This is a genomic window from Kitasatospora sp. NPDC088351 (assembly GCF_040685575.1).
In the GTDB taxonomy this organism is placed as follows: domain Bacteria; phylum Actinomycetota; class Actinomycetes; order Streptomycetales; family Streptomycetaceae; genus Kitasatospora.
Genome location: NZ_JBFBIL010000020.1, coordinates 57,272 through 110,215, shown reverse-complemented (window position 1 = coordinate 110,215; position 52,944 = coordinate 57,272). Strand labels below are relative to the sequence as shown.

Annotated in this window: 44 protein-coding genes, 2 tRNA genes and 1 rRNA gene; 21 read left to right on the top strand and 26 right to left on the bottom strand. The window is 72.6% G+C overall.

Features of this window, described 5'->3' with window-relative positions; all coding sequences use genetic code 11:
- A 5S ribosomal RNA gene (rrf, locus tag AB0P06_RS17175) occupies positions 1-92 on the top strand; the annotation flags it as partial.
- A gap of 49 nt (positions 93-141) precedes the next feature.
- Here the strand turns inward: rrf and AB0P06_RS17170 are convergent.
- Positions 142-594 carry a GNAT family N-acetyltransferase gene (locus tag AB0P06_RS17170; RefSeq protein WP_363608105.1) on the bottom strand — a complete coding sequence of 151 codons (453 nt, stop codon included), beginning with the start codon at positions 592-594 and terminating at the stop codon, positions 142-144.
- A gap of 146 nt (positions 595-740) precedes the next feature.
- Complete coding sequence (locus AB0P06_RS17165) at positions 741-1,532, bottom strand: VOC family protein (protein ID WP_363608104.1); 792 nt, start codon at positions 1,530-1,532, stop codon at positions 741-743.
- Positions 1,533-1,712: 180 nt separating this feature from the next.
- Between AB0P06_RS17165 and AB0P06_RS17160 the strand changes: the two genes are divergently transcribed.
- The 3 genes from AB0P06_RS17160 (at position 1,713) to AB0P06_RS17150 (ending at position 6,706) form a co-directional block, all read left to right on the top strand.
- The gene (locus AB0P06_RS17160) at positions 1,713-3,950 is read left to right on the top strand and encodes an ATP-dependent RecD-like DNA helicase (protein WP_363608103.1); all 2,238 of its coding nucleotides are present in this window, start codon (positions 1,713-1,715) and stop codon (positions 3,948-3,950) included.
- 224 nt (positions 3,951-4,174) lie between these two features.
- Entirely contained in the window at positions 4,175-5,464 is a 1,290-nt protein-coding gene (locus tag AB0P06_RS17155; RefSeq protein WP_363608102.1) for a citrate synthase, read from the top strand.
- Between the two features lie 522 nt (positions 5,465-5,986).
- A complete protein-coding gene (locus AB0P06_RS17150) occupies positions 5,987-6,706 on the top strand; it encodes an SDR family oxidoreductase (protein WP_363608101.1) in 720 nt (239 codons plus the stop codon).
- A gap of 72 nt (positions 6,707-6,778) precedes the next feature.
- On the opposite strand, the gene AB0P06_RS17145 is transcribed toward AB0P06_RS17150, so the two are convergent.
- Together AB0P06_RS17145 and AB0P06_RS17140 are read right to left on the bottom strand one after the other, a co-directional pair.
- Positions 6,779-9,097 carry a heavy metal translocating P-type ATPase gene (locus tag AB0P06_RS17145; protein ID WP_363608100.1) on the bottom strand — a complete coding sequence of 773 codons (2,319 nt, stop codon included), beginning with the start codon at positions 9,095-9,097 and terminating at the stop codon, positions 6,779-6,781.
- Positions 9,098-9,176: 79 nt separating this feature from the next.
- Positions 9,177-9,395 carry a cation transporter gene (locus AB0P06_RS17140; protein WP_363608099.1) on the bottom strand — a complete coding sequence of 73 codons (219 nt, stop codon included), beginning with the start codon at positions 9,393-9,395 and terminating at the stop codon, positions 9,177-9,179.
- A gap of 243 nt (positions 9,396-9,638) precedes the next feature.
- Between AB0P06_RS17140 and AB0P06_RS17135 the strand changes: the two genes are divergently transcribed.
- On the top strand, positions 9,639-10,811 hold the full coding sequence (locus AB0P06_RS17135; RefSeq protein WP_363608098.1) for a PP2C family protein-serine/threonine phosphatase: 1,173 nt from the start codon (positions 9,639-9,641) through the stop codon (positions 10,809-10,811).
- A 22-nt stretch (positions 10,812-10,833) separates the two neighbouring features.
- Here the strand turns inward: AB0P06_RS17135 and dhaL are convergent, their stop codons facing one another.
- Entirely contained in the window at positions 10,834-11,526 is a 693-nt protein-coding gene (gene dhaL, locus AB0P06_RS17130) for a dihydroxyacetone kinase subunit DhaL (RefSeq protein WP_363608097.1), read from the bottom strand.
- Positions 11,527-11,548: 22 nt separating this feature from the next.
- The gene (dhaK, locus tag AB0P06_RS17125; protein ID WP_363608096.1) at positions 11,549-12,544 is read right to left on the bottom strand and encodes a dihydroxyacetone kinase subunit DhaK; all 996 of its coding nucleotides are present in this window, start codon (positions 12,542-12,544) and stop codon (positions 11,549-11,551) included.
- A 139-nt stretch (positions 12,545-12,683) separates the two neighbouring features.
- Here dhaK and dhaM point away from each other — a divergent pair, with 139 nt between their 5' ends.
- Positions 12,684-13,076, top strand: a complete 393-nt coding sequence (dhaM, locus tag AB0P06_RS17120; RefSeq protein ID WP_363608095.1) for a dihydroxyacetone kinase phosphoryl donor subunit DhaM — start codon at positions 12,684-12,686, stop codon at positions 13,074-13,076.
- 50 nt (positions 13,077-13,126) lie between these two features.
- Here the strand turns inward: dhaM and AB0P06_RS17115 are convergent, their stop codons facing one another.
- Positions 13,127-14,842 carry a bifunctional 3'-5' exonuclease/DNA polymerase gene (locus tag AB0P06_RS17115; RefSeq protein ID WP_363608094.1) on the bottom strand — a complete coding sequence of 572 codons (1,716 nt, stop codon included), beginning with the start codon at positions 14,840-14,842 and terminating at the stop codon, positions 13,127-13,129.
- 125 nt (positions 14,843-14,967) lie between these two features.
- Here AB0P06_RS17115 and AB0P06_RS17110 point away from each other — a divergent pair, with 125 nt between their 5' ends.
- Complete coding sequence (locus AB0P06_RS17110) at positions 14,968-16,992, top strand: M3 family metallopeptidase (RefSeq protein WP_363608093.1); 2,025 nt, start codon at positions 14,968-14,970, stop codon at positions 16,990-16,992.
- An 82-nt stretch (positions 16,993-17,074) separates the two neighbouring features.
- Here AB0P06_RS17110 and AB0P06_RS17105 read toward each other — a convergent pair whose 3' ends face one another.
- Entirely contained in the window at positions 17,075-17,740 is a 666-nt protein-coding gene (locus AB0P06_RS17105; RefSeq protein WP_363608092.1) for a TetR family transcriptional regulator, read from the bottom strand.
- A gap of 220 nt (positions 17,741-17,960) precedes the next feature.
- Between AB0P06_RS17105 and AB0P06_RS17100 the strand changes: the two genes are divergently transcribed.
- Positions 17,961-19,184 carry an acyl-CoA dehydrogenase family protein gene (locus AB0P06_RS17100; RefSeq protein ID WP_363608091.1) on the top strand — a complete coding sequence of 408 codons (1,224 nt, stop codon included), beginning with the start codon at positions 17,961-17,963 and terminating at the stop codon, positions 19,182-19,184.
- 98 nt (positions 19,185-19,282) lie between these two features.
- Here the strand turns inward: AB0P06_RS17100 and AB0P06_RS17095 are convergent, their stop codons facing one another.
- The 4 genes from AB0P06_RS17095 to AB0P06_RS17080 all read right to left on the bottom strand — a co-directional run bounded on the left by AB0P06_RS17095 (position 19,283) and on the right by AB0P06_RS17080 (position 21,591).
- Positions 19,283-19,882, bottom strand: coding sequence for a hypothetical protein (locus AB0P06_RS17095; protein ID WP_363608090.1), 600 nt, complete (start codon positions 19,880-19,882; stop codon positions 19,283-19,285).
- A gap of 154 nt (positions 19,883-20,036) precedes the next feature.
- On the bottom strand, positions 20,037-20,846 hold the full coding sequence (locus tag AB0P06_RS17090) for an enoyl-CoA hydratase/isomerase family protein (RefSeq protein ID WP_363608089.1): 810 nt from the start codon (positions 20,844-20,846) through the stop codon (positions 20,037-20,039).
- Positions 20,847-20,882: 36 nt separating this feature from the next.
- Positions 20,883-21,020 (bottom strand): hypothetical protein, encoded by a 138-nt coding sequence (locus tag AB0P06_RS17085; RefSeq protein WP_363608088.1) that lies wholly within the window; start codon positions 21,018-21,020, stop codon positions 20,883-20,885.
- 22 nt (positions 21,021-21,042) lie between these two features.
- Positions 21,043-21,591 carry a GNAT family protein gene (locus AB0P06_RS17080; protein ID WP_363608087.1) on the bottom strand — a complete coding sequence of 183 codons (549 nt, stop codon included), beginning with the start codon at positions 21,589-21,591 and terminating at the stop codon, positions 21,043-21,045.
- Between the two features lie 96 nt (positions 21,592-21,687).
- On the opposite strand from AB0P06_RS17080, the gene AB0P06_RS17075 reads away from it, so the two are divergent.
- Positions 21,688-22,335 (top strand): TetR/AcrR family transcriptional regulator, encoded by a 648-nt coding sequence (locus AB0P06_RS17075; RefSeq protein ID WP_363608086.1) that lies wholly within the window; start codon positions 21,688-21,690, stop codon positions 22,333-22,335.
- Between the two features lie 491 nt (positions 22,336-22,826).
- Here AB0P06_RS17075 and AB0P06_RS17070 read toward each other — a convergent pair.
- A tRNA-Arg gene (locus AB0P06_RS17070) sits at positions 22,827-22,899 on the bottom strand.
- A gap of 502 nt (positions 22,900-23,401) precedes the next feature.
- Here AB0P06_RS17070 and ssb point away from each other — a divergent pair.
- The 5 genes from ssb (at position 23,402) to AB0P06_RS17045 (ending at position 29,184) form a co-directional block, all read left to right on the top strand.
- Positions 23,402-24,076, top strand: coding sequence for a single-stranded DNA-binding protein (ssb, locus tag AB0P06_RS17065; RefSeq protein WP_363608085.1), 675 nt, complete (start codon positions 23,402-23,404; stop codon positions 24,074-24,076).
- Between the two features lie 347 nt (positions 24,077-24,423).
- Entirely contained in the window at positions 24,424-25,884 is a 1,461-nt protein-coding gene (locus AB0P06_RS17060; RefSeq protein ID WP_363608084.1) for a Cys-Gln thioester bond-forming surface protein, read from the top strand.
- Between the two features lie 313 nt (positions 25,885-26,197).
- A complete protein-coding gene (gene ettA, locus AB0P06_RS17055) occupies positions 26,198-27,862 on the top strand; it encodes an energy-dependent translational throttle protein EttA (RefSeq protein ID WP_363608083.1) in 1,665 nt (554 codons plus the stop codon).
- Positions 27,863-27,971: 109 nt separating this feature from the next.
- A complete protein-coding gene (locus AB0P06_RS17050) occupies positions 27,972-28,445 on the top strand; it encodes a thioesterase family protein (RefSeq protein WP_363608082.1) in 474 nt (157 codons plus the stop codon).
- A gap of 46 nt (positions 28,446-28,491) precedes the next feature.
- Positions 28,492-29,184 carry a hypothetical protein gene (locus AB0P06_RS17045; RefSeq protein ID WP_363608081.1) on the top strand — a complete coding sequence of 231 codons (693 nt, stop codon included), beginning with the start codon at positions 28,492-28,494 and terminating at the stop codon, positions 29,182-29,184.
- 54 nt (positions 29,185-29,238) lie between these two features.
- Here AB0P06_RS17045 and AB0P06_RS17040 read toward each other — a convergent pair whose 3' ends face one another.
- The 10 genes from AB0P06_RS17040 to AB0P06_RS16995 form a co-directional block, all read right to left on the bottom strand.
- A complete protein-coding gene (locus AB0P06_RS17040; RefSeq protein WP_363608080.1) occupies positions 29,239-29,643 on the bottom strand; it encodes a globin in 405 nt (134 codons plus the stop codon).
- An 88-nt stretch (positions 29,644-29,731) separates the two neighbouring features.
- Positions 29,732-30,892 carry an ABC transporter permease gene (locus tag AB0P06_RS17035; RefSeq protein ID WP_363608079.1) on the bottom strand — a complete coding sequence of 387 codons (1,161 nt, stop codon included), beginning with the start codon at positions 30,890-30,892 and terminating at the stop codon, positions 29,732-29,734.
- Positions 30,889-31,806 (bottom strand): ABC transporter ATP-binding protein, encoded by a 918-nt coding sequence (locus tag AB0P06_RS17030; RefSeq protein ID WP_363608078.1) that lies wholly within the window; start codon positions 31,804-31,806, stop codon positions 30,889-30,891. Before AB0P06_RS17030 ends, AB0P06_RS17035 begins: the two co-directional genes overlap by 4 nt.
- A 131-nt stretch (positions 31,807-31,937) precedes the next feature.
- The gene (locus AB0P06_RS17025) at positions 31,938-33,302 is read right to left on the bottom strand and encodes an FHA domain-containing protein (RefSeq protein ID WP_363608077.1); all 1,365 of its coding nucleotides are present in this window, start codon (positions 33,300-33,302) and stop codon (positions 31,938-31,940) included.
- A gap of 72 nt (positions 33,303-33,374) precedes the next feature.
- Positions 33,375-34,730 (bottom strand): VWA domain-containing protein, encoded by a 1,356-nt coding sequence (locus AB0P06_RS17020; protein ID WP_363608076.1) that lies wholly within the window; start codon positions 34,728-34,730, stop codon positions 33,375-33,377.
- Positions 34,731-34,807: 77 nt separating this feature from the next.
- Positions 34,808-36,103, bottom strand: coding sequence for a PP2C family serine/threonine-protein phosphatase (locus AB0P06_RS17015; RefSeq protein ID WP_363608075.1), 1,296 nt, complete (start codon positions 36,101-36,103; stop codon positions 34,808-34,810).
- 3 nt (positions 36,104-36,106) lie between these two features.
- Positions 36,107-38,644: a tetratricopeptide repeat protein gene (locus tag AB0P06_RS17010; protein WP_363608074.1), complete on the bottom strand. Its 2,538-nt coding sequence runs from the start codon at positions 38,642-38,644 to the stop codon at positions 36,107-36,109.
- Between the two features lie 5 nt (positions 38,645-38,649).
- Positions 38,650-40,065, bottom strand: a complete 1,416-nt coding sequence (locus AB0P06_RS17005) for a hypothetical protein (protein ID WP_363608073.1) — start codon at positions 40,063-40,065, stop codon at positions 38,650-38,652.
- 220 nt (positions 40,066-40,285) lie between these two features.
- Positions 40,286-41,245 carry a glutamate ABC transporter substrate-binding protein gene (locus AB0P06_RS17000; protein ID WP_363608072.1) on the bottom strand — a complete coding sequence of 320 codons (960 nt, stop codon included), beginning with the start codon at positions 41,243-41,245 and terminating at the stop codon, positions 40,286-40,288.
- A gap of 16 nt (positions 41,246-41,261) precedes the next feature.
- Complete coding sequence (locus AB0P06_RS16995; protein ID WP_363608071.1) at positions 41,262-42,629, bottom strand: hypothetical protein; 1,368 nt, start codon at positions 42,627-42,629, stop codon at positions 41,262-41,264.
- 304 nt (positions 42,630-42,933) lie between these two features.
- Between AB0P06_RS16995 and AB0P06_RS16990 the strand changes: the two genes are divergently transcribed.
- A complete protein-coding gene (locus tag AB0P06_RS16990; RefSeq protein ID WP_363608070.1) occupies positions 42,934-43,509 on the top strand; it encodes a nucleosidase in 576 nt (191 codons plus the stop codon).
- A gap of 31 nt (positions 43,510-43,540) precedes the next feature.
- On the top strand, positions 43,541-44,059 hold the full coding sequence (locus AB0P06_RS16985) for a DinB family protein (RefSeq protein ID WP_363608069.1): 519 nt from the start codon (positions 43,541-43,543) through the stop codon (positions 44,057-44,059).
- 56 nt (positions 44,060-44,115) lie between these two features.
- Here AB0P06_RS16985 and AB0P06_RS16980 read toward each other — a convergent pair whose 3' ends face one another.
- Complete coding sequence (locus AB0P06_RS16980; RefSeq protein WP_363608068.1) at positions 44,116-45,033, bottom strand: hypothetical protein; 918 nt, start codon at positions 45,031-45,033, stop codon at positions 44,116-44,118.
- 907 nt (positions 45,034-45,940) lie between these two features.
- On the bottom strand, positions 45,941-46,552 hold the full coding sequence (locus AB0P06_RS16975; protein WP_363608067.1) for a cysteine hydrolase family protein: 612 nt from the start codon (positions 46,550-46,552) through the stop codon (positions 45,941-45,943).
- Between the two features lie 150 nt (positions 46,553-46,702).
- On the opposite strand from AB0P06_RS16975, the gene AB0P06_RS16970 reads away from it, so the two are divergent.
- From AB0P06_RS16970 to AB0P06_RS16960, 3 genes are all read left to right on the top strand, one after another.
- Positions 46,703-47,674, top strand: coding sequence for a helix-turn-helix domain-containing protein (locus AB0P06_RS16970; protein WP_363608066.1), 972 nt, complete (start codon positions 46,703-46,705; stop codon positions 47,672-47,674).
- 333 nt (positions 47,675-48,007) lie between these two features.
- The gene (locus AB0P06_RS16965; RefSeq protein ID WP_363608065.1) at positions 48,008-48,322 is read left to right on the top strand and encodes a hypothetical protein; all 315 of its coding nucleotides are present in this window, start codon (positions 48,008-48,010) and stop codon (positions 48,320-48,322) included.
- Between the two features lie 306 nt (positions 48,323-48,628).
- A complete protein-coding gene (locus AB0P06_RS16960) occupies positions 48,629-49,105 on the top strand; it encodes a hypothetical protein (RefSeq protein ID WP_363608064.1) in 477 nt (158 codons plus the stop codon).
- A 62-nt stretch (positions 49,106-49,167) separates the two neighbouring features.
- On the opposite strand, the gene AB0P06_RS16955 is transcribed toward AB0P06_RS16960, so the two are convergent.
- A complete protein-coding gene (locus AB0P06_RS16955) occupies positions 49,168-50,937 on the bottom strand; it encodes an amidohydrolase family protein (RefSeq protein WP_363608063.1) in 1,770 nt (589 codons plus the stop codon).
- 399 nt (positions 50,938-51,336) lie between these two features.
- Between AB0P06_RS16955 and AB0P06_RS16950 the strand changes: the two genes are divergently transcribed.
- Positions 51,337-52,671, top strand: coding sequence for a hypothetical protein (locus AB0P06_RS16950; RefSeq protein ID WP_363608062.1), 1,335 nt, complete (start codon positions 51,337-51,339; stop codon positions 52,669-52,671).
- Between the two features lie 62 nt (positions 52,672-52,733).
- Positions 52,734-52,817 (top strand) — tRNA-Leu (locus AB0P06_RS16945).
- Positions 52,818-52,944: the final 127 nt, after the last annotated feature.

The following is a 52,944-nucleotide window of genomic DNA, read 5'->3' as shown; positions in this document are numbered from 1 at the left end:
CGCCCGGTTACATTCCGAACCCGGAAGCTAAGCCTCACAGCGCCGATGGTACTGCAGGGGGGACCCTGTGGGAGAGTAGGACGCCGCCGAACAATCATTCCAGAGAACCCCCACCCGATTCCGGGTGGGGGTTCTCTGCGTTTACAGCGCGAGTTTGAAACCGAGGTGCGACGGGACGAAGCCGAGGCGCTCGTAGAAACGGTGCGCGTCGGTGCGCGTCGCGTCGGAGGTGAGCTGGACGAGATCGGCATCGAGCTCGCGGGAGCGGTCGATCGCCCAGGTGATCAGCTCGCTGCCGAGGCCGGTGCCCCGTTCGTCGGCGTGGATCCGGACGGCCTCGATGATGGTGCGGGTGGCGCCCTTCCTGGCGAGACCGGGGACGACGGTGAGCTGGAGGGTGCCGACGGTCCGGCCGGCGCGTTCGGCGACCACCAGGTGCTGCTGCGGGTCGGCGTCGATGCGGGCGAAGGCGGCGTGGTAGGGGGTGAGGTCGCCGGGGCTCTCGCGGGTGGCGCCCAGCGGGTCGTCGGCGAGCATCGCGATGATCGCCGGGACGTCGTCGGCGGTGGCGCGGCGGATCGTCAGGCTGTCCATGATCAGGTTGTCCATGACCAGAGCGTAGGGCCACCCCGGGGACCCGGCCCCGCGACCGTGGCCCTCTCTCGCCCCGGGCCGAGGGTCCAGGGCCACCCAGGGCCGCTCAGGGGCCGTCCACGCCCGCGGTGAGGGGTGAGTGGGCGTCACTCACCGGGCGCCGCGCTGGTGATGACGGCGAAGACCGCGCCGTGCGGGTCGATCAGCTGGGCGAGACGGCCGACGCCGTGGACGTCCATGGCCGGGATCCGGGTGGTGGCGCCCAGCTTGTCGGCGATGGCGAGGCTGGCGTCCACGTTGGGGACCTCGAAGTAGGGGAGCCAGTGCGAGGAGGTGCCGGCGGCCGTCTGCTCGGGGCCGAGCTGCATGATGCCGCCGAGCGCGTCGTCGGTGCCGCCGCCGGCCGGGGTGAGGACGGTGTACAGCGCGCCCTCGAGCGGGACGTCCTGCTCCTGCCAGCCGAAGACACGGCGGTAGAAGGTCTTCGCGGCCTCGGCGTCGATGCTGTAGCACTCGGCCCAGCAGAGGGTGTTCTCGTCGGTCACGGCGTCGAGGCCCCTGGTGTCGCGGGGCTGCCAGACGGCGAACTCGGCGCCGGTGGGGTCGGTGAAACCGGCCATCCGGCCGTTGGTGAAGACGTCGAACGGGGTGAATCGCACCCGGCCGCCGGCTTCCTCGACGAGTTCGGCGGTGCGGTCGGCGTCGAGGGTGCAGAAGTAGAGCGTCCAGGCGGGCGTCGAGCCCTCCTCGGTGAGCGGGCCGAGGGCGGCGACCGTGCGCCCTTCCTGCTGGAAGAAGCCGTAGCCGCCGGCCTCGGGGCCGGCCGAGTCGAAGGTCCAGCCGAACAGGGCGGTGTAGAAGTCGACGGAGGCCCGGGTGTCGGGGCTGCCGAGGTCGAGCCAGTTGGGGGAGCCGGGGACGAAGGCGGTGGTGAGCATGGTGGCACTGCTCCTTGGACGGGCACGCCGTGACGCGGGTGCGGTCGGTGCCCCCCGTGGTTTTCTCCCAGCCTGGCACCTCGGCCGGACCGCTGCACCGCAGGGCCTGGACCCGGCTGTCGTGGCCGGGCGGTACGGTGCGTAGCGGAATGGTCCACCCGCACTGGTGAAGGGGGTCCGGTGGCCAGGCAGGCGCAGGCGGGCCAGGTAGCCGCGCCGCGCCAGCTCGCCCAGGTCGAGGGCGTGCTGGAGCGGATCACGTACGCCAACGAGGAGACGGGGTACACCGTCGCCCGGGTGGACACCGGCCGGGGCGCGAACGACCTGCTGACGGTGGTGGGCGCGCTGCTGGGGGCGCAGCCGGGGGAGTCGCTGCGGCTGCACGGGCGGTGGGGGTCGCATCCGCAGTACGGCAAGCAGTTCGTGGTGGAGAACTACACGACGGTGCTGCCGGCCACGGTGCAGGGGATCCAGCGCTATCTGGGCTCGGGGCTGATCAAGGGGATCGGGCCGCGGTTCGCGGAGCGGATCGTGGAGCGGTTCGGGGTGGACACCCTGGAGGTGATCGAGAACGAGCCGGGCCGGCTGATCGAGGTGCCGGGGCTCGGGCCGAAGCGGACCAAGAAGATCGCGGCCGCCTGGGAGGAGCAGAAGTCCATCAAGGAGGTGATGGTCTTTCTGCAGGGGGTCGGGGTGTCGACCTCGCTGGCCGTACGAATCTACAAACAGTACGGGGACGGCTCGATCGGGGTGGTGAAGAACGAGCCGTACCGGCTGGCGTCGGACGTGTGGGGCATCGGCTTTCTGACGGCGGACCGGATCGCGCAGGCGGTGGGGATCCCGCACGACAGTCCGGAGCGGGTGAAGGCGGGGCTGCAGTACGCGCTGTCGCAGAGCAGTGACCAGGGGCACTGCTTCCTGCCGGAGGAGCGGCTGATCGCGGACGGGGTGAAGCTGCTCCAGGTGGACGTGGGGCTGGTGATCGACTGCCTGGCGGAGCTGGTGGCCGCGGAGGGAGTGGTGCGGGAGTCGGTGCCGGGGGAGAGCGGTGAGCCGATCACCGCGGTGTACCTGGTCCCGTTCCACCGGGCGGAGATCTCGCTCGCCAACCAGCTGTTGCGGCTGCTGCGGTCGGACGTGGACCGGATGCCGTGGTTCGCGGACGTGGACTGGCCGGCCGCGCTGGGCTGGCTGGCGAAGCGTACGGGGGTGGAGCTGGCGCCGGAGCAGGAGCAGTCGGTGCGGCTGGCACTGACCGAGAAGGTCGCGGTGCTGACCGGGGGCCCCGGCTGCGGCAAGTCGTTCACGGTGAAGTCGGTCGTGACGCTGGCGCTGGCGAAGCGGGCGAAGGTGGTGCTGGCGGCACCGACCGGCCGGGCGGCGAAGCGGCTGTCGGAGCTGACCGGGGTGGAGGCGTCCACCGTTCACCGGCTGCTGGAGCTGAGGCCCGGCGGGGACGCGGCGTACGACCGGGACCGCCCGCTGGACGCCGACCTGGTGGTGGTCGACGAGGCGTCCATGCTGGACCTGATCCTGGCGAACAAGCTGGTCAAGGCGGTGGCGCCGGGGGCGCACCTGCTGTTCGTGGGGGATGTGGACCAGCTGCCGTCGGTGGGCGCCGGCGAGGTGCTGCGGGATCTGCTGACGCCGGGTGGGCCGATCCCGTCGGTGCGGCTGACCAGGATCTTCCGGCAGGCGCAGGAGTCGGGGGTGGTGACCAACGCGCACCGGATCAACGAGGGCCTGCCGCCGCTGACGGAGGGCCTGCCGGACTTCTTCCTGTTCGTGGAGGACGACACGGAGCAGGCGGCGGGCCTGACCGTGGACGTGGTGGCGCGGCGGATTCCGCAGCGGTTCGGGTTCGACGCGCGGCGGGACGTGCAGGTGCTGGCGCCGATGCACCGGGGCCCGGCGGGCGCGGGGAACCTGAACACGCTGCTGCAGGCGGCGGTGACGCCGGCCCGGGAGGGGCTGGCGGAGCGGCGGTTCGGCGGGCGGACGTTCCGGGTCGGGGACAAGGTCACCCAGATCCGGAACAACTACGACAAGGGGCGGAACGGCGTCTTCAACGGCACAGTGGGAGTGGTGACCGCGCTCAGCGTGGACGACCAGCGGCTGACGGTGCTCACCGACGAGGACGAGGAGGTGCCGTACGACTTCGACGAGCTGGACGAGCTGGCCCACGCGTACGCGGTGACGATCCACCGGTCGCAGGGCAGCGAGTATCCCGTGGTGGTGATTCCGGTCACCACGTCCGCCTGGACGATGCTCCAGCGGAACCTCCTCTACACCGCTGTGACCAGGGCGCGGAAACTGGTTGTGCTGGTCGGGTCACGGAAGGCGATCGCTCAGGCTGTTCGAACCGTCAGTGCAGGTAGGAGGCATGCCGCGCTGGATCACCGGCTGGCAACTGGATGATTCTCCAAGGGATGGTTGCCTCTATTGTTCTCTTGACGTGAAGAGATTTACGACAGAGCCTAGGGTGGTGCCGATCTTGTCCGGTTCGTACCGGCTGCGGCAGAAGGTTTTGTAGGGGCGGGCCCTTCCGGGCCACCCCGGGTGCGCGGCTGTCCGCCAGATGGGGGATGGTAGAGACAGTCAGGGCACCTTGGAAGAGGATTCATTTCGTCGGTGAGGAAGACGTGAGCGACAACTCGGTAGTACTGCGGTACCAGGACGGCGAGTACGAGTACCCCGTCGTCGAGAGCACTGCGGGCAACGCCGGCTTCGACATCTCGAAGCTGCTCCCGCAGACCGGCCTGGTCACCCTGGACAACGGCTTCGGTAACACCGCCGCGTACAAGTCCGCGATCACCTTCGTGGACGGTGACAACGGCATCCTGCGGTACCGCGGCTACCCGATCGAGCAGCTCGCCGAGCAGGGCAGCTTCATCGAGACCGCGTACCTCCTGATCAACGGCGAGCTGCCGACCCCGGACCAGCTGGCGGAGTTCAACCGCGAGATCACCCAGCACACCCTGCTGCACGAGGACGTCAAGCGCTTCTACCAGGGCTTCCCGCGCGACGCCCACCCGATGGCGATGCTGTCCTCGGTGGTCGGTGCGCTGTCCACCTTCTACCAGGACAGCCACAACCCCTTCGACGCCGCCCAGCGCCACCTGTCGACGGTCCGCCTGCTGGCGAAGCTGCCGACGATCGCGGCCTACGCGTACAAGAAGTCGGTCGGCCAGCCGTTCGTCTACCCGCGCAACGACCTGAGCTACGTCGAGAACTTCCTCCGGATGACCTTCGCGGTCCCGGCCGAGGACTACGAGCTCAACCCGGTGATCGTCAACGCGCTGGACAAGCTGCTGATCCTGCACGCGGACCACGAGCAGAACTGCTCGACCTCCACCGTCCGCCTGGTGGGCTCCAGCCACGCCAACCAGTTCGCGTCCATCTCGGCCGGCATCTCGGCGCTCTGGGGCCCGCTGCACGGTGGCGCCAACCAGGCCGTGCTGGAGATGCTGGAGAGCATCCAGAAGGACGGCGGCGACGTCGACGCGTTCATCCGCAAGGTGAAGAACCGCGAGGACGGCGTCAAGCTGATGGGCTTCGGCCACCGCGTCTACAAGGCCTTCGACCCGCGCGCCGCGCAGGTCAAGATCCTTGCGCACGAGGTGCTCGGCCAGCTCGGCAAGTCCGACGAGCTGCTCGAGATCGCGCTGAAGCTGGAGGAGCACGCGCTCAGCGACGACTTCTTCGTCTCCCGCAAGCTGTACCCGAACGTGGACTTCTACACCGGCCTGATCTACCGCGCCATGGGCTTCCCGACCAGCATGTTCACCGTGCTGTTCGCCCTCGGCCGGCTGCCGGGCTGGATCGCCCACTGGCACGAGATGATCAACGACCCGACCAGCCGGATCGGCCGTCCGCGCCAGATCTACACCGGCACCGCGATCCGCGACTACGTGGCTCTCGACGCCCGCTGACCCAGGCACCGGAAGGGCCCGGCCGCACTCCCGAGATTCCGGGGAGTGCGACCGGGCCCTTCCGCGTCCCTCGCGGGGCCGCACACGTACGGCGCACGACTCCGGGGCCGGCCGCAGCCCGGGACGGCCGCTCAAAGCGTCCCTGACCCGCCACACCCCGGCGTCGTGCGCGAAGGCCGTCGAAGTCGACGACCGACCCGGGGCCCGCCGGAGCCCCGTCGGCGGCAGCGTGGCAACGCGGTGACATGATGCCGTTCGCCACGTCTCCGCCCACCAAAAAAACTGCCGCACTACCAACCTAAGACGTATCAGGGTGCGAGAAGTTACGCCGGGGGGGTGTGAGCTGCCTCTCGCCACGCTCCGTGTGCGCGTGGTGCCGCGCCCATACCACACCTTCCCGCGCGCGCGACGTCACCCTCCCCGCAGTCACGGCAACCGAGCGTGATAGGAATCGTGGCATTCCGGTAGGGACCGTCCCGCACCCTCGCAGCGTGGCGGCGGAACTGGGGAGGGAGCGCGCAGATGGCCAGGAACGTCGTTGTCACCGGTGGTGGCACGGGTATCGGGTACGAGGTGGCGCGGCGGTTCGCCGAGGCGGGCGAACAGGTCGTGATCGTCGGCCGCCGGCGGGCGGTGCTCGAACAGTCCGCCGCCGACCTCGGGCCGAACGTCACCCCGCTGGTCTGCGACCTCGCCGACCCGGACGCGGTGGAGGCCGCGCTGGCCGCGCTGCCGGAGCGGATCGACGTCCTGGTGAACAACGCGGGCAGCCGGGAGACGGTGATCGGGGCCGGGCCGCACGCCCTGCTGGCCCGCTGGCGCGGGGACTTCGAGCGCAACGTGCTGACCGTGGTGATGCTCACCGAGTCCATCCGCGACCGGCTCACCCCGGGCGCCGGCCGGGTGGTCACCATCAGCTCGATCGCGGCGCTGCGCGGCGCCGGCTCGTTCGGGGCGGCCAAGGCCTCGCTGCACGCCTGGAACCACTTCCTGGCCGCGCAGCTGGGCACCTCGGGCATCACCGCCAACATCGTCGCCCCGGGAACGGTGGCCGGCACCGAGTTCTTCGGTCCGCGGCTGGACGAGGCGGAGGTCTCCCGCCGGGCCGCCCGGACGCTGCTCGGCCGGGTCGGCGAGACCGGCGAGGTCGCGGCGGCGGTCTACTTCCTGGCCTCGCCCGAGGCCGGGTTCATCACCGGCGAGATCCTGCACTGCAACGGCGGCGAGCTGCTCGGCCGTTGACGGCCCGGCCGCGCGGTCGCGGACGCCGAAGGACCCGCACCGCTTGGTACGGGTCCTTCGGCGTCCGTAGGTTCAGGCGGCCCGGAAGCGGCGCAGCCGGAGGCTGTTGGTGACCACGAAGACCGAGGAGAAGGCCATCGTGGCACCGGCGATCATCGGGTTGAGCAGGCCGGCCGCAGCGAGCGGGATCGCCGCGACGTTGTAGCCGAAGGCCCAGAACAGGTTGCCCTTGATGGTGCCGAGGGTCCGCCGGGAGAGCCGGATGGCGTCCGCCGCTGAGCGCAGGTCGCCGCGGACCAGGGTCAGGTCGCTTGCCTCGATCGCGGCGTCGGTGCCGGTGCCCATCGCCAGGCCCAGGTCGGCCTGGGCGAGCGCGGCGGCGTCGTTGACGCCGTCGCCGACCATCGCGACCGAGCGGCCCTCGGCCTGGAGGCGCTTGACGGTGCTGACCTTGTCCTCCGGCAGCACCTCGGCGATCACGTCCTCCGGGGCGATGCCGACCTCGGCCGCCACCGCCTCGGCGACCAGCCGGTTGTCGCCGGTCAGCAGGACCGGCCGCAGGCCCAGGGCCCGCAGGTCGGCGATCGCCTCGGCGCTGGTCGGCTTGACCGCGTCGGCGACCTCCAGGACAGCCCGCGCCTCGCCGTCCCAGCCGACCGCCACGGCGGTCCGGCCGGCGGCCTCGGCGGCGGCCTTGGCGGCGGCGAGGGCCGGCGGCAGGTGCTGGGCCCAGTCGGCGAGCAGTGCCTCGCGCCCGGCGACCACGGCGTGGCCCTCGACGACGCCCTGCACGCCCCGGCCCGGGACGTTCTCGAAGCCCTCGACGGGCGGCAGTTCGCCGGTCCGCTCGGCGGCGGCCGCGGCGATCGCGGCGGCGATCGGGTGCTCGGAGGCGTGTTCCAGCGCGCCGGCCAGCCGCAGCGCCTCGGTCTCGGTGACACCGTCGGCGGTGTGCACGGCGGCGAGCGCCATCCGGCCGGTGGTGACGGTGCCGGTCTTGTCCAGCACGATGGTGTCCACCCGGCGGGTGGTCTCCAGTACCTCCGGGCCCTTGATCAGGATGCCGAGCTGGGCGCCGCGCCCGGTGCCGACCATCAGCGCGGTCGGGGTGGCCAGACCCAGGGCACAGGGGCAGGCGATGATCAGGACGGCGACGGCGGCGGTGAACGCCTCGGTGGGGCTGTTGGAGACCAGCAGCCAGCCGACCAGGGTGCCGAGCGCGATCAGGATGACGACCGGCACGAAGACGGCGGAGATCCGGTCGGCCAGCCGCTGGGCGGCGGCCTTGCCGTTCTGTGCGTCCTCGACCAGCCGGGCCATCCGGGAGAGCTGGGTGTCGGCGCCGACCCGGGTGGCCTCGACCACCAGACGGCCGCCGGCGTTGACGGTGGCGCCGGTGACGGAGTCGCCGACCGCGACCTCGACGGGCACGGACTCGCCGGTGAGCATCGAGGCGTCCACGGCGGAGGCGCCCTCGACGACCACGCCGTCGGTGGCGATCTTCTCGCCCGGGCGGACCACGAAGCGCATCCCGACGGCCAGTTGGGCCACCGGCATCCGCACCTCGCGGTTGTTCTGGAGCACGGCGACATCCTTGGCGCCCAGGTCGAGCAGGGCGTGCAGGGCGGCGCCGGCGCGGCGCTTGGAGCGGGCCTCCAGGTAGCGGCCGAGCAGGATCAGCACGGTGACGGCGGCGGCCGTCTCCAGGTAGAGCGTGGAGGAGGCGTCGGTGTCGCCGATCGAGAACGAGAAGTCGTGCCGCATCCCGGCCATGCCCGCCTCGCCCCAGAACAGGGCCCAGAACGACCAGCCGAAGGCGGCCAGGGTGCCGAGCGAGACCAGGGTGTCCATGGTCGCGGCGCCGTGCTTGAGGTTGGTCCAGGCGGCCTTGTGGAACGGCAGGCCGCCGTAGACGACGACCGGGCCGGTGAGTGCGAAGGCCAGCCACTGCCAGTTGGTGAACTGCAGGGACGGGACCATCGACAGCATGACCACGGGGATGCTGAGGACGGCGCTGATCAGCAGCCGGTCCAGCAGCGGGTCGGCCGGCGGCTGCTCCTCGGCGGCGGCGGCCGTGCCGGGAGCGGTGGCCGCGGTGGCCGGCGGCGGGGGCAGCTCGGCGGTGTACCCGGTGTTCTCGACGGTGGCGATGAGGTCCGCCACGCTCACTCCGGGCCCGAAGTCGACCCGGGCCTTCTCGGTGGCGAAGTTGACGGTGGCCTCGACGCCGTCCATCCGGTTGAGCTTCTTCTCGATCCGGGCCGCGCAGGAGGCGCAGGTCATCCCGCCGATCGACAGCTCGACCCGGTCCTGTACGGCGGCCCGGCCGTCCTGGCCGCCTATGCCGGCGGTCGCGCCCGGGGCGCTGGTGCCCGGAGTGGAGGTGCTCATGCTGATCAGCTCCTTGAAGAGAGCGTACGGCGGGGGCGCGGGGTGGGGCTCGTCCGGCCCCCGCCGTACTGCGGGGGGCTCAGGCGGACCGGCCGACCAGCTCGTAGCCGGCCTCGTCGACCGCGGCGCGGACCTGGTCGTCGTCGAGCTCGGTGGCGGAGGAGACCGTCACGGTGCCTGCCTTGGCGTCGGCGGCCACCTCGGTGACGCCGGTCAGGGTGGAGAGCTCCTTGCTGATCGAGCTCTCGCAGTGGCCGCAGCTCATGCCGGTCACGGTGTAGGTGATGGTGCTGGACATCGGGGCCTCCGAAAGGATTTGCGCTGCCGCGGGTCTGCGCCCGGACTCTGATTCTGATAACACCATACCCCCAAGGGGTATTCCTCGGGAGAGTGAGTGATGTGGCGTGGATCGCATTGCGGTGCGATCCGAGTGCAGAGCGTATGCGTGTGACTACGTCGTGCCGGAATCCACGCCGGGGGCGGGCGGGGCGATGGGGCGGGTGGGTGGGTGAGTGCGTTGATCGTCCGTTATGTTCGATATGTGTTTCCGATCCGCCGTGCCCAGTCGCCCGCGGTCCCGACTGCCTCGGGACTCCCGCCGGACCGGCGACGTGGCGCCCTGCTGGCCGCCGATCTCCAGGACGTGCCGTTCTGGCGGCGGGCCACCCCGGCGCTGATCGCGATCCTGCTGGTGGCGCTCGCGGACTTCCTCTCCGGCAAGGACCGCTACCTCGCACCGCTGATGTCCGTCGTCCCGACCATCGCCGCGCTCACCCTGCGGCCGGTCGAGCTGCTGATGGTCTGCTCGCTCGGGCTGCTCTCGGTCTTCGGGCTCAGCCACTACGACGAGGTCGCCGACGTCAACGACGACCGCTTCCTGTACGGCGCGATGGTCAGCTACCTGATGCTGACGCTGTTCTCCGCCTGGGTGGCCAAGATCCGGATGCGGCGCGCGGCGGCCTTCGCGGCCGTCAGCTCGGTGGCCGAGGCCGCCCAGCGGGCGCTGCTGCGGCTGCCGGGCCCGGTGGTCGGACCGCTGCATCTGGCGGTGCGGTACGTCTCCGCCGCCGACGCCTCGCGGATCGGCGGCGACCTCTACTCGGTGCTGGAGACCCCGCACGGCACCCGGGTGGCGGTCGGGGACGTCCGCGGCAAGGGGCTGGGGGCGGTGCAGACCGCCGCCGTGGTGCTCGGCTCGTTCCGGGAGGCCGCGTACGACGAGGCCGGGCTGCGCGGGGTGGCCGCGCGGATCGAGGCCAGCGTCGAGCGGCACGCGCCGGCCGGGGAGTTCACCACGGCGCTGTTCGCCGAGTTCCGGACGCCGGGGGTGATGGAACTGCTCCAGTACGGGCACGTCCCGCCGATCCGGGTGGACCGGGAGGGCCGGGCGCACGTGCTGGACGCCCCGGACCCGTGGGTGCCGCTGGGCCTCGGCCGGCTGGCCCCCGGTGAGCCGGCCACCTGGGACCAGCCGTTCGGCCACGACGACGTGCTGGTGCTCTGCACCGACGGTGTGGTCGAGGCCCGGCACCGGAAGAACGGCGAGTTCTACCCGCTGGCGGAGCGGGCCGGCCCGCTGGTCCGGGGCGCGGCCCGCTCGGCGGCGGAGCTGGAGGCGGCGGTCGGCCGGATCTACGCCGACCTGCTGGAGCACACCGGCGGGGAACTGCGCGACGACGCGCTGCTGCTGCTGATCACCCGCACCGACCGGTAGCGGGCACCGGCCGGCTCCCGGTTCAGGCCGCGGTGACCTCCGCGAGGGCGCGGAAGATCAGCGCGGTCGAGGTGGCGCCCGGGTCCTGGTGGCCGATGCTGCGCGGGCCGAGGTAGGAGGCGCGCCCCTTGCGGGCCTGGAGCGGTACGGTGTCGCGCGCCCCCTGCTCGGCCGCGGCCGCCGCCGCCGAGGCGGCCCCGGGCAGCCCGGCGCCCGCCGCCACCGCCGTCCGGTAGGCGGCCACCGCCGGGGTGTACGCGTCGACGATGGTCTTGTCGCCGGGCTCGGCCTTGCCAAGGGCGCGGATCGCGTCCAGGCCGGCGGCCAGCGCCTCGCCGAGTGCGGCGGCGTCGGGCAGAGCGGTGTCGGGCAGGGCGGTATCGGGCAGGGCGGCGCCGATGGCGCGGAAGGCCTTGCCGTACAGCGGGCCGGAGGCGCCGCCGACCTTGGAGATCAGCGTGGTGCCGGTCCTGTTCAGCAGTGCGCCCGGGCCGGCCGGGTCGAGGCCGTCCAGGGCGGTCAGCACGGCGGCGAAGCCGCGCCGCAGGTTGCTGCCGTGGTCGCCGTCCCCGATCGCCGAGTCCAGTTCGGTGAGCCGATCCTGCTCCTTCTCGACGGCCGTGGCGATCGCGCGGACCCAGGCCTCGGCGCGGGCGGTGCCGAAGCCCTCGGCCGCACCGCCCTCGGCCCCGTCGTCCCTGACTGCGTTGTCCATGACGGTGGTGTCCGCCTTCCGTTCAGGCCCGCTTGAGGGCGGGGGTGTCCACCGGGGCGTCCCACAGCTCCAGCAGCTGGGCGTCGGCCTTGGTGAGGGTGAGGGAGAAGCCCGCCATGTCGAGGCTGGTGACGTAGTTGCCGACCAGGCTGCGGGCCACCGTGATACCGCGTCCGGCCAGCCGGGCGGCGACCTCGCCGAAGACGATGTACAGCTCCAGCAGCGGGGTGCCCCCGAGGCCGTTCAGCAGGGCGATCACCTCGTCCCCGGCGGTCAGGTCGTGGTCGGTGAGGATGGTCTCGACCACCTCGGCGGCCAGCTCGCGGGCCGGGCGGAGCTTCTCGCGGCGCCGGCCGGGCTCGCCGTGGATGCCGACCCCGACCTCGATCTCGTCCTCCGGCAGGTCGAAGCCGGGCTTGCCGGCCGCCGGGACGGTCGCGGCGGTCAGCGCGACCGCGAAGGAGCGGGAGGCGGCGTTGACCCGCTCGCCCAGGGCTGCCACCTCGTCCAGCGTCGCGCCGCGCTCGGCCAGCGCACCGGCCGCCTTCTCCACCAGCACGGTCGCTCCGGTGCCCCGGCGGCCCGCCGTCCAGGTCGAGTCCTCGACCGCGACATCGTCGTCGACCAGGACGGTGCGGACCTCCAGGCCCTCCTCGGCGGCCAGTTCGGCGGCCAGCTCGAAGTTCATCACGTCGCCGGTGTAGTTCTTCACCACGAAGACCACCCCGGCGCCGGAGTCCACGGCCCTGGCGGCGGCCAGCATCTGGTCCGGCACCGGGGAGGTGAACACCTCGCCCGGGCAGGCCGCGTCCAGCATGCCCGGGCCGACGAAGCCACCGTGCAGCGGCTCGTGGCCCGACCCGCCGCCCGAGACCAGGGCGACCTTGGACGCCTCCGGGCGGACCGCGCGGGTGATCACCCGGTTCGCGATGTCCACCGTCAACTCCGGGTGGGCGGCCGCGACTCCGGCCAGCGCGTCCTCCAGGACGCTCTCCGGGGTGTTGATCAGCTTCTTCACAGCGCTTCGCTCCCTCGGCAGACGGTGCTGCCCCGACGCTACGCCAGACGGGGGTGGTCGGCACCGGTTGCGACACGCGGAGGACGGGGTCGGACGGATCACTCCGCCGGAGCAGCGGGCCGGTCGTAGGGTCGGGGCCATGAGCGACTACGTGGGCATCGTCCTGGTCTCGCACAGCGCGCAGCTGGCCGCCGGGCTGCGCGAGCTGCTGGGCGAACTGGCTTCGGACGCGGTGCGGGTGGTGGTGGCGGCCGGGACGGAGGACGGCGGGCTCGGCACCAGCTACGACCTGATCGCGCGGGCCGTCGTGGCGGCGGACGGCGGGGCGGGGGTGGTGGTGCTGCCCGACCTGGGGAGCTCGGTGCTGACCGCCGTCGCGGTCCTGGAGGACGAGCCGCGCCCCGGCACGGTGCTGGTGGACGCGCCGTTCGTGGAGGGTGCGGTCGCCGCCGCCGTGACGGCCTCCACCGGGGCGGCGCTGGCCGAGGTGGTCGCGGCGGCCGAGGACGCGCGGGCCTTCCGGAAGGTGTAGGGCCGGAAGGCGGTGGTCCGGGAGGTGTGGGCGAGGGGGCGGCTCAGGCGCTACTTGGCGTCGGCGTAGCAGTCCACCACCGCGGTGGTCAGCGGGAAACGGACCGGGGTGTCCCCGAAGACCAGCTGCCGGGCCTCGTCGGCCGCCTCGGCGACGGCCGCCGCCACCTGGTCGGCGAGATTGGCCGGGGTGTGCACCACCACCTCGTCGTGCTGGAAGAACACCAGGTGCGGGCGGTCGTCCGGGTCGGCCGCCGGCAGCGCGTTCAGCCGGCGGCGCAGCGCGGCGAGCAGCGCCAGCGCCCAGTCGGCGGCGCTGGCCTGGATGACGAAGTTGCGGGTGAAGCGGCCCCGGGCGCGGGCCGAGCGGCCGCCCGCGTCCGCCGCGTTCTCGGGGGCCTCGGTGAGGTCGAGCCAGTCGGCCGAGGGCGGCGGGCAGGCCCGGCCCAGCCGGGAGACGACCACGCCGCCGTCCTCGCCGGTACGGGCGGCCGCCTCCACGTACCCCATGGCGGCGGGGTAGCGGTGGCGCAGGGTGTTCAGCAGCGGGCCGATGTCGCCGCTGGTCTGCCCGTACATGGCGCCCAGCAGGCCGAGCTTGGCCTTGTCGCGGTCGCCCTGGAAGGCGCTGGCGGCCAGCGCCTCGTACAGGTCGCCGCCGGCGGCGGTGCGGGCCAGCCCGGCGTCCTGGGAGAGGGCGGCCAGCACCCGCGGCTCCAGCTGGGCGGCGTCCGCGACGACCAGCAGCCAGCCCGGGTCGGCGACCACGGCGCGGCGCAGGATGCGCGGGATCTGCAGGGCGCCGCCGCCCCGGCTGGCCCAGCGGCCGGAGACCACGCCGCCGACCACGTACTCGGGGCGGAACCGGCCACCGCGGGCCCAGGCGTCCTGCCAGGCCCAGCCGTGCGCGGCGTGGATCCGGGACAGCTCCTTGTAGCGGATCATCAGCGCGGCGGCCGGGTGGTCCACCTCCTTCAGCTCCCAGGAGCGGGTGGAGCCGAGCTGGATGCCCCGGTCGGCGAAGGCGCGCAGTACCTGGCTGTGCGAGTCGGGGTTGAACGGGCGCCCGCCGAGCGCCTGCTGGAGCTCGACGGCCAGCTCGGCCAGCAGCCTCGGCTGGGTGCCGGGGACGGTCGGACGCGGGCCGAGCAGTTCGGTGAGCAGCCGGTCGTGGATGTCGGCGCGCCAGGGCAGGCCGTCGTCCGCCATCTCGGCGGCCACCAGTGCGCCGGCCGACTCGGCGGCGACCAGCAGCCGGAACCGGGACCGGGCGGCCGGGTCGGCGATGGCGGCCAGCCGGCGCTGCTGCTCGGCGTGGACGGCGACCACGGCGGCCAGTGGGTCGGCGCCCGGCGGCAGTTGCAGGCGGTCGGGGGCGAACAGGGTGTCCTGCCCGTCGCCGGAGTCGGCGGAGCCCGGCTCGGGCAGATCGGCGGGGACGGGCAGGCCCTTCAGCCGGGCCCAGGCCGCGCCGAGCGAGCGCGGTGCGCCGAACCGGCCCTCGTGGGCCAGCAGCAGCGCCTCGGCCAGTCGCAGGTCGTGGCAGCGGGCGAGCCGGTCGGGCAGTCGGGGGAGCAGCGGCGCGTAGCCGCTGTCGGCGGCGGCCCAGACCCAGCGCGGGTGCTCGGCCGCCTCCCGTTCGGCGACGGCGGCGGCGAGGTCGGCGGTGGCGGCGGGCGGACCGAGCGGGGCGCCGGAGTCGTCGAGGGGCTGGAGCCGGCCACCCGGGCCGTGCGGGTCGGGGACGAGGGCGATCCGGGGTGCCACGGGGGCTCCTCCTCTCGGGCGTACGGGCGTGTGACCTCGACGGTAGCCGGTGGGTACGACAACCGGCGTCCGGCTCGGGGCGGGGGGCGTAGGCAGCCCGGGTGACACCGCGTAGGGTCGGCGAAATGACCGAGAACCCGTTCTTCAAGGCCAGCACCCTGGCCTACGAACTGCCGCCGTTCGCCGAGATCCGGGAGGAGCACTACCTGCCGGCGTTCGAGCGCGGTATGGCCGACCAGCTCGCCGAGATCGCCGCGATCACCGCCGACCCCGAGCCGCCGACCTTCGACAACACGGTGATCGCGCTGGAGCGTTCGGGGTCGCTGCTGCGCCGGGTGAACGCGGTGTTCCTCAACCAGTCCTCCTCCGACACCACACCGGTGATCGACCGGATCGACGCCGAGGTCAGCCCGAGGCTCGCCGCACACGACGACGCGATCCACCTGGACGCCGAGCTGTTCGCCCGGATCGAGGAGCTGTACGGGCGGCGCGACGGGCTCGGCCTGGACGGGGAGTCGCTGCGGCTGCTGGAGCGCCGGCACACCGCCTTCGTCCGGGCCGGCGCCCGGCTGGGGGCCGCCGACCAGGAGCGGCTGCGCGGGCTGAACGCCGAACTGGCCGCCGCCGAGACGGCGTTCCGGCAGAACGTGTCGGCCGACTCGCAGGCCAGGGCGCTGGTGCTGGACTCCGCCGAGCAGCTGGACGGGCTCTCCCCGGACGCGATCGCCGCGGCGGCGGAGAACGGGCGGGCGCTCGGGCACGACGGCAAGTACGTGCTGAGCCTGAAGAACTTCTCCAACCAGACCGAGCTGGCCTTCCTCACCGACCGCTCGGTCCGCGAACGCCTGATGGCCGCCTCGCTGGGCCGCGCGGCCCGGGCCAACGGCCCACTGGCGATCCGGATGGCCACCCTGCGAGCCGAGCGGGCCCGGCTGCTCGGGTACGGCACGCACGCCGCCCACGTGGTCGCGGACGAGACCGCCGGCACCGTCGAGGCGGTGGACGGGCTGCTGGCCAGGCTGGTGCCGCCGGCGGTGGCCAACGCGCGCCGGGAGGCGGCGGAGCTGGCCGCCCTGGCGGCGGCCGACGGGATCGACGAGATCGCGGCGCATGACTGGGCGTACTACTCGGAGCTGGTCCGGCAGTCCTCGTACCAGGTGGACGCGGCGGCGCTGCGCCCGTACTTCGAGCTGGAGCGGGTGCTGCACGAGGGCGTCTTCTTCGCGGCGAACCTGGCGTACGGGGTGACCTTCACCGAGCGGCCGGACCTGACGGCGTACCACCCGGACGTGCGGGTCTTCGAGGTGTTCGAGGCGGACGGCGGCTCGCTGGGCCTGTTCCTCGGGGACTTCCACGCGCGGGCGTCCAAGCGCGGCGGCGCCTGGATGGACGAGCTGGTCACCCAGTCGAGGCTGCTCGGCCGGCGGCCGGTGGTGATGAACAACCTGAACATCGCCCGCCCGGCGTCCGGTGAGCCGGTGCTGCTCTCCTGGGACGAGGTGCGCACGCTGTTCCACGAGTTCGGGCACGCGCTGCACGGGCTGTTCTCGGACGTCCGCTACCCGTACTTCGCGGGGACGGCCGTGCCGCGGGACTTCGTCGAGTTCCCCTCGCAGGTCAACGAGATGTGGATGGTTTGGCCGGCCGTCCTGGCCAACTACGCCAAGCACCATGTGACGGGCGAGCCGCTGCCGGCCGAGCTGGTCGAGCGGATGGCGGCGGCGGAGGGCTTCGGGCAGGGCTTCCGCACGGTCGAGTACCTGGCGGCGGCGCTGCTGGACTGGGCCTGGCACACCGTGCCGGCCGGCCAGGAGATCGCGGACGCCGAGGAGTTCGAGGCGCGGGCGCTGGCCAAGGCCGGGCTCGCGGTGGCGGCGATCCCGCCGCGCTACCGGACGGCCTACTTCACGCACATCTTCGCCGGCGGGTACAGCGCGGGCTACTACGCCTACATCTGGTCGGAGGTGCTGGACGCCGAGACGGTGGAGTGGTTCAAGGGGAACGGCCGCGGGGTGCGGGAGAGCGGTGAGGTGTTCCGGGCCGAGCTGCTGTCGCGCGGCGACAGCCGGGACGCGCTGGACTCCTTCCGCGCGGTGATCGGGCGGGACCCGCAGACCGGGCCGCTGCTGGCGCGCCGGGGCCTGGCGTAGGGGAGCGCCCGTCCGGTGGCCCGCCCCTCGCCGGCGGGCCACCGGTGCCGGGTCGCCGGTGCCGGGCCACGGGCCGGGGGCCTCAGCGCGGGTCGGACGCCGGCGCGGCGGGATCGGGGGCCGGTGCGGTGGGCGGGACGGCGGTCGGCAGGTCGGCGGCCGCGGCCAGCCGGCCCCAGAGCAGGTCGGCGAGCGCCTGGACCATCCGGGGGCGTGAGCAGGGCCGGGACTCCAGCCACCAGTCGCCGGCCGCCAGCACCATGCCGGTGATGCCCCGGCCCCAGGCCTCGGCGAGCAGGTCGCGGTCGGGGCCGAGGTCCACCTGGCTCCGCACGGCCCCGGTGATCTCCTCCGCGATCTGCCGCAGGGCCGGGGCGAGCGCGTTGCCCGCGCCGCCCGGGTCGCCGGGCTCGGGGTGGGTGAGCAGCCGGTAGACCTGAGGGCGGGCCTCGATGCCGGCCAGGTAGGTGTCCAGTACGTGTTCGACCCGGTCCCGGCGCTCCAGCGGTTCGGTGAGTGCGGCCCGGACCGCGGCCAGCAGACTGCGGGTGTGGCGCTCGGTCAGGGCCCGGATCAGCCCGTTCCGGTCGCCGAAGTGGCGGTAGAGGATCGGTTTGGTGATCCCCGCCTCGGCGGCGATGGCGTTCATGCTGGCGGCCGGCCCGTCGCGCCGGATCACCCGGTCGGCGGCGTTGAGCAGTTGCTCGCGGCGCGGCTCGCCGGGGTTGGCGGGGGCGGCGGATGGCATACGGGGGCTCCTGGCTGGTCCGGGCGGGGGCGTTGACACGTGTTGCCCATCAGTAGCAGACTCCGGCGATGTTACCGCCGGTAACACCAGCCCGACACCGTTTCGGCGCCCGCTCCCCGGGGGCCGCTCGCGGGCGCCCGTTCCCCGGGCCCGCCGCGGGTGCCGCCGCAGACCCTCCCGCACCGTCCGGACCCCCTCGACCCCTTCGACCGGAGGCACCATGGGCACCTTCTCGCTGGACCCGGGCGCGGACCAGCTCGCCGTACGCGACTGGCTGCACGGCTTCGCCGCCGACGTGATGCGGCCCGCCGCGGCCGAGTGGGACGAACGCGAGGAGACCCCCTGGCCGATCATCCAGGAGGCCGCCAGGCTGGGCATCTACTCCCCGGACTTCTACGCCCAGCAGTACTTCGACCCCTCCGGCGTGGGCATCCCGATCGCCATGGAGGAACTGTTCTGGGGCGACGCGGGCATCGGCCTCGCCATCGTCGGCACCACGCTGGCCGCCGTCGCGGTGCTCGCCAACGGCACCGACGAGCAGATCGGCACCTGGGCGCCGCAGATGTTCGGCACGCCGGGCGACGTCAAGGTCGCCGCGTTCTGCTCCTCCGAGCCGGACGCCGGCTCCGACGTCTCCGCGCTGCGCACCCGCGCCGTCTACGACGAGGCCAAGGACGAGTGGGTGCTGAACGGCACCAAGACCTGGGCCACCAACGGCGGGATCGCCGCCGTCCACGTGGTGGTGGCCACCGTCGATCCGCGGCTCGGCGCGCGCGGGCAGGCCTCCTTCGTCGTCCCGCCGGGTACGCCCGGGCTGAGTCAGGGCCAGAAGTTCAAGAAGCACGGCATCCGCGCCTCGCACACCGCGGAGGTCGTCCTGGACGGTGTCCGGGTGCCCGGCCACTGCCTGCTCGGTGGCCGGGAGAAGCTGACGGAGCGGCTGGCCCGGGCCCGCGAGGGCGCCCGGAAGGGCGGCGGCCGGGGAAACGCCGCGATGGCCACCTTCGAGGCCTCCCGCCCGGCGGTCGGCGCGCAGGCGATCGGCATCGCCCGGGCCGCGTACGAGGTGGCGCTCGACTACGCGAAGACCCGGGTGCAGTTCGGCCGTCCGATCATCGACAACCAGGGTGTGGCCTTCCAACTGGCCGACATGAGGACCCGGATCGACGCCTCCCGGCTGCTGGTCTGGCGGGCGTCCTGGATGGCGGCCACCAACCAGCCGTTCACCTCGGCCGAGGGTTCGATGTCCAAGCTGTACGCGGGTGAGACCGCCAAGTGGGTCACCGCGCAGGCGATGCAGATCCTCGGGGGCAACGGGTTCACCCGGGAGTACCCGGTGGAGCGGATGCACCGGGACAGCGCGATCTACTCGATCTTCGAGGGGACCAGCGAGATCCAGCGGCTGGTGATCGCCCGGGCGATCTCCGGCCTGCCGATTCGGTGACCGGTCGCGAAGCGGTTCGGGCGGGTGGTTCGGGTGGGTGATCGCGCGGGTGACTCCGGGTGGTCTCGGGCGGCCACGGGTGGCCGCTCCGGCAGCTGTTACCGGGCGGCCCAGAAGGTGAGTCCGGCGGTCAGGGCACCCACCGCCGCGCCGGCGACGGTCTGCGCGGCGGTGTGGTCCCGCAGCACCACGCGGGACCAGCCGATCAGTGCGACCACCGGGGCGAGCAGCAGCCACCAGGGGCCGAGCGCGACGGCCAGGCAGACCACCGCGCCGCCGGCGACGGCGGTGTGGATGGAGACCTTCCACCAGACGGTGATCACCAGGATCGGGACCAGTGAGGCGAACATCGCCAGCACCATCGCGGTCAGGTCGGCGGGCGCGTCCAGCCAGAGCATCACCGCGAGGCTGGTCAGCACCGACAGCATGATGAACGGGATCACCACCAGGCGCCGCTGCCGGTGGCCGACGTGCCGGTCCTCCAGGGTGCCCTTGCGGATGCCGCGCTGGATGAACAGGGTCGGGACGACCGCCGCGAACAGTGCGGCGAACGCCGCCCAGCCGAGGCCCTTCCAGCCGTAGCGCAGCACGCCCAGCAGCGGCAGCATCGCGATGATCACGTTCTTCGGCTCGACGCCGTCGGTGACTCGCCGGGCCCAGGTCGTCCTGGTCGTCGGCTCGGTCGTCGGCTCGGCCATCGGGGTGCGTGCTCCAGGCGGGATCGGGTGCGGGGTGGTCGGATGATCGTAATGTCCCGATGCCCGATGCCCGATGCCCGATGCCCGATGCCCGATGCCCGGGAGCCGGGGCGAGGGGCCCGGGGCGAGGCCGTTCGGAACCGGCGGAGGTCGATCAGAACCGGGGCGGGCGGCCCTCCAGGAAGGCGGCGAGGCCCTCGCGGACGTCCCCGGCCTCGCGGGACCGCCGCTCCCAGGGCTCCAGGGCGGCCGCGGCGTGCTCCGGCGGCACCGCCAGCGCGGCCTTGACGGCGCCGATCGTCTGCGCCGAGCGCCGGGTCAGCAGCCGGGCGAATTCCAGTGCGGCGGCGTCCAGTTCGGCGCCCGGCGCGACCCGGTCGGCGAGGCCGATCGCGGCGCTGTCCCGCCCGGTCACCAACTCCCCGGAGAACAGCAGGTACTTCGCCCGGGCCGGGCCGACCAGCCGGGCCAGCCGCAGGGTCGGCACCGCCGGGTAGACCACGCCGAGCTTGGCCGGGGTGATGCCCAGCCGGGCGTCCTCGGCGACGAAGCGCAGGTCGCAGGCGACGGCCAGCTGGCAGCCTCCGCCGACGCAGGCGCCGTGCACCACCGCGACGGTGGGGTGCGGAAAGGCGGCCAGCGCCTCCTCGGCGGCGACGTTGACGGCGTGGTAGTCGTCGGCCCGGTCCGGGTCGGCGTAGACCTCGACGAGTTCGGCGATGTCCGCGCCCGCGCTGAAGGTTCCGCCCGCCCCGGTGACCAGCAGGGCGCGGACGCCCGGTTGTTCGGCGAGCCGGAGCAGGACCTTGGGCAGCGCCTGCCAGATGGCCAGGGTGACGGCGTTGCGCCGGTGCGGGCGGGCGAACTCCAGGACGGCCACGCCGTCCTCGCCGGTGAAGGCGTTGAGGCCCTCGACCTGGGTCGGGAACGGGGAGCGGTCCCGCGTGAGCGGCGGCCGGGCCATGCGTACCTCCGGGAGATCGTGGTGGGGCCCACTCTCTCAGGGCGTGGCGGCGCAGTGGTCGCCGAGCCCCCGTTCGATCAGGGCGAAGGCGCGCAGGGCGTTCTCGGTGGCCTCGGGCCGGACGCCGGACGCCGGACGCCGGGCGGGTGCGGCGGGGCCCGGTGGTGCGTCCACCGGGCCCCGTCCGGGGTCGGCGTCAGCCCGCGGGCTTCCACTCGGGGGCCAGGATCGACCAGACCTCCTTGTTGTGGCGGACCCCGTTGTGCAGGAAGAACTCCCGCAGCGTGCCGTCCAGCTTCATGCCCATGCGCTGGGCGACCGCCCGGCTGCGGGCGTTGGCCGAGCTGCTGTACCACTCGACGCGGTGCAGGCCCCGGGTGCCGAAGGCGTAGTCGATCAGATGGCGGACGGCGGCGCCGACCAGACCCCGGCCCTCGCCCGCGGGTTCCGTCCAGACCCCGATCTCGCAGTTGCCCGCGTCGGCGCTGAAATGCACGAACATCACGCCGCCGACCAGCGTGCCGTCCAGCCAGATGCCGTAGATCCGGCCGGTGTCGGCGGCCTGCCTGTCGGCGTAGCCCTGGAGGGTGGCGCGGGCCGAGTCGAGGTCGGTGGAGCGGGAGGCCCAGGGGATCCAGGGGTCGGTGTGGGCGCGGGCCCGGTCGATGTGGGCCAGGAACTCGGCCGCCTGCCACGGCTCCAGCGGGCGCAGTTCGGCGTTCTCGGCGAGCGGTACGGCAAACACGGGCGGGCCTTTCGGAGCGAGGGGCGGGGTGCGGCCGGAGTGCGAACCGGTTGAGTCATATATACATAACAAACGTTTGGTACGTAAGATAGCGGCATGACGCCAGCCCGTGGAGACCATGCCGCCCGCCGCCTGGAAGTCTCCGAAGCGGTCTGGCGGGTGCTGTCGGCCCATGGCTTCGAAGGCCTGACGCTGCGTGCGGTGGCCGCCGAAATGGGCGCCTCCACCGGGCTGTTGACGCACTACTTCGCCAACAAGCGGGCCCTGGTGGCGTATGCGCTCGACGTGCTGGACCGGCGGTCCGGCGAGCGCCCGCGCCGCGCCGCCCCGGTGGACGGCCCCCCGCCGCCGGCCGGGCTGGCCCGGCTGCGGGCGGCGCTGCTGGACGTCCTGCCGCTGGACGAGGCGGCCGTGGCGGGCAACCGGATCTGGGTCGGCTCCTGGGACGTGGCGCTGGCCGACCCCGAGCTGGCGGCCGCGCACGCCGGCCGCTACGGGCGCTCACGGGAGGCGCTGGCGGGGCACATCACGGACGCCCAGCGGCTCGGCGAGCTGCCGGCCGGCGCGGACGCGGCGCGGCTCGCGGCGGGCGCGCAGGCCTTCGTGCTGGGGCTGGTGGTCCAGGCACTGTTCGCCCCGGGGGAGTTCCCGGCCGAGCGGCAGACCGCGTTGCTGGACGGCTATCTGGCCGGTCTGCCGACGGCGGCGGACCCGGCGGACCCGGCGGTTGCGACGGCGGGTTGAGCGGGGCGGTGCCCGCTTCGTGGTGTGCTGCCGGGCGGGGAGGAACCGTGGTGTCATCCACCGGCCGCTCGGGGGCGGTTCTCGGGCTGCGGAATGCCAGGTGCGCATTTCCGTCCCGAGGCCCGCTCGGGGAGGTCGGTGATGTGAGCTTCGCTGTGTTCGCGGCGAATGTCCTCCGGTACCCCGGGTGCGGGTGTTCCGCTTCTCCGTCGTGCATATGCCAGCAGAAAGTGAGCGGGCTGCGACGCCTCGTGTTCGCCGATTTCACCGAGTGTCCGCGGGTGGGTTCCGGGCGTGCAGGGATCGGACCCGGGAGGTAATGGGAGAGTCGGGCGGAACGGGCGGGGGGATTCGGTGAAACCGGCGCCGGCGTTGCTGTGCGGTCACGCTGGGTAGTGATGGCCAATTTGCCCGGGCGGTTGGTGTCCAACCGCCGCGTATTGGGCCAAAGTGCCGAACGCCTGGCGACTTCCCAGGTGAGAGGTGAGGTGTGCCCCCAGCAGGATTCGAACCTGCGACCTACCGCTTAGAAGGCGGGTGCTCTATCCGCTGAGCTATGGGGGCGGGACGGGCGGCGCCCTGGCGGGCGTGACCGTTGCCGGGGTCGGGCGACGGGCGCGTGCTGCGCCCGCTGTCCGGCCCCGTGCCTGAGGGTGCGGGTGGGGGTTGGCGGACCCTTGCCCTGTCGGGGACAGGATAAGGGTGTCCAGTTCCTCGGCCGGGTGTAACAACACCGTCGCGGGTGTGTCGGCTTCGGTGGAGCGGTCCGATAATCGCAGGTGAAGGCCGTGAGTGCAGCGGTCTGGCGGCCTTCCGTGCCGGACGTTGTGCAGTCGTTACGGGGCTGCCGCCCCACCCGTTATGGATTCGGCACGGAGAAAGTGTCGCGGCCAACGCGGGTGGGGGGTCGTATTCGGGTTCGTTCGGTCGGATGACGTGCGCGGACGGTGGAGTGAACCACCCTTCGGGGTGTGCGGTCGGGGCGGGAAGCGGCCGGTTTCTTGTCATGGCCGCGCGGAAGTGGGTGTGAAGTGGACTCTTGAAGGGCTCAAATTCACTCCTGCGAGTGACCCCGGTTTTCCACAGGCCCGAGTTGTCCACAGGATTTCCGATCTCGCTGGCGTTGATTTCCGGGGAAGAGCACTCTCAACTCGCGCCGATCGATTCCGTACGGTGCATCGCGGAGAACGGAGAGTGTTCTGTGAACGAGACCCAGGTGACGGTGATCGGCAATGTCGCGACCGAGGTGAGTTACGCCGAGACGGCCGGCGGTGTCCCGATGGCCAACTTCCGGCTGGCGTCGACGGAGCGCCGTTACGACCGGCAGAAGGACGGCTGGGTGGACGGCGAGACCCAGTGGGTGACGGTGACGGCCTGGCGTGCGCTGGCGGTGCATCTGATCGGCTCTCTCGCCAAGGGTGATCCGGTGGTGGTGAACGGTCGGCTGAGGGTGCGTGAGTGGACCGAAGGGGAGGCACGGCGCAGCAGGGTCGAGATCGACGCCCGGTCGGTCGGACACGATCTCACTCGCGGCACCACGGTCTTCCGCTGGTCGTCGGGGGTCAGGGGCGAGTCCGTGGGCGGTGCCGGGCCGGCGGCCGGTGTGCTCGTCGGGGAGGCCGTGCCGGGCTGGATCGCGGACGCGCTGGAGGCGCGAAAGGCGTCGGCGATGGCGTCGGTGACGGGCACCCAGGTGGCCGACGAGGGGAATGGGGGTGGCGAGCAGGCTGCCCTGATCTGACCGGCGGGTGATCTTAACTGTCGACAAATATGTTGATCGAGACGGTTGTTGTGCCCGCACGCGCAATCCCGGATCGGTTTACCGAAAGATCCAGACTTTCTGGCTGAGCGTCAGCTTGTGTGGAAGCTGGGAGTGTTGATAACGATACAGATACGGAATCGTCCTGATTTCGCATGGGGGTTTGCGCGCCTCCTGGACTCAATAGGATTCGTCTGGTTCACACACATGCGGCTGCGCCACAGGGGGCGCGGCAATGCAAGGCGGGCTGCCCATCGGCATGGCCCGGCCCGGAGGGATCCCAGATGTTCCACAGGCAGGGGCGGAGTCTTCCGCGCGTCACCACTGTCATGCTCACGACCAGCTTGGTGCTGGGCGGAAGCCTGCTCGCGGCCGGTGCGGCGGCTGCGGCTGACGCGCCCGGTGCGGGCGTCACGGCTGTCATTCAGCCGACGATGACGAGTGAGGAGATCGCCATCGAGGGCGGTCACTCCATACAGGGCGGTCTGTTCACGCTCAAGACGGCCAACGGTGTGATCCAGACGTACTGCATCGACATCGACCACCCGGTCAACATCACCAGCGGGGTGGAGTACCAGGAGTCGGACTGGAAGTCGAGCTCGCTCGGCCGCAAGGAGAAGGCGCAGGACGCCGCCAAGATCCGCTGGATCCTGGAGAACTCCTACCCGCAGGTGACGGACCTCAAGAAGCTCGCCACGGACGCCGGCGTCCAGGGCGAGCTCACCAAGGAGGACGCCGCCGCCGGCACCCAGGCCGCGATCTGGCGCTTCTCGGACGGCAAGAACGCCATCCCGAAGGACTCGCAGGCCAAGCAACTGCGCGACTACCTGGTCAGCGAGAAGAACAAGGGCATCGCCGCCGAGCCCAAGCCCTCGCTGAGCCTCACCCCGGACTCGGCGTCGGGCAAGCCGGGCAACAAGCTCGGCCCGTTCACCATCAACTCCAGCGCCTCCGAGGTGAAGCTGGCGCTGTCCGGCGACGCCGCGGACAAGGTGAAGCTGGTCGACAAGGACGGCAAGCCGGTCACCGGCCTGACCGGTCCGGTCGCCAAGGACACCCAGCTGTTCCTGGACGTGCCCGCGGGCACCCCGGACGGCGCGGCCACCGTCACGGCCGCGGCCGACACCGTGGTGCCCAGCGGCCGGGTCTTCCTCAGCAAGGGCTACACCCCCGAGAAGCACAGCCAGACCATGATCCTGGCCGGTTCCACCAAGCTCAGCGTCACCGACGCGGCCAAGGGCTCCTGGAAGCAGGGCAAGGGCGCGCTGCTGGACAGCACCGCCCAGGTCGAGTGCGACTCCAACGGCGTCCGGGTCACCGTGACCAACGGTGGTGACGAGGCGGCCACCGTCACGGTGAAGCCGGGCAAGTCGCTCACCGTGCAGCCGGGCAAGGCCGAGAGCGTCGTCGTCCCGGTCGCGGAGGACACCGCCTACGACATCACCGTCACCGGCCCGAACGGCTTCAGCAAGGAGTTCAAGGGCATCCTGGACTGCAAGGTCTCCAGCGTGACCCCGCCGACCTCCAGCCCGTCGGCGGCCCCGGTCCCGACCGGCACCCCGACCGGCACCCCCAGCGGTACGCCGTCGGCCGCCCCCAGCACCGCGGCCGGGCAGCCGACTCCGGCCGGCAGCAGCTCGGCCCCCGGCACCACCGGTGACCTGGCCCAGACCGGTGGTAACGACGCCACCCCGATGATCGCCGCCGCCGCCGGCGGTCTGGTCGTGGCCGGCGGTGCCGCGGTCTTCGTCCTGCGCCGTCGCGGCCGCCACGGTCGCAGCGCCGCCTGAGGCCGCTGAGGCACTGAGGCTGCCGGCCCACTGAGGCAGCCGGGGCGCCGAGAGCGCCCGAACGCCACCGGCGCCGGACGCCGAAGGCGGCTGTACTCCCGGCCCGGCTCCCCGCACCTGTTGCGGGGGGCCGGGCCGCTTCGCGTCCGGGGCACCTCGCCGTCATGCCCGTCCCTGCCCTCGCGCAGCCGTGTCCGGTGGCCCGGGCGGATACCCCGGTGGGGCAGCCGGGGCGGTTCGGGGCTCCCGGCGGGTGCGGCACAATGGAAGGCTGCAAGCCGAATTACTCCCGACGACGCCGGAGCGATCTCACGTGGCGGAATACATCTACACGATGCGCAAGGTACGCAAGGCGCACGGAGACAAGGTCATCCTTGACGACGTGACGCTCAGCTTCCTCCCCGGAGCGAAGATCGGCGTCGTGGGCCCCAACGGCGCGGGTAAGTCCACCGTGCTGAAGATGATGGCCGGTCTGGAGCAGCCCTCCAACGGCGACGCCTTCCTCTCGCCCGGTTACACCGTCGGCATGCTGCTCCAGGAGCCGCCGCTCGACGAGACCAAGACCGTCCTGGAGAACGTCGAGGACGGCGTCAAGGAGATCAAGGGGAAGCTCAACCGCTTCAACGAGATCGCCGAGCTGATGGCCACCGACTACTCGGACGCGCTGCTCGACGAGATGGGCAAGCTCCAGGAGGATCTGGACCACGCCAACGCCTGGGACCTCGACGCCCAGCTGGAGCAGGCCATGGACGCGCTGGGCTGCCCGCCCGGCGACTGGGCCGTCACCAAGCTCTCCGGTGGCGAGAAGCGCCGCGTGGCGCTCTGCAAGCTACTGCTGGAGGCCCCCGACCTGCTGCTGCTCGACGAGCCCACCAACCACCTGGACGCCGAGTCGGTGAACTGGCTGGAGCAGCACCTGGCCAAGTACGCCGGCACCGTCGTCGCCGTCACCCACGACCGGTACTTCCTGGACAACGTGGCCGGCTGGATCCTGGAGCTCGACCGCGGCCGCGCCATCGGCTACGAGGGCAACTACTCCACCTACCTGGAGAGCAAGCAGTCGCGCCTCAAGGTCGAGGGCCAGAAGGACGCCAAGCGCGCCAAGCGGCTCCGCGAGGAGCTGGAGTGGGTCCGCTCCAACGCCAAGGGCCGCCAGGCGAAGTCCAAGGCCCGTCTGGCCCGCTACGAGGAGATGGCGGCCGAGGCCGACAAGATGCGGAAGCTGGACTTCGAGGAGATCCAGATCCCGCCGGGCCCGCGTCTGGGCAGCATCGTCATCGAGGTGGAGAACCTCTCCAAGGCCTTCGGTGACAAGATCCTCATTGACGACCTGAGCTTCACCCTGCCGCGCAACGGCATCGTCGGCATCATCGGCCCGAACGGCGCCGGCAAGACCACGCTGTTCAAGATGCTCCAGGACCTGGAGACCCCGGACTCCGGCAAGGTCAAGGTCGGCGAGACGGTCAAGATCAGCTACGTCGACCAGACCCGCGCCAACATCGACCCGAAGAAGACGCTCTGGGAGGTCGTCTCCGACGGCCTGGACTGGATCAACGTCGGCCAGGTCGAGATGCCGTCCCGCGCCTACGTCTCGGCGTTCGGCTTCAAGGGCCCGGACCAGCAGAAGCCGGCCGGCGTGCTCTCCGGTGGTGAGCGCAACCGCCTGAACCTGGCGCTCACCCTCAAGCAGGGCGGCAACCTGCTGCTCCTCGACGAGCCGACCAACGACCTGGACGTCGAGACGCTCTCCTCGCTGGAGAACGCGCTGCTGGAGTTCCCCGGCTGCGCCGTGGTCATCTCCCACGACCGCTGGTTCCTGGACCGAGTGGCCACCCACATCCTCGCCTACGAGGGCGAGAGCAAGTGGTTCTGGTTCGAGGGCAACTTCGAGTCGTACGAGAAGAACAAGATCGAGCGGCTGGGCGCCGACGCCGCCCGTCCGCACCGGGCCACCTACAAGAAGCTGACCCGAGGCTGACATCCAGCTGTCACAACGGCCCGGCAGACTGCCCTCCGGGGCGGCCTGCCGGGCCGCGGCCCGCCGCCACAGCCGTCCGGCGGGTCAACGGACGTCGAGGAGAACACTCGTGGCACGCCACATCTACGCCTGCCCGCTGCGCTGGTCCGACATGGACGCCTTCGGGCACGTCAACAACGTGGTCTTCCTGCGGTACCTGGAGGAGGCCCGGATCGACTTCATGTTCACCCAGGCCGCCGCGGCCGGGGCGGGGGAGTTCGCGGGCGGTTCGGTGGTGGCCCGCCACGAGATCGACTACAAGCGCCCGCTGGTGCACCGGCCCGAGCCGGTCACCATCGAGACCTGGGTGACCAGGATCGGCGGCGCCTCGCTGACGGTCTCGTACGAGATCAAGGACACCGCCGAGGACGGCACCGAGACGGTGTACGTCCGGGCGTCCACCGTGGTCGTCCCCTACGATCTGGCCGAGGGCCGGCCGCGCCGGATCAGCCCGGTGGAGCGGGAGTTCCTCACGCGCTTCATGGACGACCGCAGCATGGACGACCGCAGCCCGGCCGGGGAGACGGCCGGCGCGGCCGCCTGAGCATCCGCTCCACCACCGACGACCTGACGATTCGAGCTGACGAGCGTTGACCACCACCGCCCCCCTCGCCCTCGCCGACGCCGGGGAGGCCGCCGACCTGGCCGCCTTCCTGGTCCGCCTGCTGCGCTTCGACAAGGCGGCGGCGGTGCGGTTGCAGGCGGTGGCCCGGCCCGGGGCCGACAGTGTGCTGGCGGTCTTCGGACGGCTGCCGCTGGGTGGTTCGGGCGCGCTGGCGATCCGCACCGCGCGGCTGACCGCGCTCGCCGCGCCCGTCGACCGCACCGTCTCGGCGGGCCAGTTGCTGGACGGTGTGAACGGCGAGGCGAACACCGTCACGCTGCCCGCGCCCGTCACCGGCCCGGCCTGGGCGGGTCTGCTGCCGCCGCGCTCCGGCTGGCGGCCGGCCGGTGAGCCCCCCGTTGACGAGGTGTACCCCGAACTGATGGCCGGGGTGAGGGAGTTCCGCGAGCGCAGCGAGGCCGTTCCGGAGCACCACCGGACCCGTGCGGTGCTGGACGCGCTCGCCGACGAGATCTGGTCCCGGCCGGTCGCGGCCCTGCCCGAACTGCCGCTGCGCGCCGTGCACGCGGCCTATGTGATCGGCTTCCTCAAGCCGGCCGTCCCGCTCACCGTGCACCGGGCCGGCGGCTGGCTCCGGCTGAGCGCCCCGGCCGGATCGGTGGCGGTCCGTACGGCGGCCGCGCCGGGCGCGGGTCTGGGGCTCAGCCCGGTCCGGTAGGACCGGACCCGGCGCGACCCGACCCGTCGCGTTCCGGGCGGCAGGCCGGGCCGGTCAGCCCTCGGTGTTGATCATCGAGGCGGCGGCATAGACGAGATAGTCCCAGAGCTGGCGCTCGGCGTCGGCCGGCAGGGCCAGTTCGTCCACGGCGGTCCGCATGTGCTTCAGCCAGGCGTCGTGCGCCGCGCGGTCCACCTTGAACGGCACGTGCCGCATCCGCAGCCGCGGGTGGCCGCGCTGTTCGCTGTAGGTGCGGGGGCCGCCCCAGTACTGCATCAGGAACAGGGCGAAGCGCTCCTCGGCGGGCCCGAGGTCCTCCTCGGGGTACATCGGCCGCAGCAACTCGTCCTCGGCGACGCCCTGGTAGAAACGGTGCACCAGTCGACGGAAGGTCGGTTCGCCGCCGACCTGCTCGAAGAACGTCTCCTCGCTGAGCGTGCCACGCCGGATCTCTTTCACCCGACCATGGTCGCAGACGCCGACGGGGTCGTACACCGGGACTTCCGGCCTACGACCCCGTGCGGGACCCCTCGACGGGGAGCGGCTGCTACGCGTCCTCCCAGCGGAACAACCGCCCGGCGATCGCGGTGAGCACGGCGGCGAAGGCCAGCAGCCCGCCCATCGTCGGCAGCGCGTCCATCACGCCGCCGCCCCGGGAGAGCACCGACTGCGCCGCGCTGACCAGGTGCTTCAGCGGTAGTACCTCGGAGAAGGTCTTCAGCCAGCCGGGCATGTTATCGGCCGGGAAGAACGAGCCGGACAGGAACGACATCGGCAGCACGATGATCTGCGAGATGCCGTTGGCCGCCTCCTCCGTCTTGGCGACCGACCCGGCCAGCAGGCCGATCGACATGAAGGCGATCGTGGCGCACACCACCAGCGGGATGATCAGCCACCAGTCTCCGGTGAGCTTCAGCCCGAAGAACGGGGTGGTGGCGACCGCGATGAAGACGGCCGTCTGGACGAGCGCGGTCAGCACCGAGACCGCGATCCGGGAGGCCACGATCGACCCGGCGCTGACCGGGGCCAGCCGCAGGCGCCGCAGGACCTTCTTCTGCCGCCAGGAGACCAGGGTCAGTGAAGCGCTGAACACCGCACCGGTGGCCACCGCCCAGCCGAGCAGGCCGGGAGTGAGGAATTGGATCGGCTTCAGCGAGTTGTCCTCGACCTGGCTCGCGTCTAGCACGAAGGCCGGCGGTTTGCCGGTGGCGGCCTGGTTGGCCTGCTGGACCACCGAGTTGACGATGCCCTGGACGGAGCCGGCGCGGACCTGGTCGGCCGCGCTGAAGCGCAGTACCACCTTGCCGTCCGGCCCCTCCTTGATCATCGCGTCCAGGTCGCCCTTGCGGACCTTGTCCAGCGCGGCGGCCTCGTCGTCGCTGCGGTTGATCGTCAGGACCTTCTCCAGCTGGGCCCGGCCGTCGCCCTGCACCGAGTCCAGGATCTGGACCGCGCCGACCTGGACGACCTTGGCGTGCGGGCTGGTGGCGCCCTTGAGCAGGGTGCCGAGCAGCAGCAGGAACATCAACGGGAAGAGGATCACGAAGAAGACGGCGGCGCGGTCCCGGACGAAGGAGACCAGCATCACCCGCGAGAGACTCCCGAAGGCGCTGACCCGCTCGCGTTCCGGCGTTCCGGCGGGGCCGCCGGCCGGGGCCTGGGCCCGCTGCGCGGGCACTGCGGTGGCCTGGGTGCGGTCGGCGCTCATGCGCGGTACTCCCGTCCGGTGAGCTGGAGGAAGACGTCCTCCAGGGTGGCGCCGCGCACTTCGAGGCCGCGCAACGCGTTGCGCTCGGCCAGTACGGAGAGCACCGGGGCCGGGAGCCGGGTGGAGACGGAGAGCGAGACACCGTCGTCCTCGATCGAGGCGATCTCGGCACCGGCCGCCGCGAGCAGTTCGCGGGCGGTGTCGGCGCTCAGCAGGCCGGACTCCACGCTGACCCGCACGGTGTCGTCGATCTCCCGGACCAGGGCGGCCGGAGCGCCGGTCCTGAGGATCCTCCCGTGGTCCATCACCGAGACGCGGTCGCAGAGCACCTCCGCCTCGTCCAGGTAGTGGGTGGTGAGCACGACCGTGCGGCCCTCGGAGTTGATGCCCCGCAGCAGGTCCCAGAGGTTGCGGCGGGCCTGTGGGTCGAGGCCGGTGGTGGGCTCGTCCAGGAAGACGAGCTCCGGGTCGTGGGCCAGCGCGCAGGCGATGGAGAGTCGCTGGGCCTGGCCGCCGGACATCTTGTCGGTCATCACCGCAGCCGACTCGGCCAGGCCGACCCGCTCCAGCATCGCGTCGGCGCGCTTGGGGCCGACGCCGTAGAAGGAGGCGAAGGTGCGGATCGTCTCGCGTGCCGTCAGTTTGTTGAAGAAGGCCGAAGCCTGGAACTGCACGCCGATGCGCGGCAGCAGCTTCGGATTACGCGGCCAGGGAGCCATCCCCAGCAGCTCGATCCGGCCCTCGTCGGGTTTGCGGATTCCCTCCAGGATCTCCAGCGTGGTCGTCTTCCCGGCGCCGTTCGGGCCCAGGATCCCGTAGAACTCGCCGACCTCGACGGTGAGTGACACTCCGTCGACGGCTTGTACGTCCCCGTACCGCTGACGGATTCCGTCGGCGGATATAGCAGCAGTCATGCATCCTGACCCTACGGGTATTCAGGGACGCCGTGCAGGTGGAGCGCGGTCTTTGGGAGATCATTTTGCCTGGGGCGGTAATGCGCCCGGACCGAGCGGTGGTTGAGGACCGCTCGGCCCGGGCCGGAGGTTCAGGCGCGGTGCAGGGTGATGGTGGTCCACGCTCCGATGTGGATCCGGTCGCCGTCGTTCAGCGGGATCGCGGTGTGCGGGGCGATCGGTTCGGCGCCGCCGTTCACCGTGGTGCCGTTGGTGGAGTCCTGGTCGACCAGCACCCAGCTGCCGTCCGCCTGTTCGGCGAGCAGCGCGTGCTGGTGCGAGGCGCCCGGGTCCTCCGGCGGTACCGACAGGTCGATCTCCGGTACGGTGCCGCGGTGCTGGCTTCGCCGGCCGATCCGCAGCTGGCCGCGACCGGTGATCGGAATGCGCCGCTCGGGGCAGTACGGCGGGAAGAACAGGCCCGCCGCCTCCGGGCCACTGCGGGCCATCATGTCGGTGAAGTAGTCGCGGTCGGCCGAGACCACCGCGAGCCAGTTGGACCGCACCGGCTCGGGCCGGCCGGGGTGCCCTGGTTGGCCGGGGTGGCCCAGCGGGGGCTGCTGCTGGGCCTGCGGGGGAGCCTGCTGGACCTGCGGCGGCACCGGCGGGGCCAGGTTGAACGAGGTGCCGAACTCCTCGCCGCGACCGGTCGGGCCCGGCTGGGCGTAGACCGGGCCGGAGTCCTCGCGGGGCGGGTTCTCCTGGTACGGCGAGCCGTGCGCGGGTGCGGGTGCGGGCGCCTGCTGCCCGTTGGCGGGCTGGGGCGGCGGGTAGCCGTAGCCGGACGGCGCGCCGCCGTGGGGGCCCTGCGGGTGCTGCGGCTGCGGTGGCTGCTGCGACTGCGGCTGGTGCTGGGCCTGTTGGTGCTGACCGTGTTGGTGCTGGCTGTGCTGAGGCTGGCCGTGCTGGGGCTGGGCGTGCGACAGCTGGCCGTGCTGGGGCTGCTGGTGCGGGGCCGGCTGCTGCTGTCCCTGGCCGCCGGGCTGCGGGCTGCCGCCGTACGCGGCCGGGATGTTCAGCGGGGCGGGCCCGGCCGCCTGCCCGGGGATGCCGCCGTCGGCCGTGGGCTGGCGGTGCGAGGGCGCGGAGAGGTCATAGTCGTACCCGCACTCCTCGCAGAACCGGCCGGTCTGCGGGCTGCGGCAGATCGGGCAGACCACCAGGCCCTCGGTGAGCTCCGGGTAGCCCTGCGTGGCAGGGGGCGGTACCGCGCCGGGCGCCACCGGTCCGCCGAACGGCGCTCCGCCGTGACCGCCGGGCGCCCCGTGGGAGCTGTGGGAGCCGTGGGAGCCGTAGCCGCCGGGGGCCGCGTGCCCTCCGGGCGTCCCAGGGATCCCGTGCGCGCCCGGGAGAGTGCCGGGCGGCGGCGGGATCGGTGGCGGTGGTGTCATCGGGAAGCCGCAGAAGTCGCACCAGTCCTCGGCCTGCGACTCATGGCCCCTCGGGCAGATCGGCATCAGGTCCCCCCTCAATTCCAGCCAGCTGGGGCAGCGTCAGGCCGGGCTCGGGCCCGGTCACGTCCTCACCGGTCACTTCTTCACACGTACGGTCTTGGTCGACCGGGTCTCAAGGGTCATCGAGTCGGCCTCGCTCACGTCCTTACGGAACCGAACCGTACCCTCCTTGGGGTCGACCACGTCCACCACCTTCTGGAGCAGTTTGAAGGTGCCCTCGTTGCCGGTCGCGTGGGCGATCCGGACGGCGGCGCCGAGCTTCGCGGTGGCGCGGTCCACGTCCCCGGCCCGGTGGGCCTCCAGCCCCTCCTGGATGGAGGAGGCCAGTTCGGCCTGCCCGGTGTAGTGGGCCACCTGCGGGCTGATCCGGGTGGACGAGGCCAGGTCGTCCGTCCAGACCGCCTTGACCAGGCCCTGGGTCAGCACCTCGGGCCCGCCGCCGGCCTGCGGCGGCAGGACCAGGCTGACCCGGGCGGCGAGCATCTCGTTGCCGACGGCGGCGGCCGGGACCTCCACGCAGACGTGGTAGTCGCGGCTCTCGTCGCCCCAGGAGCCGGTGGGATAGTCGCCCGCGCGGGGGCCGGCCTCCGCGCGGCGGCCGGTCAGGTCCTCCACCGAGGGAGCGACCTGCTTGACGAACTTGACCACCGCGTTGGCCGGCGTCCAGATCCGCAGCGCGACGTCGGCGACCTGCTTGCCCATCGCGCCGGCCATCATCGAGCGGAAGTCCTCGGCGAGGCCGGACGGTTCGGCGACGATGTCGACGGTGCCGAGCAGCGCGGAGGAGATCTTGCGCAGCTCGTCCACCTTCCAGTCGGTGCCCACGCCTCGGCAGTCGGCGGTGAAGTGGCCGGTCACCCGCTCGATGGCGCGGTCCAGGTCGGCCGCCGACTCGTGCTCGTTGTTGCCGTCGGTCAGCAGGATGGCGTGCCGGATGGCGATGTCGCGGCGGCTGAGGAAGAGCTTGTCGGCCTTGGCCAGCCAGGTGCCCATGGCGGTGCCGCCGGCCGCGTTGAGCCGGCGCAGCGCCTCTCTGGCCCGGGCGCGGGTGGCCTCGGAGGCGATCGCGAGGGTGCCGTCCCCGGGATAGATGTCGCGGGCCTCGTGGGTGCCGGCCACCACGGCGAAGGCGACGCCGTCGCGGACGGTGCCGATGGCGGCGGCGGTGGCCTCCCGGGCGCCGCGCATCTTGCTGGCCGGGTAGTCCATCGAGCCGGAGCAGTCCACCATGATCACCACGGCGGCGGACTGGTTGCCCGCGCCCTGCGACCCCGCGTCGGACACTCCCAGCGGACGGCCGCCGGACGTGCCGCCGCCGGTCGCGGTGACGGTGACGATGGCGTTCACCTCGCGGGCGCCGTCCGCGAGGAACTCGTTCTGGAAGATGTCCACGTCGAACCTGGGCAGGTTCGGCTTCGCCAGTGTTGCCATGGGCCGGTGGCTCCCGTCGGGTGGTCGAAGGTGCGAAACGGTCGGTGGGGGCGGGTGGGGCCGGGGCGGCGCGTGCGTCAGGCCGTCGGCGGGTGCGGCGGTCGCGGGGGGACGACCGGCGGTGCGGCGGGCGGCGCGGCGGGCGGCAGGGGCGCGGCGGGCGAGCCGATCACCGGCAGGTCGGGGAGGGTCGGGTCGTGTTCCTCCTCGGGGCCCTCCGGTGCGGCGCCGATCACCGGCAGGTCCAGCGCGGTCGCCGTCCGGGCGTCCTCCCCGGTGTCCTCCCCGCCGGCGGGCCCGGCGGCCGGCCCGGTGGTCGGGTCGATCGGCAGGACGGCGACGGTGATGTTGTCGTGCCCGCCGGCCGCGACCGCGAACTTCACCAGGGTCTGCGCCGCGGCGAGCGGTTCGGCGCGGGCGTCCTGGCGGACGAAGTAGGCCAGGTCGGTGGCGGCCTCGGCGTAGTTCCAGAGGCCGTCGGTGCAGATCAGCAGCACACCGGGGACGTGCGGGGTGAAGTCCAGGGTGTGCGGGACGACCTCCTCGGCGTCCGCGCCGAGCCAGCCGGTGATGGCGTGGGCGCGCGGGTCGGCGTAGGCCTCGGCCTCGGCCATCAGCCCGGCCTCGACCATCCGGGCGGCCCAGGAGTCGTCCTGGGTGAGCCGGAACGGCTCGGCGCAGGCCCGGTCGTCCGGGATCCAGTAGGCCCGGGTGTCGCCGACCCAGCCGATGGTGACCCGGCCGCCGGACGCTATCGCGCTGACGTAGGTGCAGGCGGGCGCGTTGAGGTCGGGCCGGGTGGGCGAGGCGCCGTCCACGGCGAGGTCGGCGACGGCCTTGGCGGCGTCGGCGATCGCCTGGCGCATCGCCGCGTTGGGCTCGTGGCCGGCCTCCAGTGCGGTGAGCAGCGACTCGGAGGCGGTGTCGACGGCGGTCTCGGACGCCTCGTCGGGCCGGTCGGAGGAGGAGACCCCGTCGCAGACCACGGCCACCACGACCGGCTCGCCACCGGGCAGCGAGGTGGCGGCGACGGTGAAGGAGTCCTCGTTGCGGTGGTGGCGCACGCCCCGGTCGCTGACCCCGGCGACGCCCGCGAGGGACTTCTCCATGTGGTCGCGCGGGCGGGGCTGGGCGCCGCCGCAGGCCTCGCAGTAGCCGTCGGTGGTGACCTGCGGCACGCCGCAGTGCACGCAGACCGGAGCGCTCTGCGCCGGGACGGTCGGCGGGTGGTCCTCACCGCGGGCGGCGGACCAGCTGGCGGGCATCGCGCCCGGGGCCGGGCGGCCGTCCCGGCCGGCCCCGCAGGAGCCGCAGAAGACGTCCTCCGGATCCAGCGGCTCGGAACAGCTCGGGCACACGGTCTGCTGTGGCATTGGCTACACCCACGTCCTGGGGCGGGCACGGTTGGCCCGCTCCACCATCTCGATCCTGGTCTCGGCCCGGTCGGCCAACCGGGCGAGTACCCGGTAGGACTGCTCCAGTGCGAACCGCAGTTCCCGTTCGACGGCCGGCCGTCCCAGTACGGTGACCTCGCCGGCCGACCGGGCCTGGCCGCCCTCTCCGGGAGAGCCGGCCGTCACCCAGCCGAGCGCGGCGCCGAGCACCTCCACGGCGAGCTCCTCGCGGCGGCGGTCGTCCAGGCGCAGCGCGGTCAGCTGCGCGGAGCTCGCGCCGAGGTCGGCGCCGAGCGGGTCGGTGGCGGGCCGTTCGCGCAGCCGGGCCCGGACGGCGGCGATCCGGGCGGCGGTGAACTGGCTGGAGGTGGCCGGCACCGACTCCAGGACGGCGACGGCGCCCGGCCGGTCGAGGTCCCCGAGCCGGACCCGGGCCAGCCCGAAGGCGGCGCTCAGGTAGGCCTGGTCGGTGCTCCACACCAGCCGGTAGAACTCGGCCGAGTCGCCGCCGGAGCCGAGGAGTTCGGCGCAGATGGCGAGGGCCAGCTTCGGGGCGCTCTCGCCGGGGAAGGCGTCGTAGACGGCGTCGAAGGCCTCGGCGGCGGCGCGTACGCCGCCCGGGTCGGGGGCCCGGTCCGCCGCGGTGGCGGAGCCGGCCAGGGCGGTCAGGCCGCGGTACCAGACCACCCGCCAGTCGTCGGGGTGGTCGTTCTCCAGAGCGGTCAGGGCGTCCGCGGCCTCGCGGTGCCGGCCGAGTTCCAGCTGGGCGCGCAGCTCGCGCAGCCGTCGCTCGACGGAGTCGGCGGGCGCGCCGGCCAGGGCGGTCAGCGCCTCCTCGGGGTCGGCCCCGAGCAGGGTGGCGAGGAAGCCGGCGTTGGGGTCGGCGGGGTCGACCCGGGGGGCGGGCAGCGCCAGCGCGGCGGCGGCCGGGTCGAGGGCGGCCACCCGCAGCTCGCCGGGTACGGTGCCGGGCAGTACCAGCTCGGTGTCGACCACCCGCAGCTCCGGGCCGAACAGGGTGGAGAGGGCGGGGCGCGGCCGGCCGTCCTGGAGCGCCAGCACCTCGCGCAGCACGCCGGTGAGCTGGTCGGCCATCTCCTCGGCGGAGGCGAACCGGCGGGCCGGGTCCGGGTCGGTGGCACGGACCAGGAAGCGGTAGTACGACTCGTACGCGGCGAAGACCGGTACGGCCTCGGGCCCGGGCAGGGAGTGGCGGTAGGTGGTGCTGTAGCCCTGGAAGTCGAAGGTGAGCACCGCGAGGGTGCGGGCCACGGTGTAGAGGTCGGAGGCGGGGGAGGGGCCGTCGGTGGCGATCTCGGGGGCCTGGTAGCCGATGGTGCCGTAGATCGGGCCGTCGTCGTCCAGGTGGCGGACCGCGCCCATGTCGATGATCTTGAGCGCGTCGCCGCTCTGGATCACGTTGTCGATCTTGAAGTCGCAGTACACCAGGCCCCGGCTGTGCAGGTACCCGAGTGCGGGCAGCGCCTCCAGCGCGTACGCGATCGCCTGCTCCACCGGCAGCGGCTCGCGGTGGCCGTCCGGCGTGCGGCGGTCGTTGGCGATGTCCTTGAGCGACTTGCCGCCGACGTACTCCATGACGATGTAGCCGTCGGTGGAGCCGGTGCGCAGGTCCGGGTGCTCGGCGAAGTTGATGATGCGGACGATGTTCGGGTGGTCCACCTCGGCCAGGAAGCGCCGCTCCGCGACGGCCACCGCGAGCGCGTCCTCGTCCCCGGTGTCCAGCAGGCCCTTCAGCACCACCCACTTGTCGTTGACCCGCCGGTCCACCGCCAGGTAGATCCAGCCGAGCCCGCCGTGCGCCAGACAGCCCACCACCTCGTACTGCCCGCCGACCAGGTCCCCCCGGCGCAGCTTGGGCGTGAACGAGTACGGCGTGCCGCACTTGGTGCAGAAGCCCTCCGGGCGGCCCGGGCGGCCGTTCTTCTCCCGGCCCACCGGGGTGTCGCACTTGGAGCAGAACCGCTTGCGCTCCGGCACCTCGGGGTTGGCCAGCACGGCCTGCGCCGGGTCGGCGTCCGGGACGCTCGGCACCGTCACCAGGCCGGCGCCGAGCCGGCTGCGGGTGCCCGCGCTGACGCTGCCCCGGCTGCTGCGCACCGACACCGAGCGGCCGCTGCCGGTCCGGGTGGAGCGGTGCGAGCGGGAGCGGCCGGACATCGTGTGGGACGAGCCGGAGCCGGCCCGGGACGAGCCGCTCCGCCCGGAGTCGGGGGCGACCCGGGCCGAGGGCAGGTACGGCTGGGTGAGCCCGGTGTCGCCGCCGGGGGCGGTGAGGCCGCACTCGTCGCAGTAGCCGTCGTCGTCGATCGTCCCGGCGCAGTCGCGCGGGCAGGGCGAACCCGGGCCCGCGGCGGTGGCCGGGGTGCCCGCCGGGCTGCCGGAGGCGGCGGTCTTCACCGAGGACGCGCCCGCCGGTGCGAGCCCGCACTCGTCGCAGTAGCCGTCCTCGTCGATCGTCCCGCCGCCGGTGCACTCCGGCCGCTCGCACGCTTCGCCCATGAACCTCAGCCCCCCTGAACCTGTCCGTCGACCGGCGCCCCGCCGGCCTCTCCCTGCACGGCCTCTCCTTGCGCGGCCCCGCCGGCTCCGGCCCCGCCCGCTCCGGGCCCGTCCTGCTCCGACGCGTCCGGGGTGGGCCGCAGCGACTGCTGGAAGCGGGCCACCGCGGCGGCCGCCGCCCGCAGGTCGCAGGGCGCGCTCCAGAGCAGCCAGCGCGCCTTCTCGTAGCGCTCGACCACTTCCGGGTCCTCGGCGACCCGAAGCCGGGCCGCCATCGCCTTGTACGCGTCCAGCCGTCCGCGCAGCTCGGCCCGGACGGCCAGCGGCTGGGTCACCTCGGTGAGCGACTGCCGGGCCCGGCCCAGCTCCTTGGCGGCGGCGTCCTCCAGGGCGTCCAGCAGCGGTGCCAGCCGGTACCACTGGCCGCTCTGGCGCAACTCCAGTGCCAGCACGATCCGTTCGCGCAGCGCCGAGGCCGGGCCCGGCACCGCGGGCACCTCGGTGGCCGCTATCTTCGCCAGCACCTCGCCGCGCGCCCGGCGGGCCTCCGCCAGCGTGGCGTCCGCCCGTTGCAGCAGCTCGCCGACGCCCTGCAGCCGCTCCTCGGCGTCGTCGCGCAGCCGCAGCATGTTCTCCAGCTCCAGCCGGACGCCGTCCAGCGCCCGCCCGGCCCGGTCGAACCGTTCGGTGTCCACCATTCCGGAGGGGGTGGCCAGCGCGGTGCCGTCCGGAGTGGTGCCGCGCTGGGCGGGCACCCGGGCCGGTCGCCAGAGCGCCAGCGGGTCGCTGCGGACCTCGGCCCGCAGCTCCGTCAGATCGGCGTCCAGCCCGACCAGGTCGTCGGCGAGCGGGTGGTGGCCGGTGCGGACGCCGAGCGAACCGGCCAGGTTCCGTACCCGGTGCAGCTCGGCCAGCAGCAGGTCGATCCGGGCCGGCAGCGCGGACCAGACGGCGTCGGCGGCGCTCACCACCTCCAGCACGGTGGCGTACCAGGAGTTCATCCGCACCATCAGCGCGTCCAGGCTGACCCGCTCGACCAGCCTGGCGGGTGCGCCGAGCAGCTGCGGGCCGTCCGGCAGCGCACCGCCGGGCACGGTGACCGCCTCGCCGGTCAGCAGCTCGCTCAGTTCGGCGAGTTCGGGCGTGCCGGGCCTGGCCTTGCGGGCGCGCACCGCGCGGGCGGAGGCCAGGGCCTCCGAGTAGCGGTCGAACAGCGCCCAGAGCAGCGGCAGGCCCTGCCCGGCGACCGTCCAGCGCTCCTGGGTGCGGCCGGCCAGCTCGGCGCCGTCGAGCAGGCGCAGACCGGGATGGTCCTGGAGCGAGAGCAGGGCCGACTCGACCGCGTCGCGCTCCGCGCCGAGGCGCGCCAGCGCGCGGTCCACCTCCTCCCGGCTCAGCACCGGACCAGCAGATGCTGCCAACGCCGTGTCCTTCCTGTCTGGTGTCGCTCGCTGTGCCGTCCGGTGCCGCTCGCTGCGGTGTCCGCCGTGGTGTCCGCCGCGCTGTCCGGGTCCCTCCGCTCCGGTCGTCGGCCGCACCGCGACCGTCCCGACCCTAGCCGGTGGCCCGGAGGACGGGCCGGGCGCGGGCCGTCAGGACGCCCTCATCGGCGCGCCTCGCACCGATCCGGTCGGGCGCCGCTCAGCGGGCCTGCTCCTTCGGCCAGTAGTGGTCGGCGTCGTTCAGCATGTACGGCTTGAGCCAGCGGTCGTAGCCCGCCCGCCAGGCGCCGCCGGAGTGGTAGTCGGCGAGTACCTGGTTCACCCGGGCCGTCAGGTCGGTGCTGTTCTTCAGCATCGCGATGCCCATGACGGCCGGCCGGACCTCGCCGTCCACCACCCGGACGGTCTGGTCCTGGGCCGCCTGGCTCGCCGCGAGGCCGTCGTCGGTCATGGTCGCGTCGATCTTGCCGAGCTGCATCAGCACCAGGCAGTCCAGGTGGTTCTCCACCGTGACGATCTTCCCGACCTTCGGGCGGGCCTTCAGCTCGTCCTCCGCCGAGGAGCTCGACGCGGCGCAGACGGTCTTGCCGTTCACCGCCTCGTCTATGGTCCTGGCCGGCGACGACTTCGGCACCAGCACCCGCTGGCTGGTGGTGAAGTACGGCTTGGAGAAGGCGACCTGGTCCAGCCGGTCGCAGGTGATCGTCATGGTCCGGACGATCAGGTCGACCCGGCCCTCCTGGATGAACTTGATCCGCTCGGCGGTCGGCACCGCCTTGAGGGTCACCTTCTCCGGGTCGCCCATGAGGGCCGTGCCGATCGCCTTGGCGAGGTCGATGTCGAAGCCCTCGATCTGACCGGTGTTCGGGTTGCGCGCGCCCCAGCGGTAGCTGTTCTGGTCCACGCCGATCACCAGGCTGCGCCGGGCCTTGATCGCCTTCACCGCCGGGCCGTCCTCGGTGCTCGCCGGCACGCTCTTGTAGACGTCGCAGTCGGCCTGCGGCTGCTGCGGCGCCTGTTCTGCCCGGGGTGCCCGCTGCCCCGCGGCCGCCGCCGGCAGCACGGCGCCCTGCGGGGCGCCCGCGCCCAGCACCGCCGCGCAGGACGCCAGCAGCGCCACCGCCGTCACCGACCGGGCCCGTACGTTTCCCTTGCGCATGATGTCCGTTCCCCCTCTACCGGTACTCGGCCAGTCGCCGGCCGAGGCCGCGCGCCGCCGCCACGGCCGCCACCAGGGCCAGCAGCGCCACCGCCACGGCGGCGGTGCGCAGGTCCCCGTCGATGCCCTCGGCCGCCTGCCGGAACTCCTTCAGCTCGATCCCGGCGGCGTTGGCCAGCCCCTGGTCGGCGGCGCTGAACGAGGCGTCGGCGCTCTTCGGCACGTCCGCCTCCTTGACCGTCACCGTGGCGTCCAGCGCGCCCTGGTAGTCCGCGTCGACGTTCTCCAGCCTGCTCGCCGCGGCGTGCCGGTCGTACCACTCCTCGTACCGCGTCCTGGCGTCCCCGATGGCCGGGGACGCGTCCGGCGGGGCCAGCCGCAGCGCCGTCACCAGCGTGCCGCCGCGGGGGAGATCCCCGTCGCCCTCCTTGCGGCTCTCCAGGTGCTCGGTCGTCGTCGTCCACAGGTCCGCGTACGTGGTGCTCGAACCCCGGGCGACGAAGTGCAGGTTCTCCGCCAGCCGGGCGGTCAGCACGTCCACCCGGGCCGCGTTGAGCGCCCGCAGCGGGGCCGCGCCCCTGGACTCGCTGCGCGCCAGGCCGTTGTGCGCGTCCAGCCCCGCGACCGTCAGCCAGAGCGCCCCGGCCAGCACGGCGGCGGTCGCGCCGAGCAGACCGGGGTTGAACACCCGGTTGGTGCGCCGGAACAGCCTGATCTGCACCCAGACCAGCGCGCCCAGGGTCACCACGCCCAGCCCGTACGCCGCCCACGGCACGGCCTTGGCCTCGGCGAAGTCGTCCGCCAGCTCCTGGTTCTCGGCGGCGGTCAGCTGGGCGGCGGCCGGCAGCAGCACCGTCCGCATCTGGTCGGAGGCGTACCGCAGATAGGCGCCGCCGAGCGGGAAGCCCTGCCGGTTGTCCGCCCGGGCGGCCTCCACCAGACCGGCGTAGACCGGCACCTGCTGGTTGAGCGTGGTGAGCCAGCCCTGGGCGGGGGAGGAGGCGGTGGTCCGCGCCGCGGCCTCGGTGATCAGCCGGGAGGCCGTCGCCAGGTCCTGCTCGTACCGGTCCCGGACGGCCTTCGGCTCCGCACCGGCCAGCAGGAAGCCGGTGGCCGCCGTGGTGTCCGCGTCGGCCAGCGAGCGGTGGATGTCGGCGGCCGCCTGGCTCAGCGGCTGGCTGTACGAGACCACCCGTTCCGCCGCCTGCGCACGGGAGTTGACCTGCCAGGCGGTGAGCGCGCCGAACGCCACGGTGAGCACGGCCAGCAGGGCCCCGGCCAGCCGCAGCCGGCCCGGCGCCGTTCCGGTGGCCCGGCCGAGCCGGGCGCGCAGCCCGGTGGCCGGGACCGCCGCCGCCGGGCCGCCGGGCGGTACCGGCACCACCGCGCCCGGCTCCTGTGTACGTACTGGTGTCGCCACCCGCCTCACCCTCCCCTGTGGCCCGCCCCGTCATCCAGGGCCCGGCCGTTGCCAGCAGTATGGCCGTCACTCCCCGCGGCCACACCCGACTTGCGCCGATCTTGAGCATCTCCGAGCGGCGGAACGGCCGCTGCCGCCGGACGCGGGGCGGGCGGCGATCGCTGCGACGCGGGATGCACCCTATGCGGTTCCCCGGACAGTCGGAGGGGAGGGGTCCGCTTGTGTCCGGGCACCGGTTCGGCGGGGACCGCTCCGTACCATGGGCCGTATGCGCCTGCTTGGAACCATCTCCGCCGACCGTCCGCTGCTCGTCGTCGCCGTCCGGGAGGAGGCCGCCCACCTCGGCGACCGGCTCCCCGTGCTGCTCACCGGCATCGGCAAGGTCAACGCCGCCGCCGCGCTGGCCACCGTCCTCGCCCGGGGGGAGCACCCCAGCGAGGTGGTCAACCTCGGCACCGCCGGCGCCCTGCGCCCCGGCTGGGAAGGCACCCACCAGGTCACCCAGGTGCTCCAGCACGACATCGACACCCCGGCCCTGTACGCCCTCACCGGCCGCACCTACGGCGCGCCGCTCGTCGTCGGCAAGGGCGACGGCCCGGTACTGGCCACCGGCGACCTCTTCGTCTCCGACCCGGCCGCCCGCGAGCGCCTGGCCGAGCACGCCGACCTGGTCGACATGGAGGGCTACGCCCTCGCCACCGTCGCCCACCGGGCGGGCGTGCCCGTCCGGCTGGTCAAGCACGTCAGCGACGAGGCCGGCGCGGACGCCGGGCACACCTGGCGCGAGTCGGTCGACGACTGCGCCCGCCACCTCGCCGACTGGCTGCACACCCAGGGCTGGTGACGGTGCGGCAGGAGCGATTCAGGGGGTGCGAGTGAACGGGAAGACCACACCGTCCGTGGGCCGCGACGTCCGCCCGCCCGGGCTCAACGCCGACGAGCCGACCACCCTGCTCACCTTTCTCGAGTACCTGCGCGAGGCCGTCATCGGCAAGACCGTCGGGCTCTCCGACGAGGACGCCCGGCGGCCCGGCGTCGCCTCCGGCACCAGCCTGCTCTGGCTGGTGCGGCACCTCACCGCCGTCGAACTCAACTGGTTCGTCTGGGCCTACCGGGGCGCGGACGTCGAACCCTGGGACGACGACGCGCCCTCGCCCGGCGACGAGACGGTGGCCGGATCGGTCGCCGCCTACCGGGCCGCGATCGCCCGGGCCAACGAGGTGATCGCCGCCGCGGCCACCGACCTCGACCACCCCGGCGTGCGCTCGCTGCGCCCCGACGCCGAAGCCCCGTCGATGCGCTGGCTGCTCGTCCACATGATCGAGGAGACCGGCCGGCACGCCGGCCACGCCGACATCCTCCGCGAACAGCTGGACGGTTCGGTCGGTCGCTAGGGCTTGGGCCGGGCACCGACCGCTGCCGGCGGGGGCGGCAGCGGCCCGCGAAGCGCTCAGGCCGCGATGGAGAGAACCCGCTGAATCGCCCCTGATGCCCCGCCCGGCTCTTCGTCCTCCGCCACCGGGGCGAAGGCGGCGTGCGGATGCTCCCGAAGCAACTCCATCCACGTGCGGACCGTGGTTCCGTGCGGTACGGGGACGACGCTGACCGGGCGGGCCGGTAGCCGCGGCGACATCACGGATGCCACAAGGCTGTTGTCGATCATCGTTACCAGGATCGACTGGTGGCCGATCCGTCCGATGCGTTCCATGACATGACGCGCGGGCTCGTCGGCGGCCGCCACGATCAGGTCGTGCTCACCGGATCCTGCGCCACCGTCGATGCTGGAGAGGAAGTTCATGAAACCGGTGATGTCGTTCGACCGGAGACGTTCGATCACGGCATCCCGCGCCAGATCGAACGACGGGTCGTCCGACGCCGCGCGGAAGTTCAGGGACATCGAGTTCGCCACGGCGAAGTCGATCTCGGTCATCTCTTCCCGTGTCGGGTAGGCGATGTCATCGGCCAGGCCGTGCTGGGCCAGCCACTGATTGACCTCGGTCCACAGCCAGACCTGGGAGCGGCCCGCCGTACCTTCCGGAGGGGGGAAGGGGGTGCCTCCCGACTTGCGGCTTCCGTTGATCCACTGGGCCACGTTCTGGCGGGTCCGGTCGGTCCGGTCGGCAATCTCATGGATGCCCACGAGATCTCGGTCGAGCCTCAGCACCCGAAGCTGGGGAAGTGTCGCGTGTGCCACCGACACCGCACCGAGTGCGGCCTGGACGGCAGTGTCGCCGTCAAAGGCGACCGTCAACAAATTCAAGCTGCCCGCGCGGGCCAGCATTGCATCCATCTGCTCGCGGAGGGTTTCAACCGCCGAATCGTCGTCTACATCGACACCGGCGACAACGAAGGTGAACTCGTACTCCATGGCGTCCCCCTTCTGCTCGACATCCTCACGATGGCAGAAGTGTTGTCGTTCGTCAACGGTTAAATAGCCATAAAGTGGACATTTCGCTGTGTGACTAGTTGCGGGGCAACCCTGTCAGGCTTCGGTTGGCGGCCTCGGGCGGCAGTGGGCAGCGGGCGGCCGTACGGTTGATCCGCTTGGCTTCGTTTCCGGCATTCCTCGGGGTGCTGCTGATCGGGATCGTGGTGCACCGGGCCGCGCACGGGCAGTAAAGCCTGCCCCAGTGTCCGTCCTGGTGGAGAGCCCAGCCTTGGGCCACCCACTTTTCCAACGCCTCCCGAATCTCCTTCTTCGGGTGGCCGCCCGGCGACAGGGGGGCGCCTACCACCAGGGCACCTCCATCGGGCTGTGTCCGGCATGCCGCCCGGCCGGGTGCGCCGCCGCGCATCCGGAGAGTCGAACGTCGAGGCGGGAGGAAGCGGCCTCGGTGACGGCTCTGGCCGGGGCCGAGTCAAGGTCGAGCAGAGACACCAAGTGCCCTTTCGCGCGCTCACGGCCCCGGTTGGAGTGCTGTCCGGCCTGGGCGTGTCTGCGCCGCGGCTTCAGCGGGCCGTTCGGGTGGTGCGAAAAGCCTAGCCCTCTGCCGGGCCGTGCCGCTTCCGTGCCGCGAAGCAGCTGGTTGTATGTCAGTTCCTCACCCTGTGCCGCGGTTCAGCGCGGCCGTCCCCCCAGGAGCGGTCGCGTTGTCGGGTCGGGGTTGGCGCTGACGGTGTTCCGGGCGGCGGCGGCGGCCGCCGCGCTCTGGCTTGAACTCCACGCCAAGGTCGATGCGTTGGCCCGCCGTTACGAGGTGGCCACCGGTCCCGGCCGGGATGTCGTGCTACTCGACGGGGTGGAGGGGACGGTCCATGAGCGACTGAGTGGCTGGTCAGCTGATCACGGCGGCCGACTGGGCCGCCGCCACCACGGCCTCGGTGGTGGTGACCTTGGCGAACCGCATCGCGTGCAGCACCGCCCCGGTGGCGCGGGCGAGTTCGGCGGCCGGGACGGTCACGCCGTCCGGGCCGGCCATGTCGAAGGTGTGCATGGCGTCGGCCGGGAAGACGGTGTCGTAGCCGAGGTTGCCGGCCATCCGTGCGGTGGTCTCGTTGCACACGTTCGTCATGATCCCGGTGATCACCACCTGCCGTGCGCCCCGCTGCTGGAGCCAGGCGTGCAGGTCCGGCGTGCCGTAGAAGGCGCTGTTGACCGGCTTGGTGATGTGCAGGTCCGCGCGCACGCCCGCGACCACGTCCTTGAGCTCGAACCCGGAAGTCCCCGGCACCAGCGGTCCGACCTGCGACGCGTGCTGCACCACCACGATCGGTCGTCCGGTGCTCTCCCATGCGGAGACCAGCTCGCCGATCCGCTGCTCGGCCTCCGGGTTGTCGCGGGTGCCCCAGAACGCGTAGTCCTCGAAACCCTTCTGAACGTCGATCAGGACGAGGACGGAGTCGGTGTCAATGGTCAGTGGCGCGTCGAGCGCGCTGGTGTTGGTCATGGCTCCATCCTGCAACGCGACGCGTACCGTCCGTGATGGGTCGTGGTGCCAGGTATCGATAGATTTCTGCCAGGGTGCGCGGTCCGGTCCCACCGGCCGGGCACGTGTTGGTTCCGGGCCCCAGGGGTCGGCCGCCGCTAGATTTCTGCCATGCGCAGGGTGGGTTGTCTGATCTTCGATGGTGTCCGGCCGTTCGACTACGCGGTGATCGGGGAGGTGTGGTCGAACCGGGTCACCCGGCCCGGGCTGCCCCATTTCGAGCTGCGGGTGTGCGGACCGGACGGCGCCCGGGTGCGGCTCGGGGGCGGCCTGGAGCGGGTGCCGGACTTCGGGCTGGACGCCCTGCTGGACTGCGATCTGATCGTCGTGCCCGGGCTGGAGAACCCGACGGAGCCGCGCGATCCGGCGGTCCTGGCGGCGCTGCGGGCCGCACACGAACGGGGCGTGTCGATCGCCTCGCTCTGCGCGGGCGCGTTCGTCCTCGCCGAGGCCGGGCTGCTGGAGGGCCGTACCGCCACCACCCACTGGGCCCTCGCGCCCGAACTCGCCCGCCGCTTCCCGGCCGTGGACGTCCACCCCGAGGTGCTGTTCACCGGCGGGGGCGACCTGTGGACCTCCGCCGGAGTGGCGGCCGGTATCGACCTCTGTCTGCACCTGGTCCGCGCCGCGCACGGCCAGCAGGCCGCCGCCGCGATCGCCCGTGCGATGGTCACCGCTCCGTTCCGGCCCGGCGGCCAGGCCCAGTTCATCCCCTCCCCGGTGCCGGAGGACGCCGGCCGCGGCGACGACACGCTGGCCCGGGCCCGCGCGGAGATCCTGGGCTCGCTGGACACCCCGTGGAGCGTCCGCCGGATGGCCGGGCTGGCGCTGATGTCGGAGCGCTCCTTCGCCCGCCGCTTCGGCGAGACCACCGGCACCACCCCGCTGCGGTGGCTGCTGGAGCAGCGGGTCCTGGCGGCGCAGCGGCTGCTGGAGGAGACCGACCTGCCGGTGGACGCCATCGCCGTCCGCTGCGGCTTCGGCTCGGCGGTGTCCCTGCGGCCCGCCTTCGTGGCACGGGTCGGCGTCGCCCCGCGCGAGTACCGGCGGACCTTCCGGGGACGGGAGGCCGGTTGGCGGTAGTCGACATCGAGGTGGCAGGGGAAGCCGTTGGAGCTCTGCCGCCCCAGCAGCGTGAACCACTCGCCCGGAGGCTGCCGCAGGACGGCGATCGGCTCGCCGAAATCCTCGGCCACCTCGCGGGAGGGCGGGATGCGGGAGTCGCGCGGGCCGGTGCTGCGGAACCTGGATGCACCCCAAGTGCGTTGCACAGGAAAGGTATTGGTCAAGTACACCATCGGCGTGGAGGGGTGTCGACGGGATTCGAAACCTTGGCCCAGGGGTCGCCCAGGCGTCGAGGTGGGAACTCAGCGTGATCGCGTGGCCGCCGAGGGTGTGAAGAACTAGACTGCCGATGTGAGCGTTGCGCACGACTACGAGGACATGCACCACCTGGTGGATCGGATGACCCCGACCCAGGTGCGGCGATTGATGCTGCTCGTCACGCAGGACGAGGAACTGGCGCCGGTGGCGGAGGGCCTGACCGAGGAGGACGAGACTCGGGAGGCGGAGGCCGAGCACTCCGACCGGCTGCTGTCCCTTGCGGGAATCATCGATGGTCCGGCGGACCTTGCCGAGCGGCTGGGCGTGGATCGGGTGGCGACGTTGGATCGTCGGCACTTCACGGTCGTGAAGCCCGCGCATTGCGCCGTTCTCACCTTGCTGCCCTGAGTCGCACAGCGCATCGATGGCGCGTCGGCAGATCGGCCGACGCGCCATCGCGGATCGTCGTCGGTGAGTGTTCGGAGGCCGGCAGCCGCCGGTTGCGGTGGCTGCCGGCCCTCCTGTCGTCCCGGGGTGGGTCGGCAGTTGCAGTGCCACTGGTAGTCGACCGGGGGAGTCCGGCCGGCGCCGTGCGGGAGCCGGGCGCTCGGAGGGGGGCGGGTTCCCGGGGGCGAAGAACCGTTCGGGACTCTCCTGCGTGATGGAGGGGGACCGGACGATCTCCCGTAACTGTCACCCGAGGCGAGGCATGCGATGTCAGGAGACCAGCCGTACGAGGGGCATGACGGTATCGCCCTCCTTCTGTTGACCCTGGCCGGTGTCATCGCAACCCCGGGGCTGTTCGTCTACGGGGTCCGGGTGCTGATCCGCGCGAGGCGGGCCGGAACGCGGGCGGCGGCCCTCGCTCCCGCCGCGGTCCTGACGTGGGCCGGGGTGGCCGGGATGTACACCTGGGGTCTGCTGCACCTGTTCATGTCCGATGACTACGGCGATTCCCGGGCCTGCACGGCGGCGGCGGGTACCGGCCGGGTGGTCGGCTACGACCCGTCGTTCGTCCCGCTGGAGTTCGGCTGCCGGATCGACGACGGCCGCACGGCGGGTGTGATCGTCCCCGGGTACGTCAACCCGGTGCTGGCCGTGCTGGCGGTCTGCGCTGTGGCGCTCACCGTGCGCGCGATCACCCGGCGTCAGGAGGGAACACGCGCCGCCGTGCCTGCCCCGTTGCCTTGACGGAGGGCCGGTCGCCGCCGCCGGTTGCGGCGGCGGCCGGCCTCCGACCGTCCCGGGGCGGGTCAGCAGTTGCAGTGCCACTGGTAGTCGACCGGGGGAGTCCGGACGGCGCCGTGGGGGACGGTGCGGGAGGCGATCGCCGGGTGGATCGTCCGGCCGGCCTTGATGGTCTCGGCGACCTTGATGTGCTGGATCTCCTCCGGGGCGACCGTCACGGGGTTGGCGCCGAGGATGACCAGGTCGGCGAGTTTGCCGACCTCGATGCTGCCCTTGGTGTCCTGCTCGAAGTACTGGTGGGCGGCGTTGATGGTGATCGAGCGGACGGCGTCCAGGGCCGACACGCACTGGTCCGGGCCGAGGACGACCTTGTCGGTGCGGGTGCGGCGGGTGACCTGGCTGGACAGGATGGCGATCGAGTTGGGCAGCGCCACCGGGGCGTCGTGGTGCGAGGTGTAGATCATGCGGCGCTCCAGCGCCCAGCGGGCCGGGGAGATGTTCGCGGCGCGCTCCTCGCCGAGGACGGTCTTCCGGTACCAGTCGCCCCAGTAGTAGGTGTGCATGGAGAAGAACGACGGGATGATGCCGAGCAGGGCGAAGTCGTTGATCTGGTCATGGCGGGCGGTCTGGGCGTGGATCGCGACCGTCCGCCGGTCGCCGGGCCCGGCCTCCTCGGTGGCGGCCCTGACCGCGCCGATGAACTGGTCGATCGAGGCGTCCCCGTTGACGTGCGCGAGCACCTGCCAGCCGTGCTCGTACGCCGTCCGCACCTGGGTCAGGACGACGGCGTCGTCCTTGATGGTGGGGTAGCCGCAGTAGTCGTCCGGCTTGCCCGCCGGGGGCTTCGCGTACGGCTTGGTGAGCCAGGCGGTGCGGCCCTGCGGGGAGCCGTCCAGGTACATCTTCACGCCTGCGGCCCGCACACCGTTGACGTACTTCGGGCCTGCCTCGACCGGGTCCCCGATCGTGTCCCGGTTCAGCACCGCCGCCGTGGACTCGTCGGCCCGCGCGTAGGCGACGACGTCGATCTCGAACGGCACGGCGGCGGCGATCGCCCGCAGGATGCCCAGGTTCTCCAGGGTGGTGCCGCCCTCCTGGACCGTCGTGAAGCCGAACGAAGCCGCCGACTCCGCCCCCTTGCCGAACAGACCGAGCCGCGCGGACTCCGGCAGGCCCGCCATCGCCGCCGCCGAGGCGGGGGAGAAGGCCGTCTCCTCCAGCACCCCGTTCGGCTCGCCGTGCGGAGGGGCTTCGACGTCCTCCCGGCGGCGGATGACGCCGCCGTCGGGGTCGTCGCTGTCCGGGGTGTAGCCGAGCGCCGCCAGCCCCAGGCTGTTCACCGCCCCCAGGTGGAAGGACTGGTGGATCGCCAGCACCGGCCGCTCGGTGGACACCTCGTCCAGGTCGTCCCGGGTGGGGTGCACACCCTCTTCCAGCACGGCGTCGTCGTAGCCGAAGCCGACGATCCACTCCGAGGCGCGCCCGACCGGTGTGTCCGCCCAGTCCCGCAGCTTCTGCTGGAGCGAGGCGATGTCGGTGACGTCGCCGTCCGGGTCGGCCAGCAGATTGGCGATGGTGGCCTGGAGGCCGATGCCCCCGAGGTGGCCGTGCGCGTCGATGAACCCCGGGAGCAGCGCCCGGCCTTCGAGATCACGCACCTGCGTGGCGGGACCGCGCCAGCGGTCGAGGGCCGCGGCGTGGTCGCCGACGAAGACGATGATGCCGTTCTTCACCGCCACGGCCTCGGCGGTGGGCGGCTCGGCCACCGTCACGATCTCACCGTTGTGGAAGATGAGGTCGGCCTCGTCGTACGGTGCCTGCGGCTGATCGCCCATGCTGCTTCCTCTCGCGCCGATTGCGGTCTGTCGTGCGGGCACTACCCCGGGTGATCGATCGTCAACCCCGCTTCGTCACACGGTGATCACGCTCTGCGTGCGTCCGGAGGCGGGGTCCGTGCGCCCGGGTGCGGGGGCGATCGGCGCCCGGGCGAACTCGCCGATCCCGCCCGCACGCGGGCGGCAACCCCGGTGCTCGGTCGGCTCGTTGGCGAGGAGCGACCCGCGTCCGCCCGCCCTTTCCCTGTCTGACCGACTGATCGCTTCTGATCGCCCAGCGATCCTGACCAAACATTTTCGATCACTCTGCGTTTTGCGCTGGTGCTGTGAGTAGTCGAGCAGTTAGCGTCGCCCAGCGTGCACGGATGATCCCTGTTCGATCAACAGAGGTGGTAGTTCATGGCACAGAAACCCAGGGTCGATGTTGCCCTCACTCTCCTGGAGGGCCAGGCGGAGCCCTCCCGGGCGGAGCTGGCGGAGGCGACCGCCCAGCTGACGCCGGGGATCTGGTTCACCGCGGCGTTGACCGCCCCCGCCGATGGGCGGCAGCCCGACGTGGTGTGGGACCTGACCGGCGCCTCGCCCTACGAGGGCCAGGTCGCGAAGGGCCGGGCCGCGGTCTACTACGCCAACCCGAAGTTCGGCCTCAGCCGGCCGTTCATCTTCTCGGACGGCTTCAGCTACGGCCCGAGCGACCTGCCCGGGCTGTTCGCGCACTTCAACCAGGAGTACGAGGAGGGCAAGCCGGGCTTCCTCGACCAACTGCTCCGCCGTGGCATCGACGTGATCCTGCTCGGCTTCGAGGAGCGGCACACCCACATCCAGGCCAACGCCGAGGTCGCGATCAGCGCCATCCTCAGGGCGATCGAGGAGCGCAAGAGCGACACACCGCTGACCGTCGGCGGGGTGAGCATGGGCGGGATCGTCACCCGCTACGCGCTCGCCAAGCTGGAGTCCCAGCAGGTCGACCACCAGACCGCGACGTACCTCTCGTACGACTCGCCGCACAACGGCGCCTGGATCCCGCTGATCCTCCAGCAGATGGCCTACTTCTTCGAGGACTTCACCCCCGCCGGGCCCGATGGGGCCAAGCAGGCCGATCTGATCCGGAGCCCCGCCGCGCAGCAGCTGCTCTGGGCCTGGGTGGAGAACTCCAAGTACAAGGGCCCGGTGGCCGCGCGGTCCAGCGAACTGCGGGACGACTTCCTGCGGGACTTCCAGAGCATCGGCAACTTCCCGCAACGCCCGCTCAAGCTCGGCGTCGCCAACGGCCGGGGCGACGGCGTCGGCCTTCCGCTGCCGACGGGCGAGGTCGCCTTCGACTGGCAGGCCCTGATCGCCAGCGCCACCGCCCGGTTCCAGCCGGACAAGGGTGAGAAGCAGAAGATCGGCGGCATGCACCTCGGCCTGGAGGTGCGCCGCAGTACCACCACCGAGGTCCCGGCGCTGGACAACGCGCCCGGCGGCACGATGGGCACCTTCGGCCTGGTCGCGGACGCGCTCAAGGCGAAGATCGCCGACGACTACCGCAGCGGCGCCTTCGTCCCGGCCGTCAGCGCGGTGGCGCTGGACTACGACCCGGCGAAGTGGGACGTCGACCTGAAGGCTCCCGTCCCCACGCCCGACAGCGGGAAGAGCCACCTGGACGACTACGCCCTCGACACCGACAACAACGAGCACGGCCACATCTCCGGCGCCCTGATCGACTGGATCGTCGAGCGCATCACCCCCTGACCCTTCCGGCCTGGTCCGGAGCACCCCCGTGGATGGGCTACGATTTACCCCATCACCCAGATGCGCGGGTGGCGGAATAGGCAGACGCGCTGGATTCAGGTTCCAGTGCCCGAAAGGGCGTGGGGGTTCAACTCCCCCCTCGCGCACAAAAGGTCAACCGACCCAATGCGGCCGGTCAAACCGACACCATGTCGGTTTGACCGGCCGTTTTGATGTCAGGAGACGCGGATCGCCCCTCACGACACCGTGAGGGGCGATCCGCGTTTTCGCTGT

Excerpts from the sequence above, each read along its gene's own strand:
- AB0P06_RS17035 (WP_363608079.1), bottom strand. The coding sequence starts at position 30,892 with ATGAGCGCCGACCGCACCCAGGCCACCGCAGTGCCCGCGCAGCGGGCC.
- AB0P06_RS17015 (WP_363608075.1), bottom strand. The coding sequence starts at position 36,103 with ATGCCACAGCAGACCGTGTGCCCGAGCTGTTCCGAGCCGCTGGATCCG.
- AB0P06_RS16955 (WP_363608063.1), bottom strand. The coding sequence starts at position 50,937 with ATGGGCGATCAGCCGCAGGCACCGTACGACGAGGCCGACCTCATCTTC.
- AB0P06_RS16950 (WP_363608062.1), top strand. The coding sequence starts at position 51,337 with ATGGCACAGAAACCCAGGGTCGATGTTGCCCTCACTCTCCTGGAGGGC.
- AB0P06_RS17000 (WP_363608072.1), bottom strand. The coding sequence starts at position 41,245 with ATGCGCAAGGGAAACGTACGGGCCCGGTCGGTGACGGCGGTGGCGCTG.
- AB0P06_RS17010 (WP_363608074.1), bottom strand. The coding sequence starts at position 38,644 with ATGGGCGAAGCGTGCGAGCGGCCGGAGTGCACCGGCGGCGGGACGATC.
- dhaM (WP_363608095.1), top strand. The coding sequence starts at position 12,684 with ATGAGCGACTACGTGGGCATCGTCCTGGTCTCGCACAGCGCGCAGCTG.
- AB0P06_RS17150 (WP_363608101.1), top strand. The coding sequence starts at position 5,987 with ATGGCCAGGAACGTCGTTGTCACCGGTGGTGGCACGGGTATCGGGTAC.
- AB0P06_RS16975 (WP_363608067.1), bottom strand. The coding sequence starts at position 46,552 with ATGACCAACACCAGCGCGCTCGACGCGCCACTGACCATTGACACCGAC.
- AB0P06_RS17110 (WP_363608093.1), top strand. The coding sequence starts at position 14,968 with ATGACCGAGAACCCGTTCTTCAAGGCCAGCACCCTGGCCTACGAACTG.
- AB0P06_RS17170 (WP_363608105.1), bottom strand. The coding sequence starts at position 594 with ATGGACAGCCTGACGATCCGCCGCGCCACCGCCGACGACGTCCCGGCG.
- AB0P06_RS17145 (WP_363608100.1), bottom strand. The coding sequence starts at position 9,097 with ATGAGCACCTCCACTCCGGGCACCAGCGCCCCGGGCGCGACCGCCGGC.
- dhaL (WP_363608097.1), bottom strand. The coding sequence starts at position 11,526 with ATGGACAACGCAGTCAGGGACGACGGGGCCGAGGGCGGTGCGGCCGAG.
- AB0P06_RS17090 (WP_363608089.1), bottom strand. The coding sequence starts at position 20,846 with ATGGCCCGGCCGCCGCTCACGCGGGACCGCTCCCCGTTCCCGACCCAG.
- AB0P06_RS16980 (WP_363608068.1), bottom strand. The coding sequence starts at position 45,033 with ATGGAGTACGAGTTCACCTTCGTTGTCGCCGGTGTCGATGTAGACGAC.
- AB0P06_RS16960 (WP_363608064.1), top strand. The coding sequence starts at position 48,629 with ATGTCAGGAGACCAGCCGTACGAGGGGCATGACGGTATCGCCCTCCTT.
- AB0P06_RS17165 (WP_363608104.1), bottom strand. The coding sequence starts at position 1,532 with ATGCTCACCACCGCCTTCGTCCCCGGCTCCCCCAACTGGCTCGACCTC.
- AB0P06_RS17095 (WP_363608090.1), bottom strand. The coding sequence starts at position 19,882 with ATGGCCGAGCCGACGACCGAGCCGACGACCAGGACGACCTGGGCCCGG.
- AB0P06_RS17105 (WP_363608092.1), bottom strand. The coding sequence starts at position 17,740 with ATGCCATCCGCCGCCCCCGCCAACCCCGGCGAGCCGCGCCGCGAGCAA.
- AB0P06_RS17025 (WP_363608077.1), bottom strand. The coding sequence starts at position 33,302 with ATGCCGATCTGCCCGAGGGGCCATGAGTCGCAGGCCGAGGACTGGTGC.
- AB0P06_RS16990 (WP_363608070.1), top strand. The coding sequence starts at position 42,934 with ATGCGCCTGCTTGGAACCATCTCCGCCGACCGTCCGCTGCTCGTCGTC.
- AB0P06_RS16970 (WP_363608066.1), top strand. The coding sequence starts at position 46,703 with ATGCGCAGGGTGGGTTGTCTGATCTTCGATGGTGTCCGGCCGTTCGAC.
- AB0P06_RS17100 (WP_363608091.1), top strand. The coding sequence starts at position 17,961 with ATGGGCACCTTCTCGCTGGACCCGGGCGCGGACCAGCTCGCCGTACGC.
- AB0P06_RS17140 (WP_363608099.1), bottom strand. The coding sequence starts at position 9,395 with ATGTCCAGCACCATCACCTACACCGTGACCGGCATGAGCTGCGGCCAC.
- AB0P06_RS17075 (WP_363608086.1), top strand. The coding sequence starts at position 21,688 with ATGACGCCAGCCCGTGGAGACCATGCCGCCCGCCGCCTGGAAGTCTCC.
- AB0P06_RS17020 (WP_363608076.1), bottom strand. The coding sequence starts at position 34,730 with ATGGCAACACTGGCGAAGCCGAACCTGCCCAGGTTCGACGTGGACATC.
- AB0P06_RS17030 (WP_363608078.1), bottom strand. The coding sequence starts at position 31,806 with ATGACTGCTGCTATATCCGCCGACGGAATCCGTCAGCGGTACGGGGAC.
- AB0P06_RS17060 (WP_363608084.1), top strand. The coding sequence starts at position 24,424 with ATGCTCACGACCAGCTTGGTGCTGGGCGGAAGCCTGCTCGCGGCCGGT.